At 66.3% G+C, this 57,671-nt stretch carries 47 protein-coding genes and 4 pseudogenes (1 of these 51 running past the window's edge); 9 read left to right on the forward strand and 42 right to left on the reverse strand.

Annotation, left to right across the window (positions count from 1 at the left end):
* The 3 genes from BMZ47_RS09925 to BMZ47_RS09935 form a co-directional block, all read left to right on the forward strand.
* Positions 1–378, forward strand: a 378-nt coding sequence (locus BMZ47_RS09925; RefSeq protein WP_139220962.1) for a transposase, incomplete at its 5' end; no start/stop codon positions are given.
* A 523-nt stretch (positions 379–901) separates the two neighbouring features.
* Positions 902–3,265 carry a bifunctional diguanylate cyclase/phosphodiesterase gene (locus tag BMZ47_RS09930; protein ID WP_244536781.1) on the forward strand — a complete coding sequence of 788 codons (2,364 nt, stop codon included), beginning with the start codon at positions 902–904 and terminating at the stop codon, positions 3,263–3,265.
* A 340-nt stretch (positions 3,266–3,605) separates the two neighbouring features.
* A complete protein-coding gene (locus BMZ47_RS09935) occupies positions 3,606–5,291 on the forward strand; it encodes a methyl-accepting chemotaxis protein (protein WP_091861405.1) in 1,686 nt (561 codons plus the stop codon).
* A gap of 439 nt (positions 5,292–5,730) precedes the next feature.
* On the opposite strand, the gene BMZ47_RS09940 is transcribed toward BMZ47_RS09935, so the two are convergent.
* Genes BMZ47_RS09940 through BMZ47_RS09950 form a run of 3 tightly spaced genes read right to left on the reverse strand, consistent with a single transcriptional unit; the run spans position 5,731 to position 9,618 of the window.
* Positions 5,731–6,525: an alpha/beta fold hydrolase gene (locus BMZ47_RS09940; protein ID WP_091861408.1), complete on the reverse strand. Its 795-nt coding sequence runs from the start codon at positions 6,523–6,525 to the stop codon at positions 5,731–5,733.
* On the reverse strand, positions 6,522–8,228 hold the full coding sequence (locus BMZ47_RS09945) for a GMC family oxidoreductase (protein ID WP_029357559.1): 1,707 nt from the start codon (positions 8,226–8,228) through the stop codon (positions 6,522–6,524). Before BMZ47_RS09945 ends, BMZ47_RS09940 begins: the two co-directional genes overlap by 4 nt.
* Positions 8,229–8,232: 4 nt before the next feature.
* The gene (locus BMZ47_RS09950; RefSeq protein ID WP_029357558.1) at positions 8,233–9,618 is read right to left on the reverse strand and encodes a UbiD family decarboxylase; all 1,386 of its coding nucleotides are present in this window, start codon (positions 9,616–9,618) and stop codon (positions 8,233–8,235) included.
* A 176-nt stretch (positions 9,619–9,794) separates the two neighbouring features.
* On the opposite strand from BMZ47_RS09950, the gene BMZ47_RS09955 reads away from it, so the two are divergent.
* Positions 9,795–10,718, forward strand: coding sequence for a LysR family transcriptional regulator (locus BMZ47_RS09955; protein WP_091861411.1), 924 nt, complete (start codon positions 9,795–9,797; stop codon positions 10,716–10,718).
* Between the two features lie 108 nt (positions 10,719–10,826).
* A complete protein-coding gene (locus BMZ47_RS09960) occupies positions 10,827–11,399 on the forward strand; it encodes a UbiX family flavin prenyltransferase (RefSeq protein WP_029357556.1) in 573 nt (190 codons plus the stop codon).
* A 7-nt stretch (positions 11,400–11,406) separates the two neighbouring features.
* Here the strand turns inward: BMZ47_RS09960 and BMZ47_RS09965 are convergent, their stop codons facing one another.
* The 21 genes from BMZ47_RS09965 to BMZ47_RS27900 form a co-directional block, all read right to left on the reverse strand.
* On the reverse strand, positions 11,407–11,874 hold the full coding sequence (locus BMZ47_RS09965) for a TIGR02444 family protein (RefSeq protein ID WP_091861414.1): 468 nt from the start codon (positions 11,872–11,874) through the stop codon (positions 11,407–11,409).
* Positions 11,875–11,905: 31 nt separating this feature from the next.
* A complete protein-coding gene (locus BMZ47_RS09970; protein ID WP_091861417.1) occupies positions 11,906–13,255 on the reverse strand; it encodes an MFS transporter in 1,350 nt (449 codons plus the stop codon).
* 175 nt (positions 13,256–13,430) lie between these two features.
* Positions 13,431–14,237 carry an enoyl-CoA hydratase/isomerase family protein gene (locus BMZ47_RS09975; protein ID WP_029357553.1) on the reverse strand — a complete coding sequence of 269 codons (807 nt, stop codon included), beginning with the start codon at positions 14,235–14,237 and terminating at the stop codon, positions 13,431–13,433.
* A 35-nt stretch (positions 14,238–14,272) separates the two neighbouring features.
* Positions 14,273–15,832 (reverse strand): AMP-binding protein, encoded by a 1,560-nt coding sequence (locus BMZ47_RS09980; RefSeq protein WP_029357552.1) that lies wholly within the window; start codon positions 15,830–15,832, stop codon positions 14,273–14,275.
* The gene (locus BMZ47_RS09985) at positions 15,825–16,358 is read right to left on the reverse strand and encodes a (2Fe-2S)-binding protein (RefSeq protein WP_091861420.1); all 534 of its coding nucleotides are present in this window, start codon (positions 16,356–16,358) and stop codon (positions 15,825–15,827) included. The genes BMZ47_RS09980 and BMZ47_RS09985 overlap by 8 nt, the downstream gene beginning before the upstream one ends.
* Complete coding sequence (locus BMZ47_RS09990; RefSeq protein ID WP_091861424.1) at positions 16,346–17,209, reverse strand: FAD binding domain-containing protein; 864 nt, start codon at positions 17,207–17,209, stop codon at positions 16,346–16,348. Before BMZ47_RS09990 ends, BMZ47_RS09985 begins: the two co-directional genes overlap by 13 nt.
* Positions 17,206–20,181 (reverse strand): xanthine dehydrogenase family protein molybdopterin-binding subunit, encoded by a 2,976-nt coding sequence (locus tag BMZ47_RS09995; RefSeq protein ID WP_091861427.1) that lies wholly within the window; start codon positions 20,179–20,181, stop codon positions 17,206–17,208. Before BMZ47_RS09995 ends, BMZ47_RS09990 begins: the two co-directional genes overlap by 4 nt.
* A gap of 128 nt (positions 20,182–20,309) precedes the next feature.
* On the reverse strand, positions 20,310–21,167 hold the full coding sequence (locus BMZ47_RS10000; RefSeq protein WP_029357547.1) for a helix-turn-helix transcriptional regulator: 858 nt from the start codon (positions 21,165–21,167) through the stop codon (positions 20,310–20,312).
* A gap of 60 nt (positions 21,168–21,227) precedes the next feature.
* Entirely contained in the window at positions 21,228–22,619 is a 1,392-nt protein-coding gene (locus tag BMZ47_RS10005) for a sodium:solute symporter family protein (RefSeq protein WP_091861430.1), read from the reverse strand.
* 749 nt (positions 22,620–23,368) lie between these two features.
* Positions 23,369–24,220, reverse strand: a complete 852-nt coding sequence (locus tag BMZ47_RS10010; RefSeq protein ID WP_091861433.1) for an alpha/beta hydrolase — start codon at positions 24,218–24,220, stop codon at positions 23,369–23,371.
* 175 nt (positions 24,221–24,395) lie between these two features.
* A complete protein-coding gene (locus BMZ47_RS10015) occupies positions 24,396–25,241 on the reverse strand; it encodes an SDR family NAD(P)-dependent oxidoreductase (protein ID WP_091861437.1) in 846 nt (281 codons plus the stop codon).
* A 49-nt stretch (positions 25,242–25,290) separates the two neighbouring features.
* Positions 25,291–26,112 carry an oxidoreductase gene (locus BMZ47_RS10020; protein WP_091861439.1) on the reverse strand — a complete coding sequence of 274 codons (822 nt, stop codon included), beginning with the start codon at positions 26,110–26,112 and terminating at the stop codon, positions 25,291–25,293.
* A 169-nt stretch (positions 26,113–26,281) separates the two neighbouring features.
* Entirely contained in the window at positions 26,282–26,653 is a 372-nt protein-coding gene (locus BMZ47_RS10025) for a DoxX family protein (RefSeq protein WP_091861442.1), read from the reverse strand.
* Between the two features lie 27 nt (positions 26,654–26,680).
* Positions 26,681–28,081 (reverse strand): MATE family efflux transporter, encoded by a 1,401-nt coding sequence (locus BMZ47_RS10030; protein ID WP_091861445.1) that lies wholly within the window; start codon positions 28,079–28,081, stop codon positions 26,681–26,683.
* A 77-nt stretch (positions 28,082–28,158) separates the two neighbouring features.
* Positions 28,159–29,343: a thiolase family protein gene (locus BMZ47_RS10035; RefSeq protein WP_091861448.1), complete on the reverse strand. Its 1,185-nt coding sequence runs from the start codon at positions 29,341–29,343 to the stop codon at positions 28,159–28,161.
* A 48-nt stretch (positions 29,344–29,391) separates the two neighbouring features.
* On the reverse strand, positions 29,392–29,940 hold the full coding sequence (locus BMZ47_RS10040) for a PaaI family thioesterase (RefSeq protein WP_091861451.1): 549 nt from the start codon (positions 29,938–29,940) through the stop codon (positions 29,392–29,394).
* 90 nt (positions 29,941–30,030) lie between these two features.
* On the reverse strand, positions 30,031–31,002 hold the full coding sequence (locus BMZ47_RS28920) for a Vgb family protein (RefSeq protein ID WP_244536782.1): 972 nt from the start codon (positions 31,000–31,002) through the stop codon (positions 30,031–30,033).
* Between the two features lie 170 nt (positions 31,003–31,172).
* Positions 31,173–31,715 carry a TetR family transcriptional regulator gene (locus BMZ47_RS10050; RefSeq protein WP_091861454.1) on the reverse strand — a complete coding sequence of 181 codons (543 nt, stop codon included), beginning with the start codon at positions 31,713–31,715 and terminating at the stop codon, positions 31,173–31,175.
* 238 nt (positions 31,716–31,953) lie between these two features.
* Entirely contained in the window at positions 31,954–35,067 is a 3,114-nt protein-coding gene (locus tag BMZ47_RS10055) for an efflux RND transporter permease subunit (protein ID WP_091861457.1), read from the reverse strand.
* Positions 35,064–36,158 carry an efflux RND transporter periplasmic adaptor subunit gene (locus BMZ47_RS10060; RefSeq protein ID WP_091861460.1) on the reverse strand — a complete coding sequence of 365 codons (1,095 nt, stop codon included), beginning with the start codon at positions 36,156–36,158 and terminating at the stop codon, positions 35,064–35,066. The genes BMZ47_RS10055 and BMZ47_RS10060 overlap by 4 nt, the downstream gene beginning before the upstream one ends.
* A 303-nt stretch (positions 36,159–36,461) precedes the next feature.
* Complete coding sequence (locus BMZ47_RS27900; RefSeq protein ID WP_139220963.1) at positions 36,462–36,899, reverse strand: hypothetical protein; 438 nt, start codon at positions 36,897–36,899, stop codon at positions 36,462–36,464.
* 176 nt (positions 36,900–37,075) lie between these two features.
* Between BMZ47_RS27900 and BMZ47_RS10065 the strand changes: the two are divergent.
* A pseudogene (locus tag BMZ47_RS10065) lies at positions 37,076–37,645 on the forward strand (SDR family NAD(P)-dependent oxidoreductase); the annotation flags it as partial.
* On the opposite strand, the pseudogene BMZ47_RS10070 reads toward BMZ47_RS10065, so the two are convergent.
* From BMZ47_RS10070 to BMZ47_RS27910, 10 genes and pseudogenes are all read right to left on the reverse strand, one after another.
* Positions 37,611–37,940, reverse strand: a pseudogene (locus BMZ47_RS10070) (transposase); the annotation flags it as partial. The pseudogenes BMZ47_RS10065 and BMZ47_RS10070 sit on opposite strands and share 35 nt — an antisense overlap.
* A gap of 239 nt (positions 37,941–38,179) precedes the next feature.
* The gene (locus BMZ47_RS10075) at positions 38,180–39,070 is read right to left on the reverse strand and encodes a LysR substrate-binding domain-containing protein (RefSeq protein WP_091861466.1); all 891 of its coding nucleotides are present in this window, start codon (positions 39,068–39,070) and stop codon (positions 38,180–38,182) included.
* An 899-nt stretch (positions 39,071–39,969) separates the two neighbouring features.
* Positions 39,970–40,766, reverse strand: a pseudogene (locus tag BMZ47_RS10085) (transposase family protein).
* Positions 40,767–40,989: 223 nt separating this feature from the next.
* Positions 40,990–42,207, reverse strand: coding sequence for a tyrosine-type recombinase/integrase (locus tag BMZ47_RS10090; RefSeq protein WP_091861469.1), 1,218 nt, complete (start codon positions 42,205–42,207; stop codon positions 40,990–40,992).
* An 87-nt stretch (positions 42,208–42,294) separates the two neighbouring features.
* Positions 42,295–42,693, reverse strand: coding sequence for a hypothetical protein (locus tag BMZ47_RS27905; RefSeq protein WP_139220964.1), 399 nt, complete (start codon positions 42,691–42,693; stop codon positions 42,295–42,297).
* 152 nt (positions 42,694–42,845) lie between these two features.
* Complete coding sequence (locus BMZ47_RS10095; RefSeq protein WP_091861472.1) at positions 42,846–43,655, reverse strand: GIY-YIG nuclease family protein; 810 nt, start codon at positions 43,653–43,655, stop codon at positions 42,846–42,848.
* A 394-nt stretch (positions 43,656–44,049) separates the two neighbouring features.
* A complete protein-coding gene (locus BMZ47_RS10100; protein ID WP_091861475.1) occupies positions 44,050–44,385 on the reverse strand; it encodes a DUF6634 family protein in 336 nt (111 codons plus the stop codon).
* Positions 44,386–44,434: 49 nt separating this feature from the next.
* Positions 44,435–46,516 (reverse strand): AAA family ATPase, encoded by a 2,082-nt coding sequence (locus BMZ47_RS10105; RefSeq protein ID WP_244536783.1) that lies wholly within the window; start codon positions 46,514–46,516, stop codon positions 44,435–44,437.
* Positions 46,513–47,490, reverse strand: coding sequence for a hypothetical protein (locus tag BMZ47_RS28930; protein ID WP_244536784.1), 978 nt, complete (start codon positions 47,488–47,490; stop codon positions 46,513–46,515). The genes BMZ47_RS10105 and BMZ47_RS28930 overlap by 4 nt, the downstream gene beginning before the upstream one ends.
* Complete coding sequence (locus BMZ47_RS27910) at positions 47,466–48,131, reverse strand: hypothetical protein (RefSeq protein WP_139220965.1); 666 nt, start codon at positions 48,129–48,131, stop codon at positions 47,466–47,468. The genes BMZ47_RS28930 and BMZ47_RS27910 overlap by 25 nt, the downstream gene beginning before the upstream one ends.
* Positions 48,132–48,398: 267 nt before the next feature.
* Between BMZ47_RS27910 and BMZ47_RS29310 the strand changes: the two genes are divergently transcribed.
* Positions 48,399–48,758, forward strand: coding sequence for a helix-turn-helix transcriptional regulator (locus tag BMZ47_RS29310; RefSeq protein ID WP_122160710.1), 360 nt, complete (start codon positions 48,399–48,401; stop codon positions 48,756–48,758).
* On the opposite strand, the gene BMZ47_RS10115 is transcribed toward BMZ47_RS29310, so the two are convergent.
* From BMZ47_RS10115 to BMZ47_RS10130, 4 genes are all read right to left on the reverse strand, one after another.
* Positions 48,730–48,969, reverse strand: coding sequence for a helix-turn-helix domain-containing protein (locus tag BMZ47_RS10115; protein WP_091861480.1), 240 nt, complete (start codon positions 48,967–48,969; stop codon positions 48,730–48,732). The two genes, BMZ47_RS29310 and BMZ47_RS10115, sit on opposite strands and share 29 nt — an antisense overlap.
* 379 nt (positions 48,970–49,348) lie before the next feature.
* Positions 49,349–50,986, reverse strand: a complete 1,638-nt coding sequence (locus tag BMZ47_RS10120; RefSeq protein ID WP_139220966.1) for a hypothetical protein — start codon at positions 50,984–50,986, stop codon at positions 49,349–49,351.
* 114 nt (positions 50,987–51,100) lie between these two features.
* Complete coding sequence (locus BMZ47_RS10125; RefSeq protein ID WP_091861485.1) at positions 51,101–51,805, reverse strand: hypothetical protein; 705 nt, start codon at positions 51,803–51,805, stop codon at positions 51,101–51,103.
* Entirely contained in the window at positions 51,802–52,911 is a 1,110-nt protein-coding gene (locus tag BMZ47_RS10130) for a ComEC/Rec2 family competence protein (RefSeq protein ID WP_091861488.1), read from the reverse strand. Before BMZ47_RS10130 ends, BMZ47_RS10125 begins: the two co-directional genes overlap by 4 nt.
* Positions 52,912–53,236: 325 nt before the next feature.
* Between BMZ47_RS10130 and BMZ47_RS27920 the strand changes: the two genes are divergently transcribed.
* Positions 53,237–53,500 carry a hypothetical protein gene (locus tag BMZ47_RS27920; RefSeq protein ID WP_122160714.1) on the forward strand — a complete coding sequence of 88 codons (264 nt, stop codon included), beginning with the start codon at positions 53,237–53,239 and terminating at the stop codon, positions 53,498–53,500.
* Here BMZ47_RS27920 and BMZ47_RS10135 read toward each other — a convergent pair.
* From BMZ47_RS10135 to istA, 3 genes are all read right to left on the reverse strand, one after another.
* The gene (locus BMZ47_RS10135) at positions 53,464–54,087 is read right to left on the reverse strand and encodes a hypothetical protein (RefSeq protein WP_091861491.1); all 624 of its coding nucleotides are present in this window, start codon (positions 54,085–54,087) and stop codon (positions 53,464–53,466) included. The genes BMZ47_RS27920 and BMZ47_RS10135 overlap by 37 nt on opposite strands.
* A gap of 71 nt (positions 54,088–54,158) precedes the next feature.
* Complete coding sequence (istB, locus tag BMZ47_RS10140; RefSeq protein WP_091861494.1) at positions 54,159–55,028, reverse strand: IS21-like element helper ATPase IstB; 870 nt, start codon at positions 55,026–55,028, stop codon at positions 54,159–54,161.
* Positions 55,025–56,290, reverse strand: coding sequence for an IS21 family transposase (gene istA / locus BMZ47_RS10145; RefSeq protein WP_208601031.1), 1,266 nt, complete (start codon positions 56,288–56,290; stop codon positions 55,025–55,027). The genes istB and istA overlap by 4 nt, the downstream gene beginning before the upstream one ends.
* A gap of 210 nt (positions 56,291–56,500) precedes the next feature.
* Between istA and BMZ47_RS10150 the strand changes: the two genes are divergently transcribed.
* Positions 56,501–56,773 (forward strand): hypothetical protein, encoded by a 273-nt coding sequence (locus BMZ47_RS10150; protein ID WP_091861500.1) that lies wholly within the window; start codon positions 56,501–56,503, stop codon positions 56,771–56,773.
* Positions 56,774–57,071: 298 nt separating this feature from the next.
* Here the strand turns inward: BMZ47_RS10150 and BMZ47_RS10155 are convergent.
* Positions 57,072–57,671: pseudogene (locus BMZ47_RS10155) on the reverse strand (IS3 family transposase); it runs 753 nt beyond the window's last position.

Raw genomic sequence — 57,671 nt, forward strand, 5'->3', positions numbered from 1 at the left:
CTGACGAAGTCTAACGCGCGCTCCGATCGACACGGTGACATCCATCACTACCGCAACCTGGACGCCTGCCAGGCCTGCGCGATGCGAGCGCGCTGCACGACCGAGAAGTTCAAACGCTTCAAGCGCTGGAAGCACGAGGCGGTGCTGGAGGCCATGCAGAGGCGGCTCGATGCCATGCCGGACGCCATGGCGGTACGGCGCGCCACGGTCGAGCACGTCTTCGGGACGCTGAAAGCTTGGATGGGCAGCACGCCCATCCTGACGAAGGGCCTGAAAGGCGTGAGAACCGAGATGAGCCTCGCAATCCTCGCCTACAACCTGAAACGGATGATCCGCTTGTTCGGCGCAACCCGGCTCATCCAGGCCATTCGAGCCTGAAGCAGCGCGCCGCGCCGTCGTCATCATCCTGCCGATCGACGCTGGCGGCCATGTTAAATGCGTTTTGACACGGCCTCGACCCAACCCGGTCGCTCAGGCCACCCACTGCGCTTCTCTAATACGGCCATCCGTGGGCTAGCTGAGGCTTGTCAGGAATTGGGCTAGAAACCGACCACCCGAATAGAAGCCCTTCCGAACTGTGCCGCGGTCCAGCCTTGGCCATGACTTATCGGTAGACGGATCACCTGCAAGCATGATCACGAAAACTCGAGCCCTCGCAACGACTGCGTTGCAGGGACCTTGCTGCACAATACGTGTGAACCCGAGCAACCCGGTGAGCGTATCTACCTCCAAAAGTTCCGTATTCCGCGCAAGCTATTAAATCACGAAATTTTGAACTAAGCGCAAGTCGACTCCCGTCGTCGATGTTTCTTGGCGCTGTCGCGAGAGCGCTGCACCCGCAAGCTAAACATTTCTTTCATCGTCTTCCTTCATGCCGCATTGAAAGATTGCTACCCATAGCTTGGCGATAATCTACGGTGCCTTTCAGCTGGCCGAGGACCATTCCCTCGGGTTTGTCCTTACGGCCGTCGTCATCTGCCTCGTTGCTGGATGGCTGGTCGGCGCTTTGATGCACCGGACCAGAGAGGCCAGACCAGCTCACCGGTACCGCTGGTTGGTGGGAACGGCGATCGTGGCCGGGCTCGGTGTCTGGACGACCCATTTCATCGCCATGCTGGGCTACAGACCCGACATGATGTTGAGCTTTGCCGGTGGCACCACGGCATTCTCGGCGCTCGTCGCAATCCTGATCGTCGGCCTGCCGCTGGCCCTTGCTCCGCTGCTCCCGTCGTGGCGCGCTCGGGCTGTAGCGGGCGCGGTGGCCGGTATCGGCATCGCTGCGATGCACTACACTGGCATGGCGGCGATACAGGGATGCATGCAGAGCCACTCGGTGCCCTTGATCATCCTGGCTGCCTGTATCGGTGCCTGCGGCCTCGCGCTGGCCTGCGGTCTCCCGCCACGCTTGGCCACCAACCGTATGATTTGCGCTCTCTTTACCTCAGCGGTCGGTGGAACCCACTTCATCGGCATTGCCGGCACGACGCTGCAACACTTCGCTGGATACGCTGGTCATCTGCACGCGAATACCACGCTCAGCTTCTTCACAGCCGTCGCCGCTGGCGTCCTGTTCCTCGGAGCTTTCCTGACAATCCTGACAGCACAACGGTTCGACGCTCAGGAGCTAGCCCACACGACGGTCCTGCGGACCGCTCTCGATAACATGTCGAACGGACTGGTGTATCTCGACAATACCGACCGCGTTCGCCTGTACAATCGTTGCTATCTCGAGATCTACGGGCTTCCGCCTGACAGCAACCTGACCGGACTCAACTCGGACGAAATCATCGAAGTCGTCGGTGATCGCCATGGCTGGCCAGCCGAACGGCGTCAGCAGGCGCGTGCGCGTTTGGAGGCGTGGCGCGAGATCGAGAAGTTTACGCAGATCGACTATGTCCTCGATGACGGCCGCATCATGGAAGTCGAGATCCGTCCTACTGCGGAAGGCGGTACGGTCATCACCTTCGACGACGTCACCGCGGACCGTGAAGCGCAGCGGCGGATCACAGAACTCGCCTTCTGCGACCCGTTGACCAAGCTCGCCAACCGGCGTGCCCTCACCTCGCGAATGGAACGCGACTTCTCCCCGAAGCAGCGCTTCAAGCTGCTGCTGATTGACCTCGATCGGTTCAAGCAGGTCAACGATACCTATGGCCACGCGACTGGCGACCAGCTTCTGATCCAGGTCGCCGATCGGCTGATCGATGTTGCCGGAACGGACGGCTTCGTGGCGCGGCTCGGCGGCGACGAGATGGCGATGCTCGTCTACGGCGATCAAGACCAGGCCATTGCGGTCGCCAACCGGGTGATCGAAGCGCTCGCTACCCCGTTCCAGATCGATCAGGTCAGGATATTGATCGGTTGTAGCATCGGGCTGTGCTGCACGGACGATGCGGGCGATGCGGGCGAACTGATGCAGTTCTCCGATATCGCGCTCTACGAGTCGAAGCGTAAGGGGCGCGGTCGGATCAGCTGCTACACGCCCGGCATGCTGGAAACAGTCGCGGAGCGCGTCCAGCTCGAAACTGACATGCGTACCGCTATCGAGCGCGGCGAGATGCATCTGGCCTACCAACCGGTGATCGCGCTCATCGACGATCAGGTTATCGGCTACGAGGCGTTGATCCGCTGGACCCATCCGACGCTCGGAATGGTCTCTCCGGCCAAGTTCATTCCGCTTGCGGAAGAGACCGGTCAGATCTTGGCGATCGGCGCCTGGGTTCTGCAGGAAGCCTGCCGGCAGGCAGCGCAGCTGCCGGGCAACCTCTACGTCGCGGTCAACGTCTCGCCCGTACAGTTCCGCTCTCCTCTCTTGTTGTCTCACCTCACGCAGGCGCTGGCCCAGAGTGGGCTGTCCGCTCGGCGGTTGGAACTCGAGTTGACCGAGACGGCGATCGTCGAGGACGGGCGGCAGATCGCCAACATGCTGACCGCGATCCGTCGCCTTGGTGTGACCGTCGCGATGGACGACTTCGGCACGGGCTATTCGTCGCTCGCGCATCTGCGCGATTTGCCGCTCGACCGGATCAAGGTGGATCGGTCCTTTGTGGCGACCGCCGAGACGGACCGTCACTCGATGGCGGTGCTGGAGGGCATCACGCATATCGCCCGAACGATGAACGTCGCGATCCTGGCCGAGGGTGTGGAGACGACATCGCAGCTACAACTCATGCGTAACATTGGCTGCGACGCCATCCAAGGTTATCTCGTCGGACGCCCCGAGCGCCTGAAACAGGGCAAGGTGCCGATGGCACTCCCAGCGTAGTGCCAAAGTTGTCCTTGGTTCTCGGAGCGCGCCGATCAAGGCCGCCTCGAGGGTTAATCGATGAACGCCAAATTACACAACCGGAAGTAGATGACATAATCGAACAGGTCCGATGGCGAGCTTCGCCGATCACGTTAGATTGATGCTAGATGGCGACATCGAAAGCCAAGTTGGACACGAGTGTTAACCGCTAAACGGCGATGAATTATGTGCTTGGATGGGTAGCCTCGGTTGCTGAGGTACGAGGTCCAGGCTTGCCCATCTCGCCCGTGCGGCCGCGTGATCACCTGCCCGCCGGCAGGCGTCTTCGCGTTCGTGCGGGATCTGCCTGGATCAGATCATGCGCCCGACGCTCAAAACATCGCTTTTCGCCGCCTTCGGACTCCTCGCTCTACTGTGTCTTGGGCAGGGCCTGATCTCAATAACGACGCTCGCCGGTATTCGAGCCAACGTCACCGGCATCGCCACAAACTGGCTGCCTTCGGTCGTGGCGATCACAAACATCCGCGCTGCAGCGTCGGAGATCCGCATCAAACAGCTCCGTGCTCTGACCCTCGGCGGCAGCCCGGAGGTGCGAGCCGAGAATGACCGGCAGATGACGGAGGCAGCGTCTGCCCTCGCCGACGCCCGCAAGGTGTATGAGCCGCTGATCTCTTCGACCGAGGAACGAGCGCTCTACGATGCGTTCGGGGCTGCCTGGGACCGCTACGCCGCCGTGGGCTACGAAGCTGTGCGCTTGGCCGAGGCGGGCAAAGCAGCGGACGGCGCCCAGCTCATGAGCGCTCCCACCAACATCAACCTCTACAACGATGTCCGGACAGCGCTGGCCAAAGACGTGGCTCTGAATGAGCGTGGTGCCGACGTGGATGCCGATAGAGCCATGGCTGCCACGGCTTCCGCGACATTGATGGCCTATCTCGCGATCGGGTTAGGCATGGTAGCTGCCATCGGAGCGGTTGTCTTCGTGCTGCTGCGCGTGTCCCGTCCGATCCAGACCATGACCGGCGCGATGACCGTCCTGGCTGGCGGCGATATGAGCGTCGAGGTGCCCCATCGCGCCCGCCGGGACGAGATCGGCGCCATGGCGGCGGCTGTCCAGGTCTTCAAGGACAACCTGATTCACACACGTCGGTTGGAGGCCGAGACCGCGCAGGCGCGGCTGGCCGCGGAGGAGCAGCGCAAGGCCGGGATGCGCCAGATGGCCGACAACTTCGAGGCCGCAGTCGGCGGCATCATCGGCACGGTGTCGTCATCGGCGACCGAGCTTCAGGCGACGGCCGGTGCGATGAGCGGCACCGCGGCCGAGACGGCCGCGCAGTCGACGGCCGTCGCCGCCGCCGCCGAGGAAGCGGCCAGCAACGTCGGCACGGTCGCGGCGGCGGCTGAGGAGCTCGGCTCCTCCGTGCAGGAGATCGGCCGACAGGTGGACGGCTCCGCGGCCATCGCGCGACAGGCCGTGGTCGAGGCCGACCAGACGGGCGCATTGGTTCTCGAACTGAGCGGGGCCGTCGAGCGGATCGGTGACGTGGTCGGGCTGATCTCCTCGATCGCCGGCCAGACCAATCTGCTGGCGCTCAACGCCACGATCGAGGCGGCCCGCGCCGGCGAGGCCGGCAAAGGTTTCGCCGTCGTGGCGTCCGAGGTGAAAGAGCTTGCCGGCCAGACCGCCCGGGCGACGCAGGAGATCTCGGGCCAGATTGGGCGGATCCAGGCTTCGACCGGTCAGGCGGTGGCGGCCATCGGCGGCATCACGCAGCGAATCCGCGACATCAGCGCCACCGCCACCTCGATCGCCGCAGCAGTAGAACAACAAGGGGCTGCAACGCAGGAAATCGTGCGCAACGTCTCCCAGGCGGCCGCCGGCACCGGCGAAGTGACTAGCAACATCGCCGGTGTGGCGAGCGCAGCGGAGGACACCGGCGCGGCCGCGAGCCAAGTGCTTGGGGCTGCGTCGGAACTGTCGCGCCAGTCCGAGCACTTGACGGCCGAGGTAGGGCGCTTTCTCGCCACCGTTCGCGCGGCCTGACACAGACCCTCGAACGTCCGCTTTCGCCTCTGTTCGAGCGGAAGCGGACCGGCAGCAATCCACCCACCCCAGTCATCCCGACGGGCCTACCGGTGAGACCGACACTGGCCGAAAGCGGCCGGTCCGCTCTGGAGGGGGCTTGCTGGAAAAACGGACAGCGTCTTACCCGATCCAATCCGGTCATTCCGTCGAGGACGTGAATTCGCCGAAAGCTGTCGGGCGGCAACGTGGGCGAACGGGCCCAGTACCACGGCTGGGCTTGGTCCTCGCCCGGATCCGGAAAGCTCGATCTGGGTGAGGCCTGGGAGGCAGGTGAGTCCAAATAACCCTGTCAACGAACCTAACACCGCCTCCTGCCCCTCCCCACGGGACAGGGGCCGGCACCCGGCCTCGCGACAGTGTGTGTGTCAAGGCCAATCAGACCTTGTCTTGGGAAGACTTAATCTCTGCTCAAGACATGGGTGACGAAGCGGGCGATGACGTCGGCAGTTTCTGCCAACGCTTCGCGATGTGGGTGATGCCCAACATTCGGCATCTCATAAACAGTCAGCAGACCGGCGGGGCAAAATCTGCGAGCGGCAGCAATCTGGGCCTTGGTTCCGTAAGCATCCTTCGTTCCCTGGATGATGAGTGCCGGGACGGTCCATCGCGTGAGGGCTGTCTCGATTGTCCATCCGCGCCGAGCCGGATCCAACCAAGCGTCGTTCCAGCCGCGAAAGGCGCCCTCGACATCGGTATGCCGACGACCGAGACGGACCTTCAGATCGCCCTTGTCGTAGGCGTCCCGGGCCCGTCGGGCCCCGGCCAGCGTCGCCTCCTCGACGAAGAAATGGGGCGCGATGAGGACGCCGCCCCGCACGCGGGTGTCGCCCTCCGCCAACGCGAGGGCCGCGATCGAGGCGCCATCGGAATGGCCGATCAGCAGGCCGCTTCGCAGTCCCGCGAGGTCGAAGACCTGGGGAAGTATGGTGCAAGCTTCCTGTTCGAGAAAGTCGGCCCGGCGGGGCAGAGGCACCGGGCTTGAGGCCCCGTAACCCTGCCGCGAGAAGGCCAGGACACCGCATCCGGTCGTCTCGACCAGAATTTCCGGCAGCGGGCCCCACTGCGTGGCAGAACCGAGACCCTCATGAAGCAACACCAGCGTCGGCGCCAAGTCCGGCTGCGGACCGACGAAACGGTATTCCAGCCGTAGGTCGGCCACCGCAAAGGTGCCGAATGTGTCGAGAGGGATCATCCCATCTCCACCATCATCCTCTCCGCGATCTTTTCCGCAATCATCAAGGTCGGGACGTTCGTGTTTGCGCTAGGAAGGCGGGGCATCACCGATGCGTCGGCGACGGACAGGTTCTCGGTTCCGATGACGCGCCCCCCCGGATCGACCACCGCGCCGGGATCGTCGGCCCGGCCCATGCGGCACGTACCGCTCGCATGCCAGACCCCGAAGACGTTGTCCCGGACAAAGTCGTCGAGAGCGCCATCGTCCTGGAGCACTGTCGCCCAAGCGTGGCCGCCTAGGACGGCGCGCAGCAGCGGGGCGCGCAGCATGGCCGGTGCATCGAACACGGGGGCCAGGAGGCCGGTGAGCCGCCGGTTGCGAGGGGAGACGGCGCTCAACCGGCGGATCAGCGGCGAATAGTTCGCGGGGAAGAGGTCGTCTGAGCGGGGGTTCAGGGTGGGCGAGACCACGAGGTCGCTGAGCAGCCGAATCCCCGAGGCGAGGCGTTCGAGATCGCGGCGATCCGAGAGCAGGCCGAGGTCGATGTCGGGCGGGCCGGATGGGTTCGCCGGATCGAGACGCAGGCGCCCGACCGAGTGCGGCTGGTTCACCCAGAGGAAGTAGAGCGCGAGGCGTCCGCCGAGGGCGTGCCAGCCGGCACGGGCGGAGGCGGTGAGATACATATCGGAGGCGCCGCCTCCGGGATGGCCGGACGTATAGCGCAGGGCCAGCAAGCTCGCGCGCCGGAAGGTCTCGGGTAGCCGGAGCGAGCGGGGAAGGACCTGGGCCATCGTCAAAGCGGGATGGTCCCGCAGGTTCTCGCCGACGCCCGAACGGGCCAGCCGGACGGGTATCCCGCAGGCGGAGAGCGCATCGCCCGGGCCGATCCCGGCACGCAGGAGCAGCACCGGCGATTGAAGAGCGCCGGCGCACAGGACCACGGAGGCGGCGCTCACTTGCTGCTCGGATCCGTCGCCCCGCCGCAGCACGGCCCCGGTCGCGCGGCGCCCGTCCATCACCAGCGAACGGACCTCGAGGCCGGCGGCGATGGTGAGGTTCGGCCGGGCCCGCGTCCCCACGTCCAGATACGCGGCGGCGGCCGAGACCCGCGCGTCGTCCCGGTTGGAGAAGGCCGGCGGGAAGATCCCGTCCTCGAACTCGCCGTTCTGATCGACGCGCCGGGGCAGCCCCGTCGCATCGAAGGCGCGGGCGACCGCATGGGCGAAGGGGGGCCATGCGGGCTCCAGGATGCGCCGGATCGGGAGCGGCCCATCATGGCCGTGCAGCGGACCGCCGCAATCGAGGTCGGTCTCGAGCCTGCGGAAATACGGCAGCACGTCGTCCCAGGCCCAGCCCTCGGCGCCGAGCGCGGCCCAGGCCTCGTAATCGCGGGGCAGCCCGCGGTTGGCCGCCTGGACGTTGATGCTGGACGAGCCGCCCATCACCCGGCCCTGCTCGTAGGCCCGCCGCCGCATGCGACCGCGGGAGTCGCGGGTGACCGCCGCGTCGAGCCCCGGCCAGATGTAGGTGTCGCCATGGAACAGCGGCATCGGATAGCTGTCGAGGATCTCCGCCGGCACCCGGCCCGGCGGTGTATCGATGCCGGCTTCGACGAGGAGCACCCGGCGCCGCGGGTCGGCGGAGAGCCGGTGGGCCATCACGCAGCCGGCAGAGCCCCCGCCGACGATCAACACGTCGACCGTTTCGGGCAAGGCGTTCACGGGATCAGCCGATCGCCGCGCGCCAGTCGGCGCCGGACGCGAGCACCGCGTCGAGATCGACCTCGGCCTCGCCGGGAACACGGATGCGCTTGAATTTCATGGGGGGCGCGTCGAGGGGAACGGTCGCGTCGAGACCCATCTTCGCGCCGACCCCCTCGCGGCCCGAGGGATCGAGCTTCGAGCCCTGGGCGTGAGGGATGACGACGAGGTCTCGGTCCGCCTGGAACCGCGTCGAGATCGCCCATTCGACTTCCTGCGGGGCGTGGATGTCGACATCCGTATCGACCACGACGGCGTGCTTGATGTCGTAGTGGGCGGCGAAGGCCCCGAGCAGCACGTTCTTGGCCTCGCCCTCCTGCGTCTTCCGCAGGCGGACGTAGAGGTGGTAACGGCCGACTCCCCCCAGGGACAGATGCACGTCCTCGACACCGGGGAAGCTGCGCTGGAGCGTCGCGAGGATCGTGGCCTCGCGGGGGATCGCCCCCAGCAACAGATGCTCCAGACCGCCCCCGACGATCATGTGGAAGATCGGGTCGCGCCGGTGCGTTACCGCATCGACCCGCATGACGTGCCGCTTGGCCCGCTCCCCGTAATATTGCGGAAACTCCCCGAACGGCCCTTCGGGCTCGCGGATTTCAGGCAGGAGGTGGCCCTCGATCACGATCTCTGCGTTCGCCGGAACGCGCACGCCGTTCGTCAGGCACTTGACCACGTCGAGGGGTTGGCCGGTGAGCGCCCCGGCGATCTCCAACTCGTCGTGGCCGAGGGGCACGATGGCCTGGGATGCGAGGAGGCAGGCGGGATCGACGCCGACCACGAGGGCGACTTCGAGGCCCCGGCCCTGGGCCTCGGCCTTGCGGTAGAAATTGTCGGTATGCCGGGGCAGGACCAGCACGCCGATCCTGTCCGGACCGCTGATCTGGCAGCGCAGGATGGCGACGTTCTGCAGGCCGGTCTCCGGGTCCCGGGAGATCATCAGGCCCGCCGAGATGTAGGGGCCGCTGTCGTGCTCGTTCAGAGTCGGCACCGGCAGGAGCTTCAGGATGTCGAGTCCCTCCCGGTGGACGACCTCCTGCGCGGGGGCGGAGTGGCGTTCGTGCCAGGGGAGCGGCTGGGCGGCGGCCTGCTGGAAATGGGCGACGAGGCGATCCTGCGTGGTGCCGAGGGCTTCCGCCATCCAGGCCCGGCTCGACACGAGGCCCGAGACGATGGTGCCCGGATGCCCCCCGGGCTGCGGAAACAGGCTGGCCTGCCGGCCGTCGAGGCGGTTCGCCACCGCCGCCGCCTCGTGGCGCAAGCCGATTCCCGGCCGCGCGATGGCGAGGCGCCCATCCCCGGACAGCCGATCGAGCCAGTCGCGGAGGGAACGAACGGGAGTGGGCGCGTTCATGCTGTCCTCACGGCGGGGTCGTCTGAACCAAGCTTGCCAGGGGAGGAAGCGTTAAGCTCTTCCCGCAGGCGGGAAAAATAACGATTGGTGATGCCGCCCATCAGCCGGTTTGAATTGCGCCGACCGGCCCGCACATGGTCCTCTGGCGCGTTGCTCGTGTCGCCCGGGTCCCGTGTATGGATCTCCGTCAGATCTCCTACTTCGTCGCCCTGTTCGAGGAGGGCAGCGTCACCCGCGCCGCGCAGCGGATGAACGTCGTCCAGCCCGCGCTCAGCATGCAGATCGCCAAGCTGGAACGGGAACTCGGCCAGCGCCTGTTCGACCGCCAGCCGAAGGCCATGGTGCCGACAGCCGCCGGCCGGACGCTGCACCGGCTGGTCCACCCGATCCAGCGGGATGTCGCCGAGGCCCGGGCGGCCATGGCGCGCCTGTCCCAAACCGTGTCGGGCCGCGTCACGGCGGGCATCCTGTCGTCCCTGTCGATGAGCGTGATCCCCAGCGTCCTCGCTCGCTTCGCGGCGGCCTACCCAGAGGTCGAGCTGTCGCTGGCCGATGGCTACAGCAGCACCTTCATCGAGGGCGTCGGCAGCGGCGCCCTCGACCTCGCGGTGATCAACCGGCCGGCCCGCCGCCTCGGCCTCGTCATGGCACCCCTCCTCGACGAGGAAATGGTCGTGGTCGGCGGGCGCGACACACCGTTGCCGGTGCCCCTGCCCCTCCGGATGGCGGACCTCGCCGCCCTCGACCTGATCCTGCCGTCGACCCGCCACGGCCTGCGCGTCGAACTCGACCGCCGTGTCGCCGCCGCGGACGTGACCCTGTGCCCGAAGCTCGAACTCGACCTGCCCCCCGCGATCGCGGACTTCGTGGCGCGCTCGACGCGTTTCACTGTGCTGCCGAGCATCGCCGTCAGCCGACAGCTCGCCGACGGGTCCCTCAAGGCCTACCGCATCGTCGCGCCGCGCATCGCCCGCGAATTGGTGATCATCCACCATCCGCAGAAACCGCTCAGCCACGCGGCGCAGCTCCTCATCGGCATCCTTGAGGAGGAGTTGAACGCGGCGGCGGCCGCACTCCAGGCCCATATCATCACCGGTTGAGCCCCCCGGACTGATGGCAGCGATCAGCCGACGTTATTCGACACGGGCGAGCACACCCCGATACTGTCACCGGCAACGTCGCCGCGCCCGTTGCGGCCGGGAGGAACGATGACACCGCTGCCCCTCGTGGTCGGCATCTCGGGTGCTTCGGGGGTGATCTATGGGATCCGTCTCCTGGAAATCCTGCGCGACCTCGCGATCCCGGCCCATCTCGTGATGTCGCGCTCGGCCGAGGTGACGCTGGCCCATGAGACCGACCTCAAGGTCGCCGACGTCCGCGCCCTGGCCGCCAAGACCTACGCCCAGGGGGATATCGGCGCCTCGATCGCCTCCGGATCCTTCCGGACCCGCGGCATGGTCGTGGCGCCCTGCTCCATGCGGAGTCAGGCCGAGATCGCGACCGGCGTCACATCCGGCCTGCTGACGCGGGCCGCCGACGTGACCCTGAAGGAGCGCCGCCGCCTCGTCCTGATGGTGCGGGAGACTCCCCTCCACACCGGCCACCTCCGCACCATGACGGCGCTCTCGGAAATGGGGGCGATCATCGCCCCGCCGGTTCCGGCCTTCTACGCGCGTCCGGAGAGCCTCGCCGACATGGTGGACCATACGATCGGGCGGGTTCTCGACCTGTTCGACATCGACGCACCCGGCGTCCGGCGTTGGCGGAGCGGAGAAGGCTGACCGGCGCTCAGCCCTCCAGCGCCGTCGCGAGAACCCGCAGCGGTGCCTCCGGCCAGGTCCGGCCGAGATGCGCGGCATAGAGGGCCAGGGCCTCGCCGCCCGAACTCGCCGGCATATCCGGGACCGGCGCGGCCTCGAAGAGAGCCGCGAGGGCGAGGCGCTCCGCCTCAATCTCCGCGAGCTTGATCCGCTCCCGGAGCGCCTCCGTCGTCTGGCCCGAAAGGATGTCCGACCGCATCGCCCGGCGGATCGCCCGTAAGGGACTGATCACCTGCCCACGCCAGGGGCCGATCCGGGCTTCCGCTCCGGCGAGCGCCGAGGCGTCCAGCCTTCGTCCGGTCCTCCCGCACCAGATCAGGTACAGGAGCAGGGGCACATCGGCGCCGCCCTCGTCCTGGAGCGCGAGGCAGGCCGCGGCGACGCCGGGCCGGCCGTAGAACGCGCAGGCGAAGGTCCAGAGGGGATTACTCGTCATGGGAGGCCTCCGCCCGCGCAGAACCGTATCGTCAGGCCCGGTCGAGATTGCCCTGCGTCTCGTCGGTCAGGAAGGCACCGACGAGATAGACCAGGGTGACGCCGGTCATGACGACGGCCAGCACCATCGGGATCTGCGTCGGCCCGTCGGCGACGAGGGAGACGAGCGTCGGCAGCATTCCACCCAGCGCGAAGCCGATGTTCCAGGTCAGGCCCGTCCCCGTGGCCCGCACCGCCGTCGGGAACTTTTCGTTGAGGAAGATCAACAGCGGCCCGTAGCTGGCGTTGGCGATGAGCGCCAGCAGGAAGGCGCAGGCCGCGACCCCAACGAGGCTCGTCGTGTTCGCCATGGTCAGGAACAGGGCGGGAAAGGCGAGCAGGCGGACGACGCCCATGACGAGGAACGACCGTCTGCGCCCGATATGCTGGCTTAGTTCGCCCATGCCGCAGGCGCCGATCGCCGCCGCGACGTTGGCGCCGATCAGGATCATCGAGGCGGTGGCGTTCGGCACGCCGTTCACGAGCTTGAGGAGGGTCGGCAGGTAGCCGGACGTGAGGTAGTAGGCGGCGCCGCCGCCGAAAGAGATGAGAGTCGCGACCGCGAAGCTTCCCCGGTTGGACGGTGAGAACAGGGAGCGGATCGGCGAGGCCTCCGCCGGAGCGCCTGCCCGGAGCGCCGCCTTCCGGGCCTGGAGATTCTTGAAGATCGGGGATTCCTCGAGATTGCGGAAGAGGATCAGGCCGATCACCGAGGTCAGGAGACCCGAGAAGAACATCAGTCGCCAGCCCCAGTCGGTGAAGGCTTCTCCCGGCGCCATGAGCGAGACGACGTAGAAGACCAGGGAGGCAAGCAGGCCGCCGATGGCCGAGCCGCCACCGCCGACCGCCCCGGACATCAGCCCCCGCCACCGCTCCGGGACGGATTCCGTCCCGATCGTGTGAGACGCCGCGACCACGCCGCCGACGAAGATGCCCTGGACGAGGCGGAAGATCAGGAAGATCGCGGTGGCGAGCCATCCGATCTGGCCGACCGTCGGCAGGAGGCCGAAGACCGCCGTCGACAGGCCGACCCCGGTCACCGCCACCATGAGCGCGCGGCGCCGGCCGAATCGGTCCGCATAGGAGCCGAACAGGGCCGAGCCGAGGGGCCGGATCAGCAGCGTGACCGCGAAGGAGGCATAGGCTCCCGCCAGCGACAGCATCGGCTTGTCGGCCGGAAAGAACAGGGCGCCGACGACGGGCGCCACGTAGAGCAGGATGAACAGGTCGAAGAGATCGAGCCCCCAGCCGAACAGCGAGGCCATGGCGGCCGTCGCCGTTTGCCGGCCCGTGGGCTTGGCGTGAGCGGGGGGATCGGATGCGAAGGTTGCGGCGGTCTGCATGGGGTTCCTCCGGGGGATGCGGTCGTTGCCGCGGTGGGCCGGTTCGGGCTCTGGGTCGGGACGGGGGCCATCAGGGCGCGCGCCATCGTGTCCCGCCGGGGCGGGATCGAAGCGGTGCCGTGGGGGTCACGGGGGTGGGGGGAGCTGCCCTGCAGCCCCCCCCGGCGTGGTGGGTTTAGGAGCCGGTGAAACGCGGGGCGCGCTTGGCGTGAAACGCCTCGACGCCCTCACGGAAGTCGTCGGCCTGCCGCAGGCGGCTGTAGCAGTGTCCCTCGAGCTCGATGGCGATGGACAGGCTCGCGTCCTCGGTGTCGTTGAGGAGCTTCTTGGCGGTGCGCTGGGCGATGGGCGAGAAGGCGCGCAGCTCCTCCACGAGGGCGTCGGTGGCCTTTTCCAGGTCCGCGTCGGGCACGCATTCGGTGGCGATGCCCCAGTCGAGGGCCTGCCGGCCGGGGATGCGCTTCGAGCGCATCACGATGTCCTTCGTCCGCGTGATACCGACGATCTTCTGGAGCCGGGCCGAGCCGCCGGAACCGGGGATCTGGCCGAGCTTCTGTTCGGGAAGCGCGTAGCGGCAGGTCTCGGAGACGATGCGGAAGTCGCAGGCCAGCGAGATCTCGAAGCCGACCCCGAACGTGTAGCCACGGTTGGCGGCGATGACGGGCTTCGAGCAGCGGGCCGGCGCCGCCATGTTCCAGGCGAGCTTCGAGACGTGTTCGGGCGACGCGTCGAGGAAGCCCTTGATGTAGCCCCCCGACGAGAAGTGCTCGCCCTCCGCCCGCAGGACGATGACCCGCACGCGGGGATCCTCGTCCAGCGCCTCGAACACCTTCCGGATCTCGTCGCGCTGGGGCATCGCGATGACATTCATGGGCGGCCGCGCCAGGATCACGTCGGCACGCTCGCGCTCGGCGTCGATCTCGACGCGGAAGCCGTCGAGGTTCGTCAGGCGCGGGTCGATGGTGGGGGTGTCACTCGTCATGGGGCAGGGCTCTCGCTGAAATTCGTTGGGGGGTGTCAGGCGGCCTCGTGGCCTTCGGCGCGGGGCTCGGCCTCGCCCTCGGGCACGTACTCGCCGGCCACGAGCTGACGGCGCAGCAGCTTGCCGACCGGCGATTTCGGGATCTCGTCCACGAAGACGTAGCGGCGCGGCAGCTTGTGACTCGGCAGGCCGCCCGCACGGCAATGGGCGTCGAGCGCCGCTTCGTCGGTGCTGCCGCTCCGCTTGATGAAGGCCGCCACGATCCGGCCCCAGCGCTCGTCGGGCAGGCCCACGACGGCGACCTCGGACACGGCCGGATGCAGGGACAGGCGACTCTCGATCTCGACGGGCGAGACGTTCTCGCCCCCGGTGATGATCATGTCGTCGACCCGGCCGGTGACGTAGAGGTCGCCATCGGCGTCGGCGAAGCCGGTGTCGCCGGTGAAGTACCAGCCGTCGCGAAAGGCCTTGGCGTCGGCCTCGGGGCGATGCCAGTAGCCCTCGAAGGCTTCGTCGCCCTTGGCGATGACGGCGATCTCGCCCTCCTCGCCCGGCGCGGCGGTCCGGTCCGGGTCGCCCCCCATGGGCACGACGCGCACCATGGTGTTGAGGCCCGCCCGCCCGGCCGAGCCGGGTTTCACCGCCGCCTCGTGGTTGATCGTGAAGGTGTAGACCTCCGACGAGCCGTAATGGTTGACGAACAGGTCCGGCCGGAACGCCTCGGTCAGGCGGGCGAGCAGGCCGTCCGTCATTGGCGCCCCGGCGAAGCCGAGCTTGCGCACGGAGGTCGTGTCGGTCGCCGGGAAATCCCGGTGGTGCACGAGGTCGTGATAGAGGGTCGGCACGAGGTAGAGGTTGGTGATCCGCTCGGCCGCGATCAGCCGCAGCGCCCCGGCCACGTCGAAGCGCGGCAGGCAGACGAAGGTCCCGCCGATCAGCGACATGGCAAGGAGCGAGCGCACGCCCATCGTGTGGTAGAGCGGCATGACGCCGAGCGTCCGCTCGCCACGCCCGTAGAGGTTCTGCGCCACGTGGGCGAGCGCCGCCGCCCGCTCCGCCCGGTGTCGCCGTGGCACCCCCTTGGGCTTGGCGGTGGTGCCGGAGGTGTAGAGCATCAGCGAGATCGCTTCCGCGTCGACCCGGGGCGTCGCCGGGGGGCCTTCGGTGGCGGTGAGGTCGGCGAAGGCGGTCTCGCCGGGGCCGGGTGGCGTGCCGACGGCGATGCGCGGGATCCGCTGCGACGCCGCGCTATCCCGCAGGCTCCCGGTCGAGACCGGTTCGTAGGCGATGGCGCGGGCTTGCGCGTTCTCGATCGCGAAATCGATCTCCTCGGCCTTGGCCCGCCAGTTGATCGGCGTGATCACGATACCCGCGAACTGGCAGGCCCAGTGCAGGGTCGCCGCCTCGTGCCGGTTCTGAAGGACCGTGACGAGGTGGTCGCCGGGCTTCAGCCCGAGCCGGTCGAGCCCCGCGACGGTCGCGGAGATCACCGCGAACCACTCCGTGTAGGTCAGCCGGGTCTCCCCGTCGACGAGGGCCAGGGCGCGGGGATCGCGGGAGACGCTCGCAAGGAAGCTGGTGCCGAGATCAAGCATGGGCGGCCTCCGGGGATGACGGGGCCGGGATGTCGCCCCTGAGTTCCGCAGCCGCCTCCAGGGCGGCCTCGATGATCGGCGCGTAGCCGGTGCAGCGGCAGAGATGGCCGCCGATCACTTCCGTGATCTCCCGGCGCGACGGGTTCGGCCGCAGCACGAGATAGGCATCGAGCGACATCAGGATGCCGGCGGTGCAGAAGCCGCATTGCAGGGCGTGCCGCCGCCGGAAGGCCGCCTGCAGCACTCCGAGCCGGCCGAGCTCGGGAGCCAGACCCTCGACGGTCCGCACGGCGCAACCCTCGACCCCCACGGCCAGCGTCAGGCAGGCCCGGGCGGGCACCCCGTCGATGGACACCGTGCAGGCGCCGCAGACGCCGTGCTCGCATCCGACATGCGTGCCCGTGGCCCCGAGCCCGTGGCGCAGGGCGTCGGTCAGCAGGGTGCGGGTCTCGACCTCGACCGTGGTCTCGCGCCCGTTGAGGGTGAAGGTCACCGTGTGACGGCCCTTCGCGTCTAGCTGTGGCATGGCACGGCCTCCTGATGGGTGTCGCCTCTTGCGGCCCTGGCCGCTTCCTCCAGCACCCGGCGGCCGAGACTCCGCACGAGGTCGCGGCGGTAGCGGGCGGTGCCGTGGAGATCGTCCCCCGCGCCGAGGTCCCAGGCGAAGGCGTTGAGGGCATCGTCCAGCGCCGAGCCGGCGAGATGGGGGAAGTCACGGGCGGTGGGCCGGTCGGCGACGCCGCCGACGGCGAGCCGCATCCGGGTGCCGTCCACGACCGCCGCGCAGGCGACGATGGCGTAGTCGCCGTGCCGACGCCCCACCTCGGCGAAGGCGGTGCCGGCGCCCTCCCGGCGGAGGGGATAGGCGATGGCCTCGATCATCTCATCGTCGGCCCGGTCGGTGACCATCATGCCGGTGAAGAAGTCCTCGGCCGCCACGCGCCGGACTTTCCGGCGGCTGCGCAGGTGAATCTCGCCCTGCAGCGCCACGAGGCAGAGGGGGATTTCCGCGCTCGGGTCGGCATGGGCGACGGAGCCGCACAGCGTCCCCCGTGCCCGGGTCTGGATGTGCCCGACCCACGGCAGGGCGGCGGCCAGCAGCGGCAGGTCCCGGGCGAGCCCCGGCCGGTCGAGCAGGATCGCCTGCCGCACGCCCGCCGGGATGACGAGAGCCCCCTTGTCGAGACGGGGCTCTTTGAGAGCGGGAATGCGCATCACGTCGACGAGCACGGCGGGCTTCGTCAGCCGCATGTTGAGCATCGGCATCAGGGACTGGCCGCCCGCGATGATCCGAGCCTCGGGGCCGTGCTGGCGCAGGGCTTCCAAGGCGTGGTCCAGAGACGTCGCGCGCAGATAGGCGAAGGGCGCGGGCTTCATGCGGACACTCCCAGGCGTGCGAGGAGCCGTCGCAGGGCGGCCGGGAGGCGGAGCCTGCGCTCGCCGGACCCGCCGGCTCGCCGAGCCAGGGCGGTGAAGAATCCGCCGATGATCACCCGCGCGGCCCCGTCGAGGAGGCGCCCGCCCACCGCCGCGACCTTGCCGCCCACCGCCGCCTCGTAGACGTAGGCGATCCGCGTCCCCCCGGCGCCGTCGGGCTCCAGGGTCAGGCGGCCGGTTCCACCGCCGCTGCCGAGGCCACCCGTCACCGTGCCGGTGAGCGTCACCGCCCGGGGCTCATCGAGATCGCTGAGGGTGACCTCGGCCTTGTAGCGGCCCTTCACCGGGCCGACGCCGAGGGTGACGTCGGCCTGGAACCGTGTGCCGGAGAGCTTCCGCACCCCGTGCGAACCGGGGATGACGGAGGCGAGCACGTCCGGGTCGAGGAGCATCGCCCAGACCGTCTCCGGCGGAGCCGTGACGGTGGCCGAGCCCTCCCCACGCAAGGTGCGGTCGCCCGTCTTCGTGGCGGGCTTCGGGGCAGAGTGGCCGGCGGGGGGCGCTCGTTCCTCCCCGCCCGCCGCGAGGGCAGCGAGCTTGGCGGGGGTCAGGGGCAGGTCGATGGCCTCAAGCCCGAGGGCGTCGGCCACCGCGTTGGCGAGGCAGACCGGAGTCGACATGCAGTTGCCCTCGCCGACTCCCTTGGCGCCGAGCGGCGTGAAGGGCGACGGACTCTCGACGTGCAGGATGCGTAGATCCGGCACCTCGGTCGCGGTGGGCAGCAGGTAATCGGCGAAGGTTCCGGACAGGAAGGCGCCATCGTCGCCGTAGGAGAGTTCCTCGAAGACCGCCGCGCCGAGCGCCTGCGCGAAGCCGCCGCGCACCTGCCCCTCGACCATGCCCGGGTGCAGGATGCGCCCGCAATCGTGCATCGAGACGTAGCGATCGATGATGATCTTGCCGGTGACCCGGTCGATCTCCAGGCCGCAGATGTCGAAGATGAAGCCGTGGCAGAGGGAGGAGTTGATGTGGTCCTCGGCGTCCGGCGCCGTCAGTTCCGGGGGTGTCCAGAACACCGTCTCGCGGATCACCGCGCCGAGATCCTCGGGCACGAGGCCCGGCGACCAGTGGCTCGTGGCGGCCACCCGCGCGAAGGGCAGGCCCGCATCCGGGTTCAATCGCGAGGCGATGCGACCGCCCGCGAAGAGCAAATCCTCGGGACGCAGGTTCAGCTGCGCCGCCGCGATCCGCGCGAGCCTGTCGCGCAGGCGGGTGGCGGCGAGGTGCGCGACCCCCGCCACGGCGGCGGCGAAGCGGCTCGCGTAGTTCCCCGAGGCGATGGACCACGCATCCTTGGCGGTGTCGAGGTCGGCCGTGACCCGGACCTGCTCCATCGGGAGGCCGAGCACGTCGGCCACCACCTGGGCGAGCACCGTCCGGTGCCCCTGGCCCTGCGGCACCGAGGCGACCTGCACCGTCACCGAGCCGACGGGATCGAGGGTGATGGTGGCGGTCGATTGCGCGCCGTTCTTGGGCCCGGCCTTGGCGCGTTCCTCCGCCGTCAGCACGGTGGTGATGTAGCCCATGTTGGAGACGCTGGGCTCGACCGCCGCCGTGAGGCCGATCCCATAGAGGCGGCCCTCGGCGCGGGCGGCGTCCCGCCGCCGCTTCAGCTCATCGAGCCCGCCGTCCCGGGCGGCTTCATCGAGGGCGCGCTGGTAATCGCCGGAATCGTAGAGGGCGCCGGTCGCGGTGCGATAGGGAAAGGCGTCGGCCGGAATCAGATTCCGGCGGATCACCGCGAAGGGATCGAGGCCCAGCGTCAGCGCGATGCGCTGCATCAGCCGTTCGAGCGGATAGTACACCTGCGGCCCGCCGAAGCCGCGCACGAGGCCGGTCGGCGTCTTGTTGGTCAGCACCACCCGGTTGCGCACGGCGACGTTGCGGATGGCGTAGGCGCCGGTGAGGTTGCCGTGCATCCGGTAGAGCGTGGCGGGTTCGGGCGCCCGCAGGTAGGCGCCGCAATCCTCGACCTGATCCCAGTCGAGCGCGGTGACGCGCCCATCCGCGTCGAAGGCGGCCCGGAGGGTCGTGACCCGGTTCGTGGCGGAGACGGAGGCCGAGAGGTGCTCCAGCCGGTCCTCGATCCACTTCACCGGCTGGCCCACGAGGCGCGCCGTGGCGGCGATCAGCACGGCGTAGGGTGCGACGCCCTGCTTCACTCCGAAGCTGCCGCCGGAATCGGGGGGCGTGCGCAGGCGCAGGCGGTTGCCCGGCACCTTCAGCGCCCGGGCCACCACCGCGTGGATGCTGAACGGCCCCTGGAAGTTCGCCAGCACGTCGTAGGAATCGTCGGTGGGATCGTAGGAGGCGACGACGCCGTAGGTCTCCATCGGCGAGCCGGTGTTGCGCGGGTAGCGCACGGTCACGGACAGGCTGTGCGGGCTGTCCGCGAAGGCCGCCTCGGGGTCGCCGTAGCGGAAGCGGCGGTCGCTGACGCAATTGGCGCCGACGCCCTCGTGCAGGATCTCGCTGTCGGGGGCGAGGGCCGACAGCGGGTCGACCACCGCCGGGCGGACCCGGTACTGCACCTCGATCAGGTCGCAGCCATCCTCCGCGAGGTAGCGGTCGCGGGCGACGACGATGGCGACGGGCTCGCCGACATAACGCACCCGGTCCACCGCGATGGCGCGGGCATCGACGGCCGCCCGCAAGGCCGGGACGAGGCCGGTCGTGACGGCGTCGAGGTCCCGGCCCGTGACCACGGCGGTGACGCCGGGCAGCGCCTTGGCCACCTGGACGTCGATGCCAAGGATGTCCGCATGGGCGTGGGGCGAGCGCAGGATTGCCGCGTGCAGCGTGCCGGGCCGCGTGCCGAGGTCGTCGATGTAGCGGCCGAGCCCGGAGAGCAGGGCGGCGTCCTCGACGCGCTCCACGGACCGTCCGACATAGCTCGATGACACGATGCCCAAGCCGTTTCCTCCGCCGGACCTCTCGATGGGGTCCGTATCTCGGGGAGAATGGCGGCTCCGTGTGGGTGCGGCGATGCCGAGGCGTCTCGCGACTTACCGAAACGTCTCATTCTTTGATGACGGCGCCGTCAGGCAGCGGGCTGCCCGCCCCGCCGGACGATACCGCGGAAGATGCTCGGGGGTACGCTGACGTGGTCCCGGAAGAAGCGCGAGAAATGTGCGGGCGCGGCGAAGCCGAGGCGCATGCCGATCGCGGTGATGGGCTCCTCGCTACTCACGATGGCCTCGACGGCCTGCTCGATCCGGATCGCATTCAGGAAGACATGCGGCGGGGCCCCGGTGGATTGCTCGAACAGGCGGTAGAACTGGGCGCGGGAGAGGCCCGCCTCGCGTGCCAGCGCCTCGGTGCCCAGCATGGCGCCGGGCTCCGCCCGCACCCGCGCGATGGTGCGTCGGATGCGCCAGTCGCCAGCGTTGCGCCGGGCGGCGGCGCGGAGGGAGAGGGGCTCCTCGCGCCAGGCCGTGAACCGCTCGATCACGGCGACCATCAGGTTCGACAGCAACTCGTCCTGGATGTGGGAGGAAAGCGGCGCGTAGACCATCTCGGCGGCGAGGTCGTGGGCGAGCCGGCGAATCGTTGGTGTGACGGCGCCCGACGGTTGTCCGAAGAAACCGGGCGCCCCGCTCGCAGCCCAATTCCGCCGGAACGCGCCGAGCCAGTCGGGCTCGATGTACAGAGCCAGGATCATCGCCTTGGCCCGCTGGGGATCGTGCAGGTAGGCGTGGGTCTCCCAGGCGTTGATCAGGACAGCCTGATCGTCGGTGAGCGCGACAACCTGATCGCCGACGAGGAACTGCGTGTCGTCTCCCTCGACCTTCAGGAGCACATGGCAATGCGGGTGCGCGTGACGGACGAGGCTGCGGTCCATGTCGAGGAGCGCGACGCGGCCGAAGGCGCCATGGGCGATCTCAAGAGCCTCGGACATCTGCACTATTTAGCATGGTCCGCGGGTGGCAGCTAGATCGCCGCCGGGCCCACCGTCCCGTCAGGGCGCCGCAACCGGTTCGTTCCGGAGCGTGGTCCTCTTGCGGAGTTCGGCGGTACCCATCACCGCCAGGGGAATGACGAGGGCCACATACGCGTTGTCGATTCCCCCGGGATCGCCGGCGAGGAACCAGCCGATCGTCACGACGAGGGAAACCAGGATGCTGACGACGGCGGCCCGCGGGGTGCCGAAGCGCGGAGCGTAGAAGGCAAAGACGACCAGGACCGCCAGCGTCGCCCGCAGGGATTTCGCGAGGAAGGTCACCTTCAGGATATCCGGCGCGAAGATCGCCAGGGGAATCGGGATCAGACCCACGAGCACCGTCATGCTGCGGACGAACCGCAGGGACGATCTCCCATCCTCGCTCAGACGGCGGGGATGATAGAAATCCTTGAACAGCAGGGTGGCGGCGCCGATGCTGAGGGCCGAGATCGTGCCGAACAGGGACCCCGCCAATCCCGCCACCACGATGGCGGCCAGTAGATCGTCCATCCGGGCGATCAGGCCCGGCAAAGCCTGGATCGCGGGGATTCCCGGCAGCAGCGCCGCCGCGCAGACACCGACCAGGGCGGCGCCGATGCCGAACGGCACGAGCAGGAAGGCACAATAAAAGCTGGCCTGCCTCGCCGTGCGCCCGTCCTGCACGGTATTGATGGCCTGGATTACGTATTGCGTCGAGAAGACCGCGCCGATGCCGGCGACCATCCACGCGAAGATCTGCGACCAGCCGACCGTATCGACCGCGAACATCGCTTCGGGCACGCGGACCCGCAGGTTCGCGAGGCCGCCGACCTGAGACAATCCGAAGGCGACGGCCGCGAGGATGCCAAGATACTTCACGACGGCATGGAGGACATTCGTGTAGATGACCGAGCGCATCCCCCCGACACTGACATAGAGCGTCGCGACGATACCCGTGATGACGATGGCACTGGTCCGATCGACGTTAAGGAGGCCTGCCAGGATCGTACCGCCGCCCGCATAGGTCGAGACTGCGACGATCTGAAGAGCGAAGATCATGATGATTGAGGTCGCGAGCTTGGTCGGACGACCGTAGGCCTTATTCAACGCCCCGGAGATCGTATTCTCGCCGAGTTCCTTGAAGCGGGGCGCGAGCAGGATGGCGTAAAGAACGAATCCGACGGCGAGGGCGAAGACGTTCCAGGCTGCCGACACGCCGACTCTGTAGGCCGTCTGTGTGGTACCGACGCTCGTCGCAGTCCCGATGAATTCCGACATCAGCAGAAAGCCGATCAGGAACGCCGGATAGCGCGTGCCGCCGGAGGTAAAGCTTCCCGCGCTCCTCGCATGGCGTCGCACAGAGAAACTGATTAGCCCCATCGCCGCCATGTAGGCCAGGGTCAGGGAGAGAACGATCCAGTTTGGCTGCATGGGTGCGGCCTAACGGCGATGCCGTAGCGCCTGAGCGCCAAGGGACCCCAGCATGTTTCCTCCGAAATCATTCGGGGCCGCAGCTTTCCTCGCAGGAACGAGAAGCAACGGCCATTGCGGGAAAAATTAGATTTTGAAGAGGAAGCGGACAAATATTCTGATTTGATCGGCGCCATCAGATTATCTGATTCAGCACTATAATTAATATAAAACGCATCTTTCTAGCCTAAAAAGCTAACATAGTCTCAGTGACCCATGTCTACCATCTCGGGCGGAGTTGGCGCATCCCGATAGCGGTCTTTCGCGGCAGTTGAGCAAAATCAGCTTAGCTTGGGACACGAAAGGGCGTAGGCCGTTGGTGACGGCACGAGGGCGAGGCTGACCTCAACGATGGTGTCGTCAAAGGTCCACCGGGGGATTGTGCGCCTCGGAGCTTAATTCGTGAAGGCACCTGCGAAGCCTCCCTACGGCGATGCACCGTCGGATACATCGACAACCAGGCCATCGCTCAGCTGCCGATAGAACGTCTGCTTTCAGGTTGCTGCCCGGTTCGGCTGAGTGGCAGCAATGGGCGCGAAGCCGAACGTCCGGTTTTGCCGCCGATGGTAATCCGGCATGACGTAGTCTGGCCGAAAGCCGTCTGTCCGCTTCGGAAAAGGTCCGCGGGAAGAGCGGACGGCCTGCTGCCGACCCAACGCAGTCGTTCGCGGGCGGCCTGGCCGAATTCAAAAGCAGACAATGGACTACAATCACATGAATTTTGCCTTGAGCCATTTCTCAAGACGGACCGCCGATGCCCTCCATCGAGGTCCCGACATGACCATGTGGCCGAGCCCCGGTACGAGTTCGGGGAGGCATCCGTAGTACAGACCGGTCCGCCAGACCTCGTCGATGGGGACGATGGCGTCGTCTGCTGCGCCGAGCACGAAGACCTTAGGCGCGAGCCAAGGAGAGGGGGCGAGCGGCGGCCACCCTTGGAGTTGCAGCTTCAGCTTCGGCGATTCAGGGCCGACGCGTAAGAGAAACCTATCGAGCTCGATGTCAGGCGTATCCGGCGTGAACAGCATCCGCCGTAACAACCCCTTGTCGGCCGGAGGACGGTGTCCTGACGACATCTCCAGCAGGACCGTGAGCATCTGCGGTGACCGAGTGGCCATGCGGAAGGCCGACGGAGCGAGGCCCCAAGGCGGGACCGAAGCCATCAAGGCCATGCCGGCGGCCCGTCCCCCACCCTGAACGAACTTCTGGACGACGGCACCGCCGAGCGAATGGCCGACCAGGACGAGGGCCCCCTCGATCCGCCCGGTCGCCTCGACCAGGTCATCGACGTAGTCGGCCAGCGTCCATTCCCGGATGTGTTCGGAGCCCCAGCTGCGTCCGTGGCCGCGCAGGCTCACCGCATGAGCATTGAACCCAACCTTCGCGAAATAGTCGAGGAAGTGGTCTTCCCACACCCAGGCGCCGACGTTGATGCCGTGGACGAAAAGCAACGATATGGATGGACGGCCAGAAATCGCAGGCCGGGATATGAGTTCGAGGTCCCCCCGTGAATAACTGGGGGAGATCGAGTTCAGCCTGCGAGCCGCCGAGGTGAAAAGCATCTTTTTAAATCGCCCCGGACAAGCGACATTCTCCTGAAGAGCGTCCTCACCCGCCGGATGAGCGAGCGCTGTTATGACTGGTGGAGACGGATACTCCGTCGTCCACCCATTTCACACGCGCCTGCGTCAGGGGCGACGTTGGTCGTCGGACGGCTGTCTGACGAGGCGTCGTGCCTCAGCCTTGGTTCGGAGCGACGTTGTCGCTCTCCTCGGGCGCGCCCCGGGCCTTGCTTATCAAGCGAGCATTGAGCGAGTCCGGCAGCAGGCCCTGGGCCACTTTCAGAAGCTTGTTGTTGGTGCCGACGATGCTCTGGGCGGCGTTCTCCTCAAGGGCATCGACGGCAGCCTTCGCGACATCTTCCGGCTGGTCGATGCCGACCGCATCCAGGAGCCCGCGACGCTCGCCGTGGCCATCGCCGTCGAGGTTGGTCTCCGTCACGCCGGGCACGATGCAGGCCACCCGGACACCGGTGTCACGATTCTCCTCACGGACCGCCTGAGACCACGAGAGCATGAACGCCTTGCTCGCGGCGTACATCGCGATGAAGGGGACGGGATTGTAGGCCGCCGTCGAGCAGACGTTCAGGATGCCGCCATGACCCCGCTCGACCATCGGCGGAAGGAAGCGGAGGGACAGGTCTATGACCGCCCGGATCATCAGGTCGACGGTCAGGAGCGAGATGTCCGTTTCCATGTCTTTGGCGAAGAGCTGCTTACGCGCTATCCCCGCGTCGTTCACCAGCAGGTCGACCTGCCAGCCCCAAGCCTCGACCTGCCGTTGAATCTCCGCCGGCGCGTCGTGCTTCGACAGATCGATGCTGATCTCCCGCACGTCGATGCCCGGGGCCGACTGCCTGAGTTCGGACGCGGCCTTGGCGAGCTTCTCCTCGCCGCGGGCGACGACCACCATTTTCCTGATCCCGCGTGCGGCGAGCTCGAATGCGATTGCGCGACCGATGCCTGAACTGGCGCCCGTGACGAGAGCAGTCGAGCGGGCATAGTCGATGTCTTGCAGTTTCATGTGCTTCCTCGGTTGTAATATTTGCTAATGGTCGGGATGATCCCAGTAGTCATGACGCCGGCGGAAGTTGCATCTCCTTCCTGAGAGCCTTGTCGAAGGCGCTGGCTGGAACGAACCGACGCAGCAAGCTGACCTGCCGGGCCTTGGGTCCCGCGGCGTAGCGGCGCCTGGGTGCCACCGCCGTGGCGGCCTTCACGATCACCTTCGCCACGACCTCCGGTTCGTCAGCCGTCTTCATGACCTCGCTCCAGAACCTGCCTCGTCCGGCACGGTCCGCCGCGTAGATGTCGAGGGACTTGTCCGGCTGGACCAGGTTCTGGTCGAAGGCGGTTTTCGTGAAGGCAGGCTCGACGAGCACGACCCGGATGCCCTGGCCACGGACCTCGTGGTCGAGGGACTCCGAGTAGCCCTCGACCGCGTGCTTGCTGGCGCCGTACAGCGCCATGAACGGGGCCGGTATGAAGCCCTGCACCGAGCTGACGTTGACGATCCGGCCACCCTTCTGGGCGCGCATCAGGGGGAGGACCGCCTGGGTCGTCCGGATCACGCCGAACAGGTTCACGTCGAACATGGCCTGGGCCTGCGCGACCGAGGTCTCCTCGGCCGGGCCGCTGATGCCGAAGCCGGCGTTGTTCACGAGAAGGTCGACGCGACCGGTCTCTCCGAAGACCGTCTCGACCATGTCGGCCACGGACGCCTCGTCGGTGACGTCGCAAACGAGCATCCTGGTCCCGCCGCCCATGTCCGGGGCGGCCTTCCGGCTGGTCCCGAACACCCGGTAGCCCGCAGCCGCCAGGGCTTGCGCGGTCGACAGCCCGATGCCGGAGGCGGCGCCCGTGACGATTGCGGTCTTGATGCTTCCCTGGGCCACGTTGTCCTCCCGTTGAGGCGGCGGGCCGACCGCCGCCCGCGCTAATAGATTAAGTTCATAATCTTTATTATCAAGGCTCGGCGGGCGAAGTTTTCGTCCTGCCGCGACCTTCGAAGCTACTGAGCCGGCGCCATGCCCCTCGGTCGTCACAGGCATTTCTGATCCGGCGTCAGGCGGTGGAAAGCTCGCCTCGCCGAGTGAAGGCCAGGCCGCACAGAAGCGCCAGCAGCACGAGCGCCGGAGCCGCCATGACGGCCGGATCACCGGTACGGAGGTGACTGACGGCACCGGCGGCCATCATGGCGGCCAGGAACAGCGCCCCGTAGGCGACGTAGCGCCGGACCCAGAGCGAGGCCGCTCCGAGTAATTGGGCGATGCCCACGGCGTACATGAACCAGTTTGCGTAGCCGAAGCGTTCGAAGTTCGAGACCTCGAACTCCACCGCCGCGAGCTTCATTCCGCCCGCGACAATGAAGACCGTCGAGAGCAGGAGACGGAGCGCTCGGTCGCCAAGACGTCGCCAATCGAACGTAGCAGGCATCGATGATGTCTCCGCAAGGCAGGGCGTTCAGGGTTTCGACGCAGGCGCGAGAGGCAGCGGACCGAATGATGGTTCACCAATGGCAGCGCGAGGGATCATGCTGCCCGTCGCGAATGCGGCCGCGTTGACGAGACCCATCACGACGAACCCGGCCGACATCGCGAGGAAGATGCCGCTCAACCCGAAGCCGAGCGCCGAGGCGGTCCATGCCCCGCCGAGAGCCACCACCATCCGGAGCAGGCTGGCGGCGACCGGCCAGCCGACACGCCCTGCGCCCTGGGCGGCGAAGTAGAGGGCCAGGCCGGCGCCGAAGAACCCGTAGAACGGACCCACGGCACGCAGGTAGAGGGAGCCCGTGGCGAGCATTGCCGGGTCCTCACCGAACAAGCCGAGCCAAGCCACCGGATGCAGGGCCGCCGCGATCCCGATGCCCTCCGTCAGTACGCCCGCGATGGCCGCACCGGTCATGGCGGCCCGACGCGCGCGGGCGTGGTCGCCGGCCCCCAGCGCCGTGCCGACGATGGCCGCGATGGGCGAGCCGAGACCGAACACGAGGGGCACCAGCAGGTATTCGAGCCGTGCGCCTGTCCCGTAGCCAGCCACGGCGGCAGGCCCGGCCGCCCCGACGAAGGCGGTGGCGGCGATAACCGTGACGTTGGAGGTCACGCTGGCGATGCCCGAGAGCACCCCGATGCGCAGGATCTCCCGCGACGGGGCCCAGGTCAGTCTCGGCAGGCGCCGGCTCGGACGCAGCACGCCGCGGCCTGACCACAGGTAGTATGCGAACACCGCCGTGCCGACCGCGTAGTAGACGGCGAACGCGACGCCCCCACCCCTAATGCCGAGCGCGGGAAAAGGCCCCCAGCCGAAGATCAGCGCGGGCGAGAGTGGGACGAGCACCAGAGCCCCGACGCAGGTGACCAAGGCCGGAAGCCCCATATTGCCGGTGCCACGGATCACCGCCGACAGGGCGTTGAACAACCAGATCAGGACCGCGCAGCCGAGGACGATGCCCGCATAGGTGGTCGCAGCATGGAGCGAACCACCTTCCCCGCCCATGAACGCGTAGAGGGTTGGCCCGAACGGGATCGCGACGAGGCTCGTCGCAATCCCGAGCACTAGGCCGATCGCCGTCGCGTGCCAGGCCAGAAGTCCGGCGTCCGCCTGCCGGCCGGCACCGAGGGTTCGCGAGACCACCGACTGGATCGCGCCGCCCATGCCGCCGGCGGAGAGCATCTGGACCAGCATCACCACCGGGAAGACGAGGGCCATCCCGGCCAGTGCGTCGGTGCCAAGCGTCGACACGAAGTACGTCTCGATCAGCCCGACTGAAGTCTGGACCACCATCACTGTGACGTTGGGTGCGGCCATCCGAGCCAGGGTCGGTACAAGAGGCGCTTCCAACAGGCGGCGTGTGCGTGTGTCCATGGTGGAACTCTCGCGAGATCATGAACCGCAAGCCCAGGCGCGCAGAACGACGGTTTGGCGCCGTCTGGCGCATCGGCTCAGGCCGCCTCGATGGCCAGCGCGATGCCCTGGCCGCCGCCGATGCACAGCGTGACCATCCCGCGCCGGAGGCCATCCCGGCGCAATGAGTGGAGCAGGCGGGTCGTCAGGACCGCGCCGGTCGCGCCGATGGGGTGGCCGTGGGCGATGGCCCCGCCCTCGACGTTGACGATATCCTCGGGCAGGCCGAGCTCCTTCGCGACGGCGAGCGGCACGACCGCGAACGCCTCGTTGATCTCGACCCGGTCGAGGTCTCCGAGCGACCAGCCGGTCCGTTCCAGCGCCTGCCGAACCGCCGGGACAGGTCCGAGACCGAACAGGCCCGGCTCGCAGGCGCCGACGCCGTAGGCGACGAGGCGGCCGAAGGCGTCGAGGCCGTTGGCCTCGGCGAAACCCTTCTCGGCCACGATCATCGCCGCCGCGCCCGAATTGAGGCCCGGCGCATTGCCGGCCGTGATCGTCCCGTCCTTGCGGAAGGCCGCCTTCAGCTTGGCCAGCGTCTCGACGCTCGTCTCGGGACGCGGCGCCTCGTCCCGCGCGAAGGTCTCGGAGCCCTTGCGGCCCTTGACCTCAATGGGCGCGATCTCGGCTTCGAACGCGCCCGCCGCTTGCGCCCTTGCGAACCGAGCCTGAGAGCGGGCCGCCCACGCATCCTGTGCCTCACGGCCAATCTGGGACCGGCTTGCCAAGTCCTCGGTGTGCCAGCCTGAATGCTCGCCCGAGAATGCATCGACGAGGCCGTCATTGAGCATACTGTCGAGGATTTGGGCGTGACCCATCCGATGGCCCCAGCGCCCGCCCTCCATCAGGTACGGCGCCCGGTCCATGTTCTCCATTCCGCCAGCGACCGCGACGTCGTGATGGCCAAGCCAGATCTCGTCGGCCGCTGTCGCGATGGCCTGCGCGCCCGAGCCGCACACGCGGTTGACGGTCAGCGCCGGCACATTGACCGGCACGCCGCCGTTCACTGCAGCCTGCCGGGCCGGGTTCATGCGGTTGCCAGCCTGCACGACGTTGCCCATCGTCACGCTGCAGAGCCGGCCCGCGTCGAGGCCGGCTCGGCGCAGGGTTTCCCGGATAGCCACCGCACCGAGTTCGGTCGCGGCGACATCCTTGAGGCTACCGCCATAGGCGCCTATCGCTGTGCGGACGGGATGGCAGAGAACGATCTGGCGTGACGTCATCGGTGGAATTCGCTCGCATGGACTGTGGGCGTCAAAGCTTCTGCTCGGTCAGCCGGCCGACCCCTGTTTCACGGCGCCGGGCAGATCGAACACGAGACAGGTCGTACTCGCGGTCGCGACGAGGCGGCCGGACTCGTCGCTAAGACGGCCTTCGGCCACGGCTTGCTGCCGCCCGGAGTGGATGACCTGTCCTGAGGCGGTCAGCAGACCGGACCTCCCGGTCGCCGCGCGCATGAAATTCATCTTGAACTCAAGCGTCGTGTAGCCGCGCCCGAACGGCAACGTGGAATGCACGGCACACCCCATGACGCTATCGAGGAGCGTGGCGAGGGACCCGCCATGGACGGACCCCAGCGGGTTGAAGAGATACTCTCCGGCCTGCATGCGCATGCAGGCCGTACCCGGATCGACCGAGACGAACTCGATGCCGAGCAGCTGGATCGCAGGAGGCGGCGGAATCTCCCCCGCCAGCAGCGCGCGTAGGAAGTCGATGCCGGCAAGATCCTGTCCTGCCGCGGCGATGGTGCGTGGATCGGCCCACTCGACCGTCCTGCGCCGTGAAGGTGCATGAGTTTCCGGAGGCACTTCGTCGATCATTGCTGGACCTTCACGGTGAACTATCGAACGTCAGGCATGAAGCTTTGCGCCCGACGCAGCCCCGTTCGACGGAGACAGTCGGGCGACGCGCTATGGCGCATCCATGGAGCGGAGATGGAAGCTCGGCGCCTCGCTGCCGGCCTCGACCGGCTTGGACATCAGGCCCAACTGCCCCTCGGCCACCCAGATCTTGTCACCTGCGACCGTCACGCCGGTCGGCCCGGCGAACTGGTGGATGGGCTCGATCTTGGCGGCGTTGCCGGAGACCGTGACGCGGCTCAGCGCACCGCTGCCCTCGACCATGAGGAACCCGTCCTTGAAGATCCGCAGCCCGTCCGGGAACTTCAGCGGCCTCGTCGTTTCAAGTTGCGTGACTTCACCGGCGACACCCTGGTTCATGGCGATGCGGAACAGCTCGCCGCCCATGAAGGTGTTGACGTAGAGGTTGCCGTCGCCGCCGATGGCGATTCCGTCCAGCCCCTTGGCGAGCACCGGGTTCTCGACGAACACCTCAAATTCCTTGGCACCGGGTTTGAGCCGCAGGATCTGGGGGGCGAAGGTGTTTGTGACGTAGAGCGAGCCGTCGCCGCCGAGGGCCATGTCGTTCGCGAGCGCCTTGGCGCCCGGCAGCCTGACACTCGTCTTCATGACGCCCGTCCCGACGTCAAACGCCTTGATCCACGCCCCTTCCGTGTCCGTTGGCCCCTTCGCTCCCAGGGCCGTGGCGTCGTTCGAGGCGACCCAGAGCACCCCGCGCTTGGGATCCGCCAGCAAACCGAAGGTGGACCGGGTGCCGTGGTCGCCCGGCTTCAGGAACTGCGACGTGACGGCGCCGTCCGCGGCGACCTTGAGTACGCCACCATCCGCGATGCTGCTCACGAACAGGGTTCCGTTCGCGTCTGAGGTCACGCTCTCCGGGAAGCGACTTCCGTCCGGCAACCGCACGCCCGTCGTTCCACCGGCGGCGAAGACGGGTCCGTTAAAAAACGCGATGGCGAGCGACAGTCCCACCGCCGCCGGAAAACGTAAGCCGCGACGCGCCAAGCAAGGTGGGTTCTTCATCGCGCACTCCTCCGGGTAGGTCAGGCGCGCCGGCCAGCCATGCCCATCGGCTTCGGTCAGGAATCGACGCTGTTAAATTATGATAGTAATCTATTGAAGCGCCTGGAACGGGTCAACCGGGATTCGTCTCGGAAGAGGGAGGGCGTCGAAGAATGCTAGCGAGGAATGGTTCAGCCGGTGATGGTGGCGCGCGCAGTCGCGAGCAGTTCGTCGGCCAAGGCCTCGTCGTCGACACCGCGCGCAAGCACCACAGCCCCGACCATGGTCGACAGCGCGATCAAGGAGCGCTGCCTGCGCCGCTCCTTCGAAGACTTGGGAAGTCGGTCCGCGATGAGGCCGGCGAGCCCCTTGACCGCATGGGTGAACCGGGACCGCAGCGCGCTCCCTGGAGGCTCGCGCCCAATATCGTTCACCAGTGCCGCGACGGGACAGCCCCTGCCCGGTGTGCGCACGTGGCCGAGGGACAGGTAGTTCTCGATGAAGGTTTCCAGGTCCGCCCTGTACTCGTTGCCGATGGCGGCGTCGAACGCCTCGGCCGCGAGGGCATCCTTGTTGGCGAACTGACCGTAGAAGCCGCCATGGGTCAGGCCGGCGGCCGCCATGATGTCCACGACGCCGATGCCGTTCAGACCGCGCTCCCGAAACAATGAGGATGCGACCTCCACGACACGCTGGCGGTTGAGCTTGGCTTGCTCCTGCGAAACCCGCGGCATCCTACCGTCCTTCGATGAAACTGAGCTCAATATAGATGCGATCAGTCATGTATTGAAGTCCCTGGTGAGTTTGGACGTGCTGCGCCGTCCGATCCTCCCCAGGCTTCCGGAAGAGGCTGTCGACCGACCTGCGCGAGGGGGCGAAGCGCAGGTCGGCCGATGCACCGCACGCTCGGAGGATAAGCGCGCGATCTCGGGACGTCCCGTCGGCAGGACGTCAATGATGGTCATTCGTGCTTCAGCCCTTGGCCGGCATCGGCATCGTTTCGGCTCGGGCGGCGCCCTGCGCCTCTCGCGGCTCCCGCTTCACCCGGAACCACAGGGCATACAGCGCGGGCAGGAAGAGGAGCGTCAGGATCGTGCCGACCCCGACGCCGCCGATGAGGACGTAGGCAAGCGCCCCCCAGAACACCGAGTGGGTGAGCGGGATGAAGGCGAGCATCGCGGCGGCCGCCGTCAGGATCACCGGACGGGCACGCCGCACCGTCGACTCGACGATGGCGTCGTAGTCCCCCAGGCCCGCCGCCTGGTCGTGGTGGATTTGGTCCACCAGGATCAGCGTGTTGCGCATCAGGATACCCGAGAGCGCGATGAGGCCGAGGATCGCGTTGAACCCGAAAGGCTGGTTGAAGAGCAACAGCGTCGGCGCGGCCCCGACGAGGCCAAGCGGCGCTGTGGCGAGCACCATGAACATGGTGGCGAACGAGCGCACCTGGAGCATGATGACCGTCAGCGTCACGATCAGCATAAGCGGGAACACCGCTGCCAGCGACATCTGCGCCTTCGCGCTCTCCTCGACCGAGCCGGCCGTGTCGATTCGGTAGCCCGGCGGCAGCTTCGCCTTGATCGGGTCCAGCAGGGGGAGGACCTGGAAGTGGACGTCCGGCGGCTGCTTTCCGTCGAGTACGTCGCCCTGCACGCGAATGTATGTCTCGCGGTTGTAGCGCTTGAGCACCGCGTCCTCGTAGCGGGTTTCCAGGCGGGCGACCTGGGAGACCGGCACCTGCCGACCGTCTTTCGTCGCCAGCGTCAGGTCGCCGATGTCACCGAGCGAGCGGCGCTCCGGACCGGGGCTGCGCAGGAGCACGTCCACCGAGCGCAGGTTCTCGCGCACCTGGGTCGCCGGCGTGCCGTTGAGGTAGTTCTGCAATTGCTGGCCGGCCTCCTTGGGTGTCAGGCCGATCAGGCGCAGGCGCTCCTGGTCCAGCGTCAGGTGCAGGGTCGGCGTCTTATCGCCCCAGTCGAGGTGGACCATCCGCATGTTCGGGTTGGTCGCCATCGCTCCGGCGACCTCGGCCGCGATGCGGCGGATGACGTCGAGGTCGGGGCCGACCACCCGGAACGCGACGGGGAAGCGCACCGGCGGCCCGAACACGATCTGCAGCACCCGCACCCGCGCCTCGGGGAAGCGCCCCTCCTCGACGAGCTGGCGGACCTTGACCCGCAACGCGTCACGGGCCTGGGCGTCGGCGGTCTGGACGACGATCTGCGCGAAGGCCGGGTCCGGAAGCTCCGGGTCGAAGGACAGGACGAAGCGCGGCATGCCCTGGCCGATGTAGCTCGTGATCTCCTTGGCCTCCGGCAGGTCGCGTACCGCCGCTTCGACCTTCTTCACGCTGGCCTCGGTGGTGGCGAAGGCCGAGCCTGCCGGCAGGGTCACCTCGACGATGAGTTCGGGTCGTTCCGAGTTCGGGAAGAACTGCTGCTCGACCTTGCCCATGGCCACCACGGCCCCCGCGAAGAGCGCCAGGGTGATGCCCGCCGCCATCCACTTGTAATCGACCGAGAGCCGTACGACTCGCCGCAGGCGCTCGTAGTTCTTCGTGGCGTAGATGGCGTCGTGGCCGCCCTCGACCTTCTTGATGTCGGGCAGGAGCTTGACGCCGAGATAGGGCGTGAAGGTCACGGCCACGATCCACGAGATGAGCAGCGAGAAGGTCACCACCCAGAAGATGTTGCCGGCGTACTCGCCCGCCGTGGAGGCGGCGAAGCCGACCGGCAGGAAGCCCGCGATGGTCACGATGGTGCCGGTGAGCATCGGTGCGGCGGTCGAGCTCCACGCGTAGGTCGCCGCCTCGATGCGGTCGTAGCCCTCCTCCATGCGCACCACCATCATCTCGATGGCGATGATGGCGTCGTCGACGAGCAGGCCCAGCGAGATAATGAGGGCGCCGAGCGTGATGCGGTCGAAGTCGCGACCGGTGAGCATCATCACCACGAACACGGCCGAGAGGGTGAGCGGGACCGCGAGGGCGACCACGATGCCGACCCGGAAGCCCAGCGCCACGAGGCTCACGAAGATCACCACGCCGAGCGCGGTGAAGAACTTCACCATGAACTCGTGGATGGCGTCGTCGATGACCTTCGCCTGGTCGGTGATCTTCGTGAAGGTGATGCCCAGTGGCGTCTCGTGGTGGATCGCCACTTCCTCGGCGTTCAGCGCCTCGCCGAGGGCGAGCCCGTTGAAGCCCGGCTTCATCACGAGGCCGAGCATCAGGGCCTGCTCGCCGTCGTTGCGGATCTCGAAGGTCTTCGGATCCTCATAGCCGCGCTTCACCTGCGCGATGTCGCCGAGCTTGAGGCTGCGGTCGCCGGCCGCCACCGGCAGGTCGCGGATGGCGTCGAGGTTGTCGATGGCGCCGTCGAGGCGCAGGTACACCCGCGGGCCATCGGCCTCCACGAAGCCGGCCGGCGTCACGTCGTTTTGGTTGGCCAAGGCCGCCAGGAGCTGCTGGCCGTTGATGCCGAGCGTCGCGAGGCGCTGGTAGGAGACCTCCACGAAGATCTTCTGGGCCTGCTCGCCGAGGATGTTGATCTTCTCGACACCGGGTACGCGCAGCAGCCGCTGGCGCATGTCCTCCGCCCGGAGCACCAACTGCCGGTGCGGCAGGCCCTTGGCCTGCACGGCGTAGAGGGCGAAGTAGATGTCCGAGAACTCGTCGTTGAACAGCGGCCCCATCACGCCCCGGGGCAGGCTGGAGGCCTGGTCGGAGAGCTTCTTACGGGCCTGGTAGAATTCCGACTGCAGCTTGGCCGGCGGCATCTGGTCCTTGAAGATGACCTTGGTCACCATCAGGCCGGGGCGGACCGTCGTCTCGGCCCGGTCGTAGTAGACGAGTTCCTGCAGCCGCTTCTCCAACGGGTCGGCGACCTGGCGCTGCATTTCCTCGGCGGTCGCCCCCGGCCACGCGGCCGAGACCGTCATGACCTTGACGGTGAAGGCCGGGTCCTCGGCGCGTCCGAGCTTCTCGAAGGCGAAGAAGCCGGCGCCGACGAGCGCGATCAGGAGGAACAGGGTGACGGCGCGCTCGCGTACCGCCAGGGCCGAAAGATTGAAGTGGGACGCGTTCACCGCACGGCTCCCGTCATGCTGGAGGGCGCGAGGCGGACCTTTTGGTCGGGCTTCAACAGATGTGCGCCGAGCGCCACGATCCGGTCGCCCGGATTGAGGCCGCCGACGACGTCAGCGCGTTCCTCGCCCATGCGCGCGACCTTCACGGCCTGTGGCTTCACGGTTTCAGTGGCGGCGTCGTAGCGCCAGACCGATGCGCCGGTCCCCTGGTTGAAGAGGGCTGCGAGCGGCACCTCGACCATGGCGGCGCGAGCCGCCTCCCGGGACTTGAGTTGCAGGGTCACGGTTGCGCCCAGCGGGGCATCCTCGCCGCCGCCGGAAAGGATGTAGCGGGCGCGATAGGTCCGCGTGGCCGGGTCGGCGATGGCCGAAAGTTCGCGCAGTCGGGCCGGGAAGGTCGCCTCGCCCTCGGCGTAGAGCGTCGCCGTGGCATCGCCCTTGGCCAGGGACCGGCTCGCTTCCGGCAAGAAGATCTCCGCTTCCCGTGCGCCGTCCCGCGCCAGCTTCACGATAGTCTGGCCTGCCGCGACCACCTCTCCGGGATAGACAGGGACGTCCATGACCACACCATCCGCGTCGGCCTTGAGCTCTGAATAGCCGGCTTGGTTCTCGATCTGGCTCGCCTGCGCCTCGGCGTTGGCGAACTGGGCGATGGCGGAGTCGGCCGCACCCTTGTTCTGGTCGTAGGTCTGCTTCGAGGTCCAGCCATCGCCCACGAGCTTCCGGCTGCGCTCCTCGTCGGCCTTGGCCTTGATCATCTGCGCGCGCGCCGCCTCGACGGAGGACCGAGCGGCGTTGAGGGCCAGGGTGAAGTCGGTGCGGTCGAGGCGCATTAGGGGCTGACCGAGGCGCACGTGGTCGCCCGGATCGACGAGACGCTCGAAGATCTTGCCGCCGACGCGGAAGCCGAGGTTGCTCTCGGTCCTTGCGCGGATGACGCCGGTGTAGCGCGATACCCCGCCGACTCCCGGAGCGACCTCGGCGACCTGCACCAGCGGAGGCTCCGGCGTCACGGCTGTCTCGGCCGGCGAGCAGGCCGAGACAGCCGTGACCACAACGCTGGTCAGACCGAAAACCCACCTCGCATCCATAGCCAGCTCCCCGTCGGCAAGATGCCGGTTTGAAATTAAGAACATCATCTATTATGGTCGCCATCTATCGTCAATGGCCTCCACTCCCGCCGATCGTCGGCTCCAGGAAAATCGAGATTTCGGCGTGGTGAGAGAGAGCCAGCGCGGTCCGGGACGACAGATGTCCTCAAAGCTCAGATGGTTGCGATGTCAGTCCCAAAGTCCCGACCGTCGCGGCGTGCGGTGGTTATGTATTCCTTCGTCGGGGCTGCGTCAGGCCTGCTCGCTCAGGGAACTTCAGCCGAGAGTTCGCAGGCCTCGGAACTAAGTATCTACGGCCCTAGTCCGCGGCCGGACGGACGAAAGATCACGGTCGAGCGACGCGGTCGTGTCTGCCTGATCGGCCTCAACAGGCCCAATGTTCACCACCGGGTCGATCCCGAGGCGTTCAGCGCCTTGGCCCGTGCCTACGCCGCGTAAGATGCCGACGACTACCTTCGCGCGGCGGTGCTGTTCGGACACGGCGAGAACTTTACGCGCGGCATCTATGTCGATGCATTCGCCGCACCTCTGTGGACGGGTACGGCGCGCGCGCCTGATGCCGACGGCATTGATCCATTGGAGCGACGGACCCTCTTGAGCAAGCCGCTCGTCGCGGTCGTGCGCGGCGACACCTAGAACATGGGTCGCGAACTCTTCCTCGCTGCCGACATCCGCATCGCGTCCGCCGAGACGCGCGTCGCCCAGGATGAGCACACCCACGGACGCTTTTTAGGGGGGAGGCTCGACGGTGCCGTTTTCCGCGCGAAGCTGGCTGTCCGGTGCGTCGAGAGTGGCGGCAAACGAAAAGTCTCCCTCCCGAGCCTTGATAAAAAGATTATGAACTTAATCTATTGGCGCGGTCGGCAGTTGGTCCGCAGCCTTAGCCGGAGGGCATCATAGCCCAGGGAAGCATCAAGACCGCAATCGTCACGGGCGCCGCCTCCGGCATCGGGTTATCGACCGCTCAAGCCCTAGAGGCCGCGGGCTACCGAGTGTTCGGGACCAGCCGAAAGGCCACCTTGGACGAGGGCGGAAGGACCAGGATGCTCGTTTGCGACGTCACCGACGAGGCGTCCGTAACCGACATGGTCGAGACGGTCTTCGGCGAGACCGGTCGCGTCGACCTTCTCGTGAACAATGCCGGCTTCGGCATCAGCGGCCCGGCCGAGGAGACCTTGGTCGCGCAGGCCCAGGCTATGTTCAATGTGAACTTGTTTGGCGTTATCCGGACGACCCAGGCGGTCCTCGCCCTGATGCGTGCTCAAAGGGGCGGCCGCATCGTCAACGTCAGCTCCGTCCAGGGCTTCATTCCCGCCCCCTACATGGCGCTCTACGGCGCCAGCAAGCACGCGGTCGAGGGCTACTCGGCGTCCCTCGACCACGAGGTCCGCGGACAGGGTATTCGGGTCGTGCTTGTCGAGCCTGCGTTCACGAAGACCGCCTTTGACCAGAACCTCGTCCAGCCATGACGAGGTGGTGGTTGATCCGGCCGAACAGCCCTGTGTCGCGCCAGCGGCTGAAGTAGCCGAACGTGGTCGAACGCGGCGGCAGATCCTTGGGGATCATCCGCCAGGAGATCCCACCTCTCAGAACGTAGAAAATGGCGTTCAGAACCTCCCGTGTCGTCCAGAGCGGAGGCCGGCCACAGGGCGCTGGCCTCGGCATCAGCGGCGCGCTCACCGCCCACTCAGCGTCGGTCAGGTCAGTTTCATAGCGAAGGCCCGCGCGGCTATGCTGCCGCCGGGTGGTCGGGGTCCACATGCCAGGTCCAGGTCAGGCTTCAGCACCCGCCTGAAATCATTGCCATCCCGGCCACTCAACCCTGCCTTAGGCCCTTGTCGGACGGGCTCTTAGGAGACAAGCCGTCACTTATCATGAGGCGTTCGATAGGCGTCATTGATGGCTAACATCAAAAAATCTCATAGCTTTTCAGAGCATTCTTGACCAATACATATGATATTATATATAAATTTACTAACCGCATACTGAAAAATTGCTCATTAACCCTCACGGTCTGCTGCCATAGTCGCTAGTTCACCGCGTAGCCATCGGACAGTAGCCTGCACGTCAGGTCTATTGCGTTGATGATGAGCGACCCAAAGCTGAAGCTTGTGCGGACCTGCAACAAACCCAAAAGGCGCTACCAAGTGGCCTGAACGAACATCGTCCTCGACGAGAAGACGTGGCGCCATGGCGAGGCCAAGGCCGCAGGTTGCAGCCTGAATAGCCAAGTAGAAATGCTCATAACTCTCATGCGGTGATAGCTTCAATTCGGAATGTCCTGCCGCGGCTGCCCATTCTTTCCATGCGTTTGGTCGGGTGGAGCTGAGAAGAATTCGTGCTCCACGCAAACTGTCCATATGTCCCGGATCCAATCGCTCGGCGTATTTCGGGTGACACACCGGGCCAATTTCCTCCGTCGCGACAGTCTCGACAACGGCGCTAGCGGGCGCACGATAGATCGTTGTCCTAATAGCGATGCTGACTTCATCCCGAACAAAATCCTGATCGCCGTAGTTCACGTTGAGCTGGAATTCGAATGAAGTTTGAGAATTTTTAAATGTGGGCAGACGAGGGATTAGCCACCTCATCATGATGGTTGCCGAACAGGAGATAATCAAAGGCCCGGGCTGCATGCGCGAAACCGCGATCTGTAGCCGCTCGAATGCTTCGGCCACATCCGCAGCAAGTTGCGCGCCCTCTCGGGTCGGAACGATAGATCGGGGCTGACGCTCGAAAAGCGGAAATCCGAAGCGATCCTCCAGCGCCTTGATCTGCCTGCTGACGGCTCCGTGCGTCACCCCCAGGTCAACGGCGGCGGCACTCATACTGCCGAGCCGCGCCGCGGCTTCGAAAGCGCGCAATGCATTGAGCGGCAGATGAGTCGGCACGGCGTCCTCCCAAACTCTACCTGTCAGTTTTTATCACAGCTCTCTGCGCCGATCTCGGATTTTCGGCACGAATTTGCTCGGCTACTGATCGGAATAATAATTCTATGAAGTCGGGCTGAAACGGTGAAGGTCGGGCATTCGGCTCGATATGCACGGCGTTTGATTGCGCCGCTGGCGTATTGTGCAGATTTCGTTGATGCCGCCGACATCGCAGCTTCCACCGCGTCATTCGATGGAGGTCCGAGATGATCAGTCGTGTGAACGATGTGGCCTGCTCCCCGCCGTTGCGGATTGAAGCGGATTACTTGATCGAGACGATCGGCGATCCGCGGCGAGCTGCCGAAACTATGGCCGGCGAGCAATCGAGCGGAACCTTCGTGCCCGTGCCCGGCGAGACGCCCGAGTTGAAGGCCCGCTCCGCCGCACGCGTAGAGCGGCTTGAGCTTCTCGACGGTGTCTTCGAAGTGCCGTCTCTTCCAACAACGGCAAAGATCTCCGGCAATATTCGTCGCGCTGTGGCGACATTGTCCCGGACGAACTGGACGAGGCCCCTCAAAGTCCTGAGACGACGACGCAATCCGGGTCCACGGCCCCAGATCCCGACTCAGATCGGGAAATCCGGTCGCTTTCCGCGCGACGGCTGCCGAACACGCGCGCTGTTTGGACGATTCGGAACGTCCCTCGCATGCCCTTCCGGAATGTCGGACACTCAACCCGCGGGTAATAGTGCGGCCCTCGATTGCGCCTGCGCGGCACCGTGCCGAGAGGTCGATCGGCGTCTCGCCAAGCGCGGCCGTTCCGAAGCTTGATCAGTTCGCGGCGGTGCCGCGTGTCCTACGGTCGATGGAGAGGGCAAGGCAGCGACAGCTTTCCGAAGCATGTCCACAGTCAGCCCCGTTTCATCGGGTTCGAGCGAGGCGTCTGTCGAGGATCATCGCGGCGGCAGGGACGAAGAACGCAAACGCTGGACGATTCGATGGCCTCGTGGTCGCGGGCGAGCTTTCAGCGGAATGCGAGTCAGTCGAAGGTCCGCGCGATGTCCCGGCGCTCGGGCTGCACGGCAAAACCCTTCGGCCCATCTTGCGGCTCGACGATCTCGACAGTGATGACGCCTGCGGTGCCGGCGCGCTTACCCTGCAAGGCGCGGGCGGCCAAGCAGCCGGCGGGGACGGCCACAGCTGGCGCAAGGCGCGTCGGAGTACACGCCGCCGCGACTGCATGCAGGTCTGTGGCGGAGACGGCGGCAACCCGCCGGCGGCTGTCCACATCTGTGCGCCGGTGGCGCGTGCGCCCGACGACCCGTTGCGCCGGATCGAAGTTACGTTCTACCGCCACGCCGACGCCCCAGGAACGCAATGCCCGGGCACCAAGGCTGCAGCCTGCCGGCCCAGCTTGGCACCCAACCCTTTCCTGGTCGTCCATCGTGCGGGCCCGGGCGAGGTGCTCGGACGCGCCGGCCTACGATGGGCGCGGGAACCAGTGGTGCACCGTATCTTGCGCGAGGACGACCGGAGGCAGGCGCAGCCCGTACGCAAGATCTGGAGAACGCCGTCGCGAACCGCGCGCCGCGTTACCGGCTGCCCGTGCCGGATGGTGCCAGGGTCAGCGGCGCGACCACCGCCCATTCGGCATCGCTCAGGCAAGGCCCATCAGGCAGGCTCTCGCGCCGAAACCCAGCGCGGGCAGGCCTGCGCATCAGGGTTCCAGGGTTAGGGTTAGGCCCGTGACGCCCGCCGCTAATCGAAAGCCAAGCTGCTCAGTTCATCATGAAACGGCGCTTGGAGGTCGAGCGCCATTCGCGACCCGACAAGCCCGAGAGGCGACGTTCCCCGCGCGGCCGTCAGCCGCCGGGAAGCGGGGCTGAACTGGTCGATCCGAGGCGATGCGTTCCGGCACCAAGCCGGCCGCCGCAAACGCCGTCACCGCCGCGAGTCGGGAAGGTTGTCATTGGCGCGCAGGAAGGCGATTGAGAGAGCCGGAGGGCCATCCGAGAAGAACAGGGACGTTTTGGTCTCGTCCCCGACGACCGATGGCGCCCAGGAACTGATTTTCATCATGTCCTGACGAAGGCGCTCTTTGTCGAGATGTACATATCGCTCGCAGGAGCTGATATCACTGTGTCCGAGCAGCTCTTTCACCGCATACATATTGAATCCGCTCGCAACGAAAATGAGGCACGCTGCAGTATGTCGGTGATCATGCAGGACATAATCTACGAGGCCGGCACGATTAAATGTTTCCCGAGCGCGTTTGAAAAACGTGTAGTATGTGAGCGGCATCCTCTTACGTGAACGATTATTTCGATACGTGAAGACAAATTCAGGATGATCGCCGCGAACTAATCCGATGATTTGACGCGTCTCCGGGGTTAATGGAATCCCATGAATGGCCCCGCCCTTGTTGCGAATTGAGATGACACCAAGCCTTTCGTCGATATCAGACCAGCGCAAATTGACGACTGCCCCAACACGTATACCTGTTAGCCACATGAACTCGTGAACCAAGGCATCCTTGTCGGGTGCCTCCTTGACCAGGGCCTCCATTTCGTGCGGCCGCAGATAGCGGGTGCGCGCGTTATGCGGGCGCCTACCGATCGTCGACCAAGCAATATACGGCAGATTCTTGATTTGAAGCTCTTTGAGCGCAAAATTATACACACTGCGCATTGGATCGACAACGCATCTGGTTATGGTCGCTTCTTTCAATCTCCTTCCTGAGGGACTTGTCTTTTCGTCTCTGTATCGATTGGCAATCTTGCGGATGTCGTGCGCCGTGATCATGCAGATGGGCTTATCAGCTCCCAGTTCATCGATCAGTCGCCGCGCACAGCGACTACCGTTTCTGAAATTCCTATCGTTCTTGTTCGTGGTCCGATACTTTTCTATCCATCGCTCCAGAACCTCCCCAAGAAGATATGTTTTGTCGGTCATCGGCGATATCTGGACTGTATTTCTATCGAGGCTGCGCGATAGGGCAATTTTTCTCTGCGCCAATTCCTGTTTAACGATGGTGCGCGCTGCTCGCCTGTCGTGCTTCCCCGTCGCGATCGTGATGCGATCTACGCCCTTGCCGACATCATAGTGGTAAGTTCCGTCGGGCCGCTTGTAGAGGCCGTCACCGTTTCGTCTGCGCGGCATCAGAGACTCTCCCTTGGGGATAGCGCGCACGCGTTCACCGCCGGGACGCGAGATCCCAGTGCGGAGACGGTGTCGTGCAGTGGATGATCAGTTCGATCTATCGGACGTCGAACGACCTTTTTTTCGACGCCGCTGTTCGGGCGGTCTCGCCTCTATATTGTCTCCAGAGACCCGTGCGCAAAACCGCGCGACGTCGCGCGCCGTAAACGAGCGTCTGATCTTCACCCTTCCGAATCCGCGCAGCGCATACGAGATGGTTCCCGCCAGCGCATGCTGTCTGAGTGTCTTCGTGCTGAGGCCAATGAGCATCGCGACCTCGGAAAGGCTCATATAGATGCGATCTCCATAAGAGGCTTCGATTTTCCTTGTGAGATCAAGCAGATTATTTTGCCCTTGAATCAATAAAGTCGTGGAGAAATCCGCGTTTCCATCATAAGTTATACCTGTTTCTGCTTCGAACCGTGATCTCGAAATCCTGCGCGGCATGGCGTTCAAGCTCCTCGTTCGGTGACATCACCGCGAAATCCACTCCTTCGCTTCAGCGGCGCCGTTCCTTCGCTCCGGTGCGCGGCCACATCCGGGGAACGCCCATCGCCCGCTCCTTTCATGGCGCCCGCGTCGCGACACCCTGCGGCAGCTCAAGGCTCATCGACCGGCAGCCACGTCAGGCGTGCCGAACCCGCGGCGCCGCCCGTCACGAACGCCGCCGCCTCGTGGGCAGTGCGGAAGGCGATGAAAGCCGCGACGAGCAGGAGGCGGGGATCGGCATGGGCGACCAGAACGCCGCGCGCTTTCAGCTCGGTCCTGCGTGCGACGATCCACTTCGCAGCACCGCGCGTTTCGGCGAGGATCGTCGATCGGGGCAGGAGGACCGTCTCACGGCCCAGCATGGACGCACGGGCGTTGGCGCCCGCATGAGCCATCTCGTGCGTGGTCCAGGTCGCTCCCTCTGGATCGACACCTCTGGGAAGCGCGGCAATCCGCGCGGCCAAGGGTTCGGTGACCGGCTCGACATCGGCGATGAGTCCCGGAGCGACGAGACCGAAGAGCGGGCGGACATCCGCAAGCATGCGCGTCGCCGCGACGACGTCGTAGATGGACGCCGTGCATCGCTCAGGGTAGCGTCCGAGGACGCGGCCGATCCTCCCGGCATGGACGATCTCATCGACGAGGCGTCGCTGAAGGATAAGGCGGACCGTCTCGTTCATGACGTTCGGTCCCGTCATCGCGATGGCCTCGTAGACGAAGTCCAGCTTCGGATCCGTGGCGTGACCGGCCAATCGCTCGCGCAGCATTCCCGCTTCTCCGACGACCGCGCGCGCCTTCTGGGACGGTTCCTCGGCCACGCCGATCAGCAGGTAGACGCCTGGTCCGAGGAGGTCGGGAACCTCGAGCATCTCATCGAGCGCCCAGGCAGGAGCCGCGTGGACGGTGACGGCGGAATCCATGAACGCGATCGTCAGAACCCCATCGCCGCGCGAGCCGCGAAGAAGCCCCCTGATCGACCGTGGTATAGCGGGCGTCATCGGCAACGCTCCTTCCCCATTTCCGTCGATCCACCGGCACGCGGCTGCCCGTCGTGGCGGCGCTGATCGGCCTTGAGCCCGATTGCGGCGATCGTAGACACGAACGAAAGCCTAGGCTTTCGATCTCCGGATCCCTCGTCGACCGGCTGCGCCTGATCCAATCCGGCCTTCACACAGAATCCATGCGTCGGCCCGATACGGTTCCGTGCATCTCCCACCAAATACGCAGGACGTCTCGCGCGAATGCCGTCCAGATCGATCGAGACAATTGTCTTTTTATGCGTCTCTTGCGAAACAAATAGTGATTCTATTACAGTTATTGGATGCCGTCTTTATGGGCTTGCGAGCCTAGACGATAGAAACGAGAGAACGTGCGGGAGTACCCTGCGACCGGATCGAAGGTGATGAGCTCGCTCGTCCTGCAGAAATGTCCGTCCTCGATCTCTGGATGGCCGAAGACGGTTCCAAGGAGGTAGGGAAGCGGCATCAGACAGAGCTGCCAATCATAGAGGTATGGAGCATCGCGTAGGTCCAGTTCGCCGGGGTGCTCGCCCCGCGCAATACGCTCCAGGTCCTCCGCAAGGGCGCGGTACTTGCCGGCCCGATGCGTGAGTTCAGGAAATGGGCCCGGACCTCGGTTCAGAATCGACATGACGCCAATCCCCAGTTGTCGGCCTTGGTCGACACTACGCAGTGTCGTCTCAGCTCTTCGTCCCGCAGCCGGAGCGACTCGAAAGCCGATTTTTGGATGTCGTGTTGCTTGGGGTGACGCCTGACGTGACCGCCTCCAGCGCGCGCTCGATTTCTATGCTCTCAAGTGAGCGCCGCGCGATTAGAAGCTCGGTCAGACGATCCAAGCCGGCACGCCGTTGCGACAGGACGGACATGGCAACACCGAACGCGCGCTGCAGATCACGCTCGATGGCGTCATCGAGACCGTTCGGCATCGGGTCGAGGGGGCGAACGGTGATCCGGCCTTCGAGGCCCCAACGACAATGCATGTGCCCACAGAGCTCGGTTGCAGCGACGAGATCCGCTGCTGAACCGACGCTGGGGTCGCCGAGCACGAGAATCTCAGCTGCACGTCCAGCGAGATAGACCGCGAGTTGATCACGCACGTCCCGGCCGGTCGGATACCGGTCCCTGGCTTTGAGCCTCGTCTCGCCACCCAAGCCGGGACCGCTGTGCAGGGTGACGGCATGAAGTTCGAACCCGAGGGCATGTGCGACGACAGCGTGCCCGCTCTCATGCACGGCGGCGCGCCTATCGTCAGCTTGGCTCGGAGCCTCGTCCGCATGGCCGATCTCGGCCATGAGATCTCCCAGCGTCAGGGCCCGGTCTGCGCGCCGCGCGTGGCCGCGGGCTCGGCGTACCCATGCCGCGCAGTCCGCCCCCGTGCCGCCCACCGCTCTCCGGGCGGCATCGGTCAGGTCGGCGTCAGCCAGATCCTGCCCGAGATGATGACGCAGGATCGCGGCGAGATCGGAGATCGAGGGAGGATCGATGGTGATCCATCGGTCGAAGCGTCCCGATCGGAGAATGGCGGGGTCGATCCGTTCCGGGTGGTTCGTGGTACCGACAAGCAGGATCCCGTCCCGCCCGCCGGCGCCATCGAGGCATTCCAGAAGCCCGTTCACCAACTGGGTCCAGTAATCTCGGGCATAATGCGCAAAATTGCGCCGATCTCCGAACGAGTCGAGCTCGTCGATCAGAGCGACACAAGGGGCTGCCTTCCCCGCCGCTTCGAAAAAGGCGCGCATCGCCTTCAGGGTCGTGCCCAAATGGGCTTCGCCCGCCGCCTGCCACTGGGCGAGCGATCCGGAGAGGCAAGGGACGCCGGCCTGCCGCGCGAGGGCGGCCGCGAAGGACGTCTTGCCCGTTCCGGGCGGCCCGGCGAGGAGGACCGCATGCTCGCAGGCTGACCATGGGATCGTCTGTTTGGCATAGGCAGAGAGATCGGCGGCCGCCGCGAGGCCCCATTCGCGGGCGGAACCGTATCCTGCGAGGTCCTGCAACAACGGCACGACCGTCGATCGACTTCGGTGAAGACGCTTTTTCAGGATAGCGGAGAGCCGGTCGAGCGACCCTTCGGCACCGCGGGCGGGATGGATGGCGACGCGCAGATCCAGCGGTTCGATCTCTGAGGCTTCATCCTCGGAGAGGCGTCTGTCCGGCGCCGTACCGACGACATACTCCAAAAGCAGTTCGACGGCTTCGGGGTCAAAGCTTTCGACAGCGAGCCGCTCGTCGCACGCTCGCAGAAGCTCGTCGGGCAAAGCCGGGCACACAGGCCCGGCCACGCCTATCAAGGTGCGGTAATCGCGTAGGGCCCGAGATATACGGGCCAGGTGATCCGGGTCGTACTGACGGCTCTTGGCTCCTGCCGTGATAACGACCGGCCTGTTGCGGGACCGGGGCCTGCGGGGTCCCGTAGGATCCGGCAGACGTTCGATATCCGACTCGAAGAGGGCAGCGAGAGCCTCCGCCATCGGCTCGACCCAGTGGCCATTCGGGACTTCGACGATAACCACGGGCGCGGCGTTACGGATCGCCCTCTCCAAGCCGGCATTGGCCGCCAGGGCCGCGCCGAGGAGGATGGTCGCACCGACCACTTCGAGACCGGGATTCTTGAGAACGTCGGTGCGATCCGTGCACCCGGATGCGGGGGCGCGGCACGCGTCAAGACGCCGGAGAAGACGCCGGATCATCGTTCGCCGCGCCCGGTCCACGCTCACGGATGAGGACCGTTTGGATTTCGTTTTCGCGTCGCCAGACCGGGTCATCGCTCAGGACCTCCGGCTGGAACGTGAACATCCACCAAGCCCGGGAAAGCGAGTTCGATCATCGCCAACACTTCGCGCGATGGATCTTGGCCTGGAACCGAGCCGGCGGCATCGGATCGCTTCCTGAGGGTCGAGGACACCAAGCGCGTGTTTCCACCTTGGCCGAGGGCGCGCTCGATGCCTGTCAGCGTGTCCGAGCGCTCCGGCTCCCGCGAGGGCAACCCGCCGAGAAGAAGAACGTGATGGTACCCGCAGCGGCTTGTACCCCCGCCAAGCGTACCGAGGTGACGACGCCAGTCGCCGGAATTCAGGAGCCGGACGGTCGTCCATCGCTCGGCGTCGCATCCGACGAGCATGCACGCCTGTATCCTCTCACCGGGGCAGAGTTCCGACAGGAAGCCGAGGCTGTCGACCGGTGCGAACACGATCCACGCGTCCTTCCCATGCAGCCGGAAAGCGAACTGCCCGAACGGGTCTCCCGCGACGGCCAAGGCGTACCGCGCGGCGCTCTTCGCGACCCTGTGCAATCCGGGGCAGCGAGCGGCCACCTCGTCGGAATGCCGCAGAGCAAGCCTTCCGGCTGATGCCGGAGTGATGACGCCGCTGTGGGCGAGGGCCGTCAGCCAATTGACGGTTGGATCGGCGAGGCCTGTGAGCGCGCTCAGCTTGATCGCGAGCGGCTCTTCCGAGGCCGACGTGGGTAGGCGCCGCTTAGCCGCGAGGCTTCGCACCAGGCCGGCGACGGTTTGCTTCTGCCCACCGGAGGGTGACGCATCTGCGAGCAGCCGACCGCTTGGGAATTGGACGACGATGTTGCTTTCAGCCATCGCTGGCTCCATGTGGAAGAGGATCGTGCGGCCTTCGACGCGATCGCTGCCGTCCGAACGGGCGTTCGCCTTGCGCGGCCGAAGACCGGGTTCACGCGGTTCCGGTACCGCGATGAATGGGATCAGACTGCGTGAACGGGGCGCCAACCCAGTGTTTCCCAACACCCGTTCGGGTGCGGGTGCCGGAGCCGTACGACGCTCTGGTCGGTAATCCCGACCATGAGATCCATCGCGAAATGCCCGCCGTATACGAGACCGAAGACGCGATTCCGCGGATGCGGCCCGGCCAATGCCGCTTCGCAGTCGATGAGCGAAGCCCCGTCGCCCCAGGCGTTGATACAGGCGATCAATGTTTCCATGTCGCCGCAAGCCGGGACCATTTTGGTGTGGTAGATGCGCTTGGCGTTGCGAAGCCGCGGCTGCAATCGGACCTCTGCAGGCGGCACGATCAGAACCGATCGACCGACGGCCGACTCACGAAGGCCAACTCCGAAAGCACGGTCCTTCAGACGCGCTTGTTTCCACGTGCGCTCCGTCGGAAGGATAACACTGTATTCGCTGCCATTTTGTCGGAACCGGAGGGCCGAGATCGCGTCCTCTCCCAAACCGACTTCTCGTAGCAGACCGGTGAGTTCCAAGTCCTCACCGAGTCGAACAGCACCGTATACAGAAGCCAGAACCGACGCCTCGTAGTCGAGGCGTTTCGCATTTAAAAAGCCTCGACGCATCCGCCATCGGAGGGCGGACAGCGACGCGTGCCTATGCGGCAGGGGAGCTTCCTGGATCATGTGGCTGCTTCGATCTCGATCGTCCTGGGGCGACCGCGCGCTTGCGAATGCTGATCGAACGGGTTCCGCCACGTGGCACGATACCGTGCATGCGTGCGCATTCCTTCAATCGAAGGAATGACGCGGCTCGTCTTGCTTGACGAAACCGCCATATCAGCCGATCTTAAGGGTATCGGAAAAGCATCCGATCCCGCCGGCCTAAGCAGGTCAGTCTACGGCGCAGTATCGGATGCGCCGAATCATCATTGCCTTGCTCTGTAGACGATAATGCACATTGGGTCCAAATCAAGCGAAAGTTTCGACTTTCTTCGCGCGCGCCACTTTCGTGCGGCGCGCGTGCTATTGGATTGGACGCAGGAGGAACTCGCTCGGAAGGCGCACGTCGTGAGGCGTACGGTCGTGATGCTCGAAGCCGGTACGGCCCGTAACCACCCGCGAAAGATGCAGGCTGTTCTGTCCGCCCTCAGAGCCGGCGGGATCAGGTTCGTCTGCAGTTGTGATGGTGAAGTCAGCCTGATCGACGGCAATGCGCGGCCTGATCCGTTACCTGAATCGACGCGCCTTGGGGCAAACCGCATCGAGCGACTCCGGACGCGTGTCAGCGGTCGCCGTCCGACCGCCGTATAAGCTGCCAGGGTTCGAGCCGAAGCGCCCGCGCCAAGCGTTCCAGATTGTCGATCGAGAGGTTTCTCAGACCCCGTTCGATCCCGCTGATATACGTTCGGTCGATCTCGCTGAGATCCGCGAGCGCTTCCTGAGTGAGGCCCCGCTCTGCCCGCATCCGCCGCAGGTTGGTCGCGAGTATCTCCCGGAGAGCGCCTGGATAGGTTCGTTTCACCCACGCATCGAGCGTGGATGTGGACGATAAGACGACGGACTTTAAGTCACATTCGTAACGGCATGAGCGATCTTGGATCCCTTGATCGGCCATCCAAGAGAGTGCGCCGACTTCGCAGCCAGTACGCGTAAGCGGTCGCCCGCTCTACGCGGAACAGCTTACAAAGGTCGAAGGCTAACGTAACGACGGCTGCCGTCCGATCAACCAGCTCGGTAAAATCCCTGGGCCTTCGGTGACGGATTCCCGGTGGATCCCGGGGACAGCCCCGGCCAGGCTTCCGGGAAGAGTGCTGTGCGACTCGGCGGGGTACGCGTAACCCGTGGCGCTACGCGTCCCCGTTACGCTTTCCGGGCGCCTGGCTGCCAGGTGCCGGGGGTGGTCATCCGCGCATCCTGCGCAGGAAGGCCGCTTCCCGACGCGCCTGGGCGTCCGCCGATTGCTCGACGTGCTCGTCGAGGGCACGGACGAACACCGCCGCCCGTTCGAGTAGGAGTTGGTCGAGGGAGGTCTCGTCACCGCGGTAGAGCACCTCGGCCAGACGGTCGGCGAGATCCCCGGAGGGCGCGCGGCCATCCAGCTCCGAGCTCGGCGGCAGGACCGAGGTGGACGCCCAGCGCTGGCGGTAGTCGAACATCCCGGTGAAGCGGGTTCCGGATAGGAACGTCTCGCAGGTTTCCGGGGTGACGTCCGTGACCCGGACCGTGTCGGTATCGTCGGGATGCTCGTCATCGTCGAAGCGGGACAGCCAGGCGGTGTACTCGCTGCAGGTGAACTGAGGCGCCCCGGCAGCCATGATCTTGAACGGGCCGTCGGCGTCGCTTCCGTTCCGCTCGGTGAAGGGGAAGCCTTCGAACGAAAGCTCGGGCGCGCGGAGCCAGAAATCGGTCGCGGTCGAGCGGGGTCCGCGTCCGATGACCGTCCACGGCTCCAGCAGGAAGCGCGCCTTCACTTTCTGGCCCGGCGCACCGGTCAGGCAGAGCGACACCACGTAGACGAGGAACGCGGGGGACTGCCCCATGGAACGGCGCGCGCCCCTGAGGCGCGAGACGCCGCCGTCCTCGGCCACCCGCTCCTCGTATTGGTAGAAGTCGACCGGCACCTTACCCACGACATGGGGGAAGAGCATCACGCGCGGCAGGTTGCGGGACCAGGTCTCCTGGGGTTCCTCGCCCCGGTAGGCCATCCGGCCCGTCCGGTCATCGTAGGCGAGTTCCTCGGTCTCGCAGGTGCCGAAGAACGCGGGCAGGTCGACGAGGGTGCCGTCGGCGGCCCGCTGCGGCCGCCCGAAGAAGGCGCCGAGCCTGTTCAGGTGGTCGGCGAGCTTATCCATGCGCGAACGCTCGACCTGCGGCACCCACGGCTGCAGGAAGTTCGCGAGCGCCTCCCCCATCTCGTCGAGCAGGCCCGCCACGTCGACCTCGTTGCCGCTCGCGGCGGCGAGACGGGCAAGCTCGACGACCATGCGGTGGTAGTGGTGGATCGAGCCGCTGAACTTTCGTTCGGGAGCGACCCCGTCCGCGAGGGCGGAGAACTCGGCCTTGTTGAGGTGGAACGGGCGGTAGTTGTTGGCGCCGGCGGCCACCTTGGCGGCGCGGCACACCTCCGTGACGGACACGCCGAGGCGGTCGGCCTGGCTGGTGATGCAGGCCGCCGCCGCGCGCGCCTCCGTGGGGTTCAGCTTCCGCCGGCCCACGGCCTTCTCGCCGGATTTCGGACGCAGCAGCCGCGCGACGGCGGAGAGGATTTCCCCCGGGCGGCCGGAGGCGGCGAGCGCCTGGGTCATGATGTCGGTGACGGTCCGTTCGATGGTGGAGTGTTGCTGGGTCATCGTCGTCTCCTGGTGCCCGGTGGGGCATGGCTGGAAGATGCCAACGCGACGTCCGACGCGCATTATTATGCGAATTGGGTGGTCAAAAATTACTGCAGAAGGCCTTTTTAAGATTTTGCAGAAAATTCCGATGTGGAGGCTCATCGTCAGAGGCGGGGCTTCGCCGAGGCCGAACAGGCCGCGCCGCATCAGGCGGTCAGCCGATGCGCCTGCCTGCATCCTGTACGAGGGCATGATGCGCGCGACACTGGCAGGGCACAGCCGGCCTGGGAGGGGGTCGGTCGACGCGACCGGCGTGCAGGGTTAGGGAGCCTTGGACTGCTCCTTCCTGGGAGCCTTCCTGCCGGACGCGGGTGCCTTAACCGGCGCGGCGCCGCGCCTCGCCAGGACCGTGCACACCAGCCGGTTTCCGTAGGTCGCCGCTACGTGCCGGGCGATCACGAGTTGGAGCACAAGGAGGGCCAAGTAGACGGCCAATACCGATGCCGGCCGTACCGTGAAGGCCGCGGCGACGCCGAACATGACGAGGAACAAGGCCGCGAAGCCGGCATAGTCCCTGGTGAACAGGAACTCGCGGTGCGCCCACAGGATGACCGGATCGTTCTCGGTCTCCTTGAAGAAGCGGTACCAGACGCGGTTCTCGTCCTCGGGGGTCGTCGGCCAGCCCTTGCCGAGGAGTTTTCGGAGCGCCTCCACGTCGATCCGCGGGTCGGCGACGGCGAACACGCTGAAGGCCCGATGGCCGGGGAGCGCGTGCCTCCAATGAAGGAAGACGAGGCGGGCCTTGGTTTCGGCGCTGAGGAAACCGTTCGCCAAGGTGGTGGCGATGAGTGCGACGGCCATCGGGACGAGGCCGGTGGCGCCGGCGATCAAGCCCTTGAGGCCCATGGTCGCCATAGCTTCATACTGGGAGAAGCCGTAGAGGGCCGCGAGGTTGGCCGCGATGGTCGTCCAGAGGGCCGCCCGGTTCTGGTCCTTGAGGGACTTGGGGGGCGCCTCCTTCGTCACGTGTACTCCTCCACCCTGGTGAAGAAGGGCATCTCCTCCGAAGGCCCGTATCCGGCCCGTCCCGGGAAGCCGGCGTTGTGGCACTTGTCCTTGCCCTGCGTGGCGATGATCTTTCCGCCCCGGCGCTTGAAGGCGTTGAGCACGATCCTGCGGGGATGGTCCGCATCCTCGGCGGGGGCTGATACGTAGGCGCTGAAACGGGGCGCGGAGCCTTCGGCCAACTTCGGGCCGAGCAGCCTGTCGAGGATGTCCGGGCCGACGTTGCGTCGGCTTCCGTGATGCGGGATCTGCACGAAGCGGAAACGCCGGAGCGGCAAGCCGAGCGCGTCGGCGGCATCGGCGGCCCAGGTCAGGCCATTGATGCCGGCGTCGCCGGTGAGCAGCACCGGGCCCTTCTCGAAGGAGCCGTAGAGGACGACGCTGGACTCATTGCTCGCGCTCGTGAGGCCCCCGTTCCTGAGCCGCTCCGCGTCCCAGCGTTCCGTGGTCCAGCTGTGGACTTTGGCACGGGCGGCTTCCAGCACACGGTCGAGCGCGGTCCGCTTGCCGATCCACATGCCCGCCTGCTCGATGGCGACTTGGTCGGCCGCGGGCGTCCTGTCGAACTGGGGCAGGAGGTACCGGTAGGCCTCCAGGCTCGGCGACAGGACCGTGAACGGGCCGATCCGCTCCCCGGCGAACGGGAAGTGAAGCTTGCAGCCGGCCTCCGCCGCGAGGTCGAGGATCTCCGCGACGATGTCGTACTCGGCCAGGAGCTTCTTCCGGAGTCCTTCCTCGGAGAAGCGCTTGTCGAGGAAGAGGTGCCGGGATTGCTCCGCGAGGAGCCAAGGCACGTGAAGCCAGAGGTTACGTACCGGTACCTCGCGGAGCACGGTCCTCAGCCCGGAGGCATGGTCGCCGTCCGAATGGGTGAGCACCACATGTTCGAGGAACACCCGGGAGGTGAAGTTCCGTCGGAGATGCCTCACAATTCGGTCGCCGGTGGCAGCATGCCCGCCGTCAACGAGCATCAGGCCAAAAGCGTCTGGTTCGCCGTATCGGACGACGATGGCGTCGCCGGCCTTGGCGGCGTCACCCACCGCGAGGAACTCGATCTCGCACTTCACCGGCCATCTCCCGACCGCATGCCGTCGCGTGGAACGTGTCCCTGCAGGACGGCCAGCAGGGTCCGGGCCGGCTGACGGCAACCGCGGCCAAGATCATGGGTTATGCGACCTGGACCCCTTTTGTTCCTTAAGCTGGCGGCGGACCGTCGGCGTGACGGTCCCGCCACGGCGGCATCCGGCGTGACCTGCCTTAGACCTTGCCGAAGCGATTGCCGGGGATGCAGAGTTGATTACATCAAGGTGGGTCCATACTTTCATCACCTGGGCTAGTATGGTGACTGACGCGCGCCGCCCCTGACGCCGCTCTCGAACCAGGAGGCATGTCATGGACGATCCGAAGCTCGAAGATGCCACCATCGGGATGGCCGAGGCTCTCCTGCGTCTGGACCACGAGCGACCCGAGCGGAACTCCGTCGAGGACCGTACCGCTGCAGACGTCCTCCGCAGGAAGGGGTTCACCCCGGAACGTATCGAGCGCTGGTTCGGGTACGTGCCGCAGCCCATGCCGAAGGAAGCCCGGGAGGAGCCTCGACGTACCGAGCCGGCGGAAGCCTATGGCCTCGCAGCGTTCGTGAGTTTCGCAAGGTAGCTTCTCAGTCGGGCCTCCGCCTCGGGATCGGTCGCGAACGGAAGGTGGCCCTGCCACGTGGCGCCGCTCTCGACGAGCATGGCCCAGCCCAGCCTCACCTTCTCCCCCGGCTTCAGGCGTGAACTGACTTGCCCGGGAAGGGCGGAGAGGGCCCAGATCGTCCTCGGGTCGTCGTCGTTGACGACGTCGTAGATGTCGGCCTTGAGCCGCCAGTCGACCTCGTCCGGCGGCAACTGCTCGATGTAGCGCAGGAGCGTGTCCCGGACCTGCCCGTCGCCCGGGTCGTTCCAGGTGTCCTCCCACGGGTAGAAGCCCGCCCTGGCCCAGACGTAGGACCCGTTGTCCATCGCCGACAACGCGAGCCTCCCGAAGCCGAGGGCCTTGGCCAGCACATAGGCGTTCCTGAGCAGGAACCGGCTGTGCAGCTTCCCCTGGTGCTCGGGCACGATCTCAAGCTTGTTGAGGTGCACCTGCCCGGTGTCGAACTCGACCGAGCGGCCGGCCTTCAGCACACGCCGGCCGGCCTTGTCATACCCCCAGATCTCGATGCGGGCGTGCCCCTTCACGGGGTCGATGAGGGTTGTCAACGGGCGCCGAAGTCTCCGCAATTATGGGCTTTCAAAATTCCCTACCCGGCGGGTTCGGTGGCTATCGGTGATCAGCCGGCGATATGATCAAGGGTCGCCTTCTTGGGTGGCCGGCCGCGACGTCGTGGAACCGGCGGCGGGGTGATCAGCGCTTTCGAACGCACGTGCTCGGGGATCAGATCGCCGTGCTGGCGCAATCGGTAGCTCGCCCCTTCGATCTGGATGACGACGGCGTGGTGTAGCAGCCGGTCGAGCAGGGCCGTGGCCACGACGGGGTCGCCGAACACTTCGCCCCATTCGGCAAAGCCGCGGTTCGAGGTTAGGATCATCGCTCCCCGCTCGTAGCGCGCGTTGACGAGTTGGAAGAACAGGTTGCCCCCGCCCGGGACGACGGGCAGGTAGCCGATCTCGTCCACGACCAAGAGCGAGACCCGGCTGAGGTAGCGGATCCGCTCGCGCAACGCGCCGTCGCGCTCGGCCTTGGCCAGCGACGCGATCGGATCGGCCAGCGTCGAGAACACCACGCTGCGCCCGGCCTTCACGGCCTCGACGGCGAGCGCCGTGGCCAGATGGCTCTTGCCGGTGCCGGGCGGCCCGAGGAGATGGACGACCTCGGCCCGGTCGATGAAGGTCAGTTCCGCCAGCGCCATGATCCGCTCCCGGTCGAGGGAGGGCTGGAAGGTGAAGTCGAAGCCGGCGAGCGTCTTGATCGTCGTCAAGCGTGCGACCAGCAGGGCGGTCTTCACCCGGCGGTTCTCGCGCAGCGTCAGTTCCTCCATCAGGATCTCGTCGAGGGCGGTGATCCCATCGATCTCGCCCTGCTCGATGCGCCGGGCCGTGGCGTCGAGGACTTCCAGGGCTCGCGGCATGCGCAAGCCGACCAGGCTGTGCTTGATCCTGTCGAGGGTCGTGGCGGCATGGGAGGTGGCGGTGCGGGTCATGACCGGACCCCGATCCCGGCGGCGAGCCGCTCGCCGACGGCTTGGTAGACGGTCAGGGAGCGCTGCGCGACATGATCGCCACTCCGAGCGATCGGCAGGCTGTCGGGATGGCCGTGCCGCATGGCCCGGGCAGCTCCTCCCTGCCGATGCTCGGGATCGACGCGGTATTGGCGCCGTCCCTCCAGGATCGGGTGGCTCGCCACGAGCCGGCCGCCGTCGAGGATGCGGATCGTGTCGGGCAACTGGTGCACTTCGACGACGCGCCGCGTCCGATCCGGCACGCTGTAGTAGTTGCCGCCGATCGAGACGAGGCCGTCGTGGCTGACGCGCCGTTCGAGCTTGAGCAGGACGTCGAAGGGCACAGCGGGCAGCGGCTGCAACTCGGGCTTCTCGGCGGCGAGGGCCTCTGAGACGATTCGCTGCGTGGTGCCATGCAGGCGGACGTTGGCGATGGTGTCGAGCCAAGTCCGGAGTTGGAGGTTCAGGTCGTCGAGGTCGCGGAAGGAGCGGGCCAGGAAGAAGTCCTGGCGGATGTAGGAGAACGGCCGTTCGACCTTGCCCTTCGTCTTGGCCCGGTACGGCCGGCAGGCACGCGGCAGGAAGCCGTAGTGTTTGGCCAGCGCCAGCAAGGATCGATTGTAGACGATATGGCCGTCCGCCTCCTCGCCGGTGACTGCCGTCTTCATGCGGTCGTAGAGGATCTCGATCGGCACGCCGCCAATCGCGGCGAACGCCTGGATGTGACAGCGCATCAGGGTCTGCAGGTCCTGATGCAGGACGAAGCGTGCCTCGATATGCCGGGAATGGCCGAGCACGAGCGAGAACAGCCAGACGATGCAGGTCGCGCCCGGTGCGTCTGTGAAGGTGACGACGAAACGAGCGAAGTCGACCTGCGCCTGCTGGCCCGCCGGCGTCTCGAAGCGAACCTCGTAGGGCTTGGCCTCGGGCGGCCGGATCGCGGCCACGAACCGCTTTACGGCGGTGTAGGCCCCTGTATAGCCGCGCTCCCGCAGCTCGCGGGTCAGGCGCACGGCGCTGAGATCGGGGAAGGCAGCGACGCGCTCGCGCAGGTAGACGAGGTAGGGGGCGAGCTTGCTCGGGCGTCCGGCTTGGCGTGGACCGTAGGCGGGCGGTTCGAGGCCGCGCGCGATGTACTTCCGGACCGTCTTCGGATCACGCCCTGTCCGGCGGGCGATGGCGGTAACCGACAGGCCCTGTCGGTGAAGGTCGAGGATCATGAGGAGTTCTCCCAGCAGGACCATCCTCGTCGCTCCCGACCGATACGCATCGGCCGGCATGGTGGCGCAGGATGGATAAGCCTGAGAGCGCGGGGTGCCCTGCGAGCTCTCAGGCCCGGGCACCGACCAGGGAATTTTCGACGCCCACAATCAGGGAGTATTCAACGCCCGCTGACAACGTTCGCGGAGGGATACAAGCTGGCGGAGAGCAGGCTTAGGGCGAGGCGTGAGCGGGTGCTGCTATACGCCCTGACCGCTGCCCGCGAGGGTGTCGCGAAGGCTGACCCAGCCGATGAAACTGTCATCGACGGTAAGAGCATCGTGGAACTAACCCTTAAGCTCAGCGACGACGACTCGTTGCTGGAATTGGGCGACCACGCCTACTACACCAAGCCGTCGGCACATCTCGTCCTTGAGTGCCTAATGAATGGTGTCCACGTGTTGCATAATGTAGACGACCGCGTAGTATTGCGTTGGGGCGACTGGGTGAAGTCTGATTTCACTTGAGGTACTGAGGCATCTGCGCGGCCTCGATCGATGTCGCGCAGATGCCATGGTACGCCACCGCTTCGCTGCGCGCCCGAGGACCGTCTTCATTGGCGGTGGTCGAAGTCATTTCGCAAATGCTCCGCCCCCCGGCCGGTCCGGGCCAGCGCTAAGGGAATGCCTGCCGACCCGCTGAACTGTCTCGACGCTTTTAGGATCACGCCAGTTATGTCCCAGCATGCGCTGGGTGTCTGTCGTCAGATGATTTGAGACGGTTCGGGACGCTCAGGAACGGAGGCTCTGGTCCATCTGGGAGAGGTTAGGCAGCCTGTGCGTGATGGCGCAAGCGGCGATCGGCGAGGGTCTGACGCTTGATCCGTGCGCGCTCGCGCAAGATGTCCTCGCCGCGGCCGAGGTAGACGTCGGCAGGGGTGAGGTTGTCCAGGCTCTCGTGAGCCCGAAGATGGTTGTAGTGCTCGACGAAGGCGGTCACACGCGCCTCCAGTTCGCCGGGCAGGTAGGCGTGTTCGAGCAGGATGCGGTTCTTGAGCGGTCTGGTGCCAGCGCTCGATCTTGCCCTGCGTCTGAGGATGACGGGGCGCGCCGCGGATGTGTGTCATCCCGCGGCTGCCGAGCCAGTCGGCCAGATCGGTTGCGACGTAGCTCGACCCGTTGTCGGTCAGCAGCCTCGGGCGATGCACGACCTGCACCTGATCGAGGCCAGCGGCGGTCAGCGCCAAGTCGAGCGTGGCGGTGACGTCACTGGCCTGCATCGTCGTGCACAGCTTCCACGCCACGATGTAGCGCGAGAAGTCATCGAGCATCGTCGACAGGTAGTACCAGCCCCAGCCCACCACCTTCAGGTAGGTGAAGTCCGTCTGCCAAAGCTGGTTTGGCGCGGTCGTCTTGTCGCGGAACT

This window comes from Methylobacterium brachiatum (assembly GCF_900113845.1).
Taxonomy (GTDB): domain Bacteria; phylum Pseudomonadota; class Alphaproteobacteria; order Rhizobiales; family Beijerinckiaceae; genus Methylobacterium; species Methylobacterium brachiatum.

Bases quoted from the DNA above. Each gene is read 5' to 3' on its own strand.
- BMZ47_RS27905 (WP_139220964.1), bottom strand. From the start codon at position 42,693: ATGCCGCGCAGGATTTCGAGATCACGGTTCGAAGCAGAAACAGGTATA.
- BMZ47_RS10040 (WP_091861451.1), bottom strand. From the start codon at position 29,940: ATGATCGACGAAGTGCCTCCGGAAACTCATGCACCTTCACGGCGCAGG.
- BMZ47_RS10025 (WP_091861442.1), bottom strand. From the start codon at position 26,653: ATGCCTGCTACGTTCGATTGGCGACGTCTTGGCGACCGAGCGCTCCGT.
- BMZ47_RS10060 (WP_091861460.1), bottom strand. From the start codon at position 36,158: ATGGATGCGAGGTGGGTTTTCGGTCTGACCAGCGTTGTGGTCACGGCT.
- BMZ47_RS10030 (WP_091861445.1), bottom strand. From the start codon at position 28,081: ATGGACACACGCACACGCCGCCTGTTGGAAGCGCCTCTTGTACCGACC.
- BMZ47_RS09965 (WP_091861414.1), bottom strand. From the start codon at position 11,874: ATGACGAGTAATCCCCTCTGGACCTTCGCCTGCGCGTTCTACGGCCGG.
- BMZ47_RS09940 (WP_091861408.1), bottom strand. From the start codon at position 6,525: ATGATCCCTCTCGACACATTCGGCACCTTTGCGGTGGCCGACCTACGG.
- BMZ47_RS27920 (WP_122160714.1), top strand. From the start codon at position 53,237: ATGGACGATCCGAAGCTCGAAGATGCCACCATCGGGATGGCCGAGGCT.
- BMZ47_RS27910 (WP_139220965.1), bottom strand. From the start codon at position 48,131: ATGATCCAGGAAGCTCCCCTGCCGCATAGGCACGCGTCGCTGTCCGCC.
- BMZ47_RS09980 (WP_029357552.1), bottom strand. From the start codon at position 15,832: ATGCTTGATCTCGGCACCAGCTTCCTTGCGAGCGTCTCCCGCGATCCC.
- BMZ47_RS09990 (WP_091861424.1), bottom strand. From the start codon at position 17,209: ATGAAGCCCGCGCCCTTCGCCTATCTGCGCGCGACGTCTCTGGACCAC.
- BMZ47_RS09985 (WP_091861420.1), bottom strand. From the start codon at position 16,358: ATGCCACAGCTAGACGCGAAGGGCCGTCACACGGTGACCTTCACCCTC.
- BMZ47_RS29310 (WP_122160710.1), top strand. From the start codon at position 48,399: ATGCACATTGGGTCCAAATCAAGCGAAAGTTTCGACTTTCTTCGCGCG.
- BMZ47_RS10050 (WP_091861454.1), bottom strand. From the start codon at position 31,715: ATGCCGCGGGTTTCGCAGGAGCAAGCCAAGCTCAACCGCCAGCGTGTC.
- BMZ47_RS10100 (WP_091861475.1), bottom strand. From the start codon at position 44,385: ATGTCGATTCTGAACCGAGGTCCGGGCCCATTTCCTGAACTCACGCAT.
- BMZ47_RS10010 (WP_091861433.1), bottom strand. From the start codon at position 24,220: ATGCTTTTCACCTCGGCGGCTCGCAGGCTGAACTCGATCTCCCCCAGT.
- BMZ47_RS10000 (WP_029357547.1), bottom strand. From the start codon at position 21,167: ATGTCCGAGGCTCTTGAGATCGCCCATGGCGCCTTCGGCCGCGTCGCG.
- BMZ47_RS09970 (WP_091861417.1), bottom strand. From the start codon at position 13,255: ATGCAGACCGCCGCAACCTTCGCATCCGATCCCCCCGCTCACGCCAAG.
- BMZ47_RS09960 (WP_029357556.1), top strand. From the start codon at position 10,827: ATGACACCGCTGCCCCTCGTGGTCGGCATCTCGGGTGCTTCGGGGGTG.
- BMZ47_RS10105 (WP_244536783.1), bottom strand. From the start codon at position 46,516: ATGACCCGGTCTGGCGACGCGAAAACGAAATCCAAACGGTCCTCATCC.
- istA (WP_208601031.1), bottom strand. From the start codon at position 56,290: ATGGTCCTGCTGGGAGAACTCCTCATGATCCTCGACCTTCACCGACAG.
- BMZ47_RS10035 (WP_091861448.1), bottom strand. From the start codon at position 29,343: ATGACGTCACGCCAGATCGTTCTCTGCCATCCCGTCCGCACAGCGATA.
- BMZ47_RS10095 (WP_091861472.1), bottom strand. From the start codon at position 43,655: ATGGATTCCGCCGTCACCGTCCACGCGGCTCCTGCCTGGGCGCTCGAT.
- BMZ47_RS10005 (WP_091861430.1), bottom strand. From the start codon at position 22,619: ATGCAGCCAAACTGGATCGTTCTCTCCCTGACCCTGGCCTACATGGCG.
- BMZ47_RS10015 (WP_091861437.1), bottom strand. From the start codon at position 25,241: ATGAAACTGCAAGACATCGACTATGCCCGCTCGACTGCTCTCGTCACG.
- istB (WP_091861494.1), bottom strand. From the start codon at position 55,028: ATGACCCGCACCGCCACCTCCCATGCCGCCACGACCCTCGACAGGATC.
- BMZ47_RS10090 (WP_091861469.1), bottom strand. From the start codon at position 42,207: ATGCCGCGCAGACGAAACGGTGACGGCCTCTACAAGCGGCCCGACGGA.
- BMZ47_RS09950 (WP_029357558.1), bottom strand. From the start codon at position 9,618: ATGAACGCGCCCACTCCCGTTCGTTCCCTCCGCGACTGGCTCGATCGG.
- BMZ47_RS09975 (WP_029357553.1), bottom strand. From the start codon at position 14,237: ATGACGAGTGACACCCCCACCATCGACCCGCGCCTGACGAACCTCGAC.
- BMZ47_RS10120 (WP_139220966.1), bottom strand. From the start codon at position 50,986: ATGCGGCGCGGCCTGTTCGGCCTCGGCGAAGCCCCGCCTCTGACGATG.
- BMZ47_RS28920 (WP_244536782.1), bottom strand. From the start codon at position 31,002: ATGAAGAACCCACCTTGCTTGGCGCGTCGCGGCTTACGTTTTCCGGCG.
- BMZ47_RS09955 (WP_091861411.1), top strand. From the start codon at position 9,795: ATGGATCTCCGTCAGATCTCCTACTTCGTCGCCCTGTTCGAGGAGGGC.
- BMZ47_RS09935 (WP_091861405.1), top strand. From the start codon at position 3,606: ATGCGCCCGACGCTCAAAACATCGCTTTTCGCCGCCTTCGGACTCCTC.